The 57,671-nt window shown below is 37.5% G+C and carries 54 protein-coding genes and 1 riboswitch (1 of these 55 running past the window's edge); of the genes, 25 read left to right on the forward strand and 29 right to left on the reverse strand.

All coding sequences use genetic code 11. From position 1 onward, the window contains the following. Nucleotides 1–164 precede the first annotated feature (164 nt). Both Q7J67_06060 and Q7J67_06065 read right to left on the reverse strand, forming a co-directional pair. Nucleotides 165–1,415 (reverse strand): Glu/Leu/Phe/Val dehydrogenase, encoded by a 1,251-nt coding sequence (locus Q7J67_06060; protein MDO9464843.1) that lies wholly within the window; start codon nt 1,413–1,415, stop codon nt 165–167. A 252-nt stretch (nt 1,416–1,667) separates the two neighbouring features. Next, the gene (locus Q7J67_06065) at nt 1,668–3,233 is read right to left on the reverse strand and encodes a sigma 54-interacting transcriptional regulator (GenBank protein MDO9464844.1); all 1,566 of its coding nucleotides are present in this window, start codon (nt 3,231–3,233) and stop codon (nt 1,668–1,670) included. Nucleotides 3,234–3,351: 118 nt separating this feature from the next. On the opposite strand from Q7J67_06065, the gene ruvB reads away from it, so the two are divergent. The 11 genes from ruvB to dnaJ all read left to right on the forward strand — a co-directional run bounded on the left by ruvB (nt 3,352) and on the right by dnaJ (nt 14,988). Further along, entirely contained in the window at nt 3,352–4,374 is a 1,023-nt protein-coding gene (gene ruvB / locus Q7J67_06070; protein MDO9464845.1) for a Holliday junction branch migration DNA helicase RuvB, read from the forward strand. Between the two features lie 7 nt (nt 4,375–4,381). Further along, entirely contained in the window at nt 4,382–4,798 is a 417-nt protein-coding gene (locus tag Q7J67_06075; protein ID MDO9464846.1) for a hypothetical protein, read from the forward strand. Continuing rightward, nucleotides 4,788–6,320 carry a secretin N-terminal domain-containing protein gene (locus Q7J67_06080; GenBank protein MDO9464847.1) on the forward strand — a complete coding sequence of 511 codons (1,533 nt, stop codon included), beginning with the start codon at nt 4,788–4,790 and terminating at the stop codon, nt 6,318–6,320. The genes Q7J67_06075 and Q7J67_06080 overlap by 11 nt, the downstream gene beginning before the upstream one ends. Then, nucleotides 6,296–7,765, forward strand: a complete 1,470-nt coding sequence (gene gltX / locus Q7J67_06085) for a glutamate--tRNA ligase (protein MDO9464848.1) — start codon at nt 6,296–6,298, stop codon at nt 7,763–7,765. The genes Q7J67_06080 and gltX overlap by 25 nt, the downstream gene beginning before the upstream one ends. 13 nt (nt 7,766–7,778) lie before the next feature. Continuing rightward, nucleotides 7,779–8,609: a BRO family protein gene (locus tag Q7J67_06090; GenBank protein ID MDO9464849.1), complete on the forward strand. Its 831-nt coding sequence runs from the start codon at nt 7,779–7,781 to the stop codon at nt 8,607–8,609. Nucleotides 8,610–8,826: 217 nt separating this feature from the next. Continuing rightward, the gene (locus tag Q7J67_06095; GenBank protein ID MDO9464850.1) at nt 8,827–8,991 is read left to right on the forward strand and encodes a hypothetical protein; all 165 of its coding nucleotides are present in this window, start codon (nt 8,827–8,829) and stop codon (nt 8,989–8,991) included. Nucleotides 8,992–9,064: 73 nt separating this feature from the next. Then, nucleotides 9,065–10,039 carry a hypothetical protein gene (locus tag Q7J67_06100; protein MDO9464851.1) on the forward strand — a complete coding sequence of 325 codons (975 nt, stop codon included), beginning with the start codon at nt 9,065–9,067 and terminating at the stop codon, nt 10,037–10,039. A 214-nt stretch (nt 10,040–10,253) separates the two neighbouring features. Continuing rightward, nucleotides 10,254–11,306, forward strand: coding sequence for a heat-inducible transcriptional repressor HrcA (gene hrcA, locus Q7J67_06105; GenBank protein MDO9464852.1), 1,053 nt, complete (start codon nt 10,254–10,256; stop codon nt 11,304–11,306). Between the two features lie 14 nt (nt 11,307–11,320). Continuing rightward, a complete protein-coding gene (gene grpE, locus Q7J67_06110; GenBank protein ID MDO9464853.1) occupies nt 11,321–11,821 on the forward strand; it encodes a nucleotide exchange factor GrpE in 501 nt (166 codons plus the stop codon). 24 nt (nt 11,822–11,845) lie between these two features. Further along, a complete protein-coding gene (dnaK, locus tag Q7J67_06115; GenBank protein MDO9464854.1) occupies nt 11,846–13,705 on the forward strand; it encodes a molecular chaperone DnaK in 1,860 nt (619 codons plus the stop codon). Nucleotides 13,706–13,854: 149 nt separating this feature from the next. Further along, nucleotides 13,855–14,988, forward strand: coding sequence for a molecular chaperone DnaJ (gene dnaJ / locus Q7J67_06120; protein MDO9464855.1), 1,134 nt, complete (start codon nt 13,855–13,857; stop codon nt 14,986–14,988). A gap of 90 nt (nt 14,989–15,078) precedes the next feature. On the opposite strand, the gene Q7J67_06125 is transcribed toward dnaJ, so the two are convergent. The 3 genes from Q7J67_06125 to Q7J67_06135 are packed head-to-tail and all read right to left on the reverse strand — an operon-like array spanning nt 15,079 to nt 16,994. Further along, complete coding sequence (locus Q7J67_06125) at nt 15,079–15,996, reverse strand: glycosyltransferase family 9 protein (GenBank protein ID MDO9464856.1); 918 nt, start codon at nt 15,994–15,996, stop codon at nt 15,079–15,081. A 6-nt stretch (nt 15,997–16,002) separates the two neighbouring features. Beyond that, complete coding sequence (locus Q7J67_06130; protein ID MDO9464857.1) at nt 16,003–16,605, reverse strand: hypothetical protein; 603 nt, start codon at nt 16,603–16,605, stop codon at nt 16,003–16,005. Continuing rightward, nucleotides 16,602–16,994, reverse strand: coding sequence for a secondary thiamine-phosphate synthase enzyme YjbQ (locus Q7J67_06135; GenBank protein MDO9464858.1), 393 nt, complete (start codon nt 16,992–16,994; stop codon nt 16,602–16,604). The genes Q7J67_06130 and Q7J67_06135 overlap by 4 nt, the downstream gene beginning before the upstream one ends. Before the next feature lie 66 nt (nt 16,995–17,060). Here Q7J67_06135 and Q7J67_06140 point away from each other — a divergent pair, with 66 nt between their 5' ends. Beyond that, nucleotides 17,061–19,220, forward strand: a complete 2,160-nt coding sequence (locus tag Q7J67_06140; protein MDO9464859.1) for a UvrD-helicase domain-containing protein — start codon at nt 17,061–17,063, stop codon at nt 19,218–19,220. On the opposite strand, the gene Q7J67_06145 is transcribed toward Q7J67_06140, so the two are convergent. The 24 genes from Q7J67_06145 to Q7J67_06260 form a co-directional block, all read right to left on the reverse strand. Further along, nucleotides 19,192–20,367, reverse strand: a complete 1,176-nt coding sequence (locus tag Q7J67_06145) for a glycosyltransferase family 4 protein (GenBank protein MDO9464860.1) — start codon at nt 20,365–20,367, stop codon at nt 19,192–19,194. The genes Q7J67_06140 and Q7J67_06145 overlap by 29 nt on opposite strands. A 4-nt stretch (nt 20,368–20,371) precedes the next feature. Next, the gene (locus Q7J67_06150; protein ID MDO9464861.1) at nt 20,372–20,764 is read right to left on the reverse strand and encodes an FxsA family protein; all 393 of its coding nucleotides are present in this window, start codon (nt 20,762–20,764) and stop codon (nt 20,372–20,374) included. 9 nt (nt 20,765–20,773) lie between these two features. Further along, nucleotides 20,774–21,196: a PilZ domain-containing protein gene (locus tag Q7J67_06155; protein MDO9464862.1), complete on the reverse strand. Its 423-nt coding sequence runs from the start codon at nt 21,194–21,196 to the stop codon at nt 20,774–20,776. Between the two features lie 4 nt (nt 21,197–21,200). Then, nucleotides 21,201–22,349, reverse strand: a complete 1,149-nt coding sequence (locus Q7J67_06160) for a glycosyltransferase (protein ID MDO9464863.1) — start codon at nt 22,347–22,349, stop codon at nt 21,201–21,203. Between the two features lie 94 nt (nt 22,350–22,443). Beyond that, on the reverse strand, nt 22,444–23,286 hold the full coding sequence (locus Q7J67_06165) for a fructose PTS transporter subunit IIA (protein ID MDO9464864.1): 843 nt from the start codon (nt 23,284–23,286) through the stop codon (nt 22,444–22,446). Between the two features lie 101 nt (nt 23,287–23,387). After that, entirely contained in the window at nt 23,388–24,737 is a 1,350-nt protein-coding gene (locus Q7J67_06170) for a PAS domain S-box protein (GenBank protein ID MDO9464865.1), read from the reverse strand. After that, nucleotides 24,734–25,849: a glycosyltransferase family 4 protein gene (locus Q7J67_06175; protein ID MDO9464866.1), complete on the reverse strand. Its 1,116-nt coding sequence runs from the start codon at nt 25,847–25,849 to the stop codon at nt 24,734–24,736. Before Q7J67_06175 ends, Q7J67_06170 begins: the two co-directional genes overlap by 4 nt. Nucleotides 25,850–25,854: 5 nt before the next feature. Further along, nucleotides 25,855–26,883 (reverse strand): PDDEXK nuclease domain-containing protein, encoded by a 1,029-nt coding sequence (locus Q7J67_06180; protein MDO9464867.1) that lies wholly within the window; start codon nt 26,881–26,883, stop codon nt 25,855–25,857. A 146-nt stretch (nt 26,884–27,029) separates the two neighbouring features. Continuing rightward, nucleotides 27,030–28,085, reverse strand: coding sequence for a hypothetical protein (locus Q7J67_06185; GenBank protein MDO9464868.1), 1,056 nt, complete (start codon nt 28,083–28,085; stop codon nt 27,030–27,032). Between the two features lie 142 nt (nt 28,086–28,227). Further along, nucleotides 28,228–29,391: a PIN domain-containing protein gene (locus Q7J67_06190; GenBank protein MDO9464869.1), complete on the reverse strand. Its 1,164-nt coding sequence runs from the start codon at nt 29,389–29,391 to the stop codon at nt 28,228–28,230. A 151-nt stretch (nt 29,392–29,542) separates the two neighbouring features. After that, nucleotides 29,543–30,916, reverse strand: coding sequence for a CCA tRNA nucleotidyltransferase (locus Q7J67_06195; GenBank protein ID MDO9464870.1), 1,374 nt, complete (start codon nt 30,914–30,916; stop codon nt 29,543–29,545). Further along, nucleotides 30,916–32,016, reverse strand: a complete 1,101-nt coding sequence (locus tag Q7J67_06200) for an AsmA-like C-terminal domain-containing protein (protein MDO9464871.1) — start codon at nt 32,014–32,016, stop codon at nt 30,916–30,918. The genes Q7J67_06195 and Q7J67_06200 overlap by 1 nt, the downstream gene beginning before the upstream one ends. Before the next feature lie 19 nt (nt 32,017–32,035). Then, a complete protein-coding gene (locus Q7J67_06205) occupies nt 32,036–32,755 on the reverse strand; it encodes a polysaccharide deacetylase family protein (protein ID MDO9464872.1) in 720 nt (239 codons plus the stop codon). A gap of 3 nt (nt 32,756–32,758) precedes the next feature. Then, nucleotides 32,759–33,832, reverse strand: a complete 1,074-nt coding sequence (locus tag Q7J67_06210) for a glycosyltransferase family 4 protein (protein MDO9464873.1) — start codon at nt 33,830–33,832, stop codon at nt 32,759–32,761. Continuing rightward, nucleotides 33,816–35,027 (reverse strand): O-antigen ligase family protein, encoded by a 1,212-nt coding sequence (locus Q7J67_06215; protein MDO9464874.1) that lies wholly within the window; start codon nt 35,025–35,027, stop codon nt 33,816–33,818. The genes Q7J67_06210 and Q7J67_06215 overlap by 17 nt, the downstream gene beginning before the upstream one ends. A gap of 2 nt (nt 35,028–35,029) precedes the next feature. Continuing rightward, nucleotides 35,030–36,052 (reverse strand): lipopolysaccharide heptosyltransferase II, encoded by a 1,023-nt coding sequence (waaF, locus tag Q7J67_06220; protein ID MDO9464875.1) that lies wholly within the window; start codon nt 36,050–36,052, stop codon nt 35,030–35,032. Between the two features lie 3 nt (nt 36,053–36,055). Further along, nucleotides 36,056–36,565, reverse strand: a complete 510-nt coding sequence (locus Q7J67_06225) for a type II secretion system protein (protein MDO9464876.1) — start codon at nt 36,563–36,565, stop codon at nt 36,056–36,058. A gap of 141 nt (nt 36,566–36,706) precedes the next feature. Then, complete coding sequence (locus Q7J67_06230) at nt 36,707–37,408, reverse strand: hypothetical protein (protein ID MDO9464877.1); 702 nt, start codon at nt 37,406–37,408, stop codon at nt 36,707–36,709. After that, a complete protein-coding gene (gene thiL / locus Q7J67_06235) occupies nt 37,386–38,330 on the reverse strand; it encodes a thiamine-phosphate kinase (protein ID MDO9464878.1) in 945 nt (314 codons plus the stop codon). The genes Q7J67_06230 and thiL overlap by 23 nt, the downstream gene beginning before the upstream one ends. Further along, the gene (gene thiC, locus Q7J67_06240; GenBank protein MDO9464879.1) at nt 38,317–39,576 is read right to left on the reverse strand and encodes a phosphomethylpyrimidine synthase ThiC; all 1,260 of its coding nucleotides are present in this window, start codon (nt 39,574–39,576) and stop codon (nt 38,317–38,319) included. The genes thiL and thiC overlap by 14 nt, the downstream gene beginning before the upstream one ends. Further along, nucleotides 39,573–40,355 (reverse strand): sulfide-dependent adenosine diphosphate thiazole synthase, encoded by a 783-nt coding sequence (locus tag Q7J67_06245; protein MDO9464880.1) that lies wholly within the window; start codon nt 40,353–40,355, stop codon nt 39,573–39,575. The genes thiC and Q7J67_06245 overlap by 4 nt, the downstream gene beginning before the upstream one ends. A 52-nt stretch (nt 40,356–40,407) precedes the next feature. Continuing rightward, a riboswitch (TPP riboswitch) is annotated at nt 40,408–40,513 on the reverse strand. A gap of 11 nt (nt 40,514–40,524) precedes the next feature. After that, on the reverse strand, nt 40,525–42,990 hold the full coding sequence (gene leuS, locus Q7J67_06250) for a leucine--tRNA ligase (protein ID MDO9464881.1): 2,466 nt from the start codon (nt 42,988–42,990) through the stop codon (nt 40,525–40,527). A gap of 121 nt (nt 42,991–43,111) precedes the next feature. Next, nucleotides 43,112–44,116 carry a hypothetical protein gene (locus tag Q7J67_06255; protein ID MDO9464882.1) on the reverse strand — a complete coding sequence of 335 codons (1,005 nt, stop codon included), beginning with the start codon at nt 44,114–44,116 and terminating at the stop codon, nt 43,112–43,114. Between the two features lie 128 nt (nt 44,117–44,244). Continuing rightward, complete coding sequence (locus tag Q7J67_06260; protein ID MDO9464883.1) at nt 44,245–44,523, reverse strand: SemiSWEET family transporter; 279 nt, start codon at nt 44,521–44,523, stop codon at nt 44,245–44,247. Between the two features lie 323 nt (nt 44,524–44,846). Between Q7J67_06260 and Q7J67_06265 the strand changes: the two genes are divergently transcribed. The 13 genes from Q7J67_06265 to topA all read left to right on the forward strand — a co-directional run. Next, nucleotides 44,847–45,539, forward strand: coding sequence for a response regulator transcription factor (locus Q7J67_06265; protein MDO9464884.1), 693 nt, complete (start codon nt 44,847–44,849; stop codon nt 45,537–45,539). A 2-nt stretch (nt 45,540–45,541) separates the two neighbouring features. Continuing rightward, the gene (locus Q7J67_06270; GenBank protein ID MDO9464885.1) at nt 45,542–47,362 is read left to right on the forward strand and encodes an ATP-binding protein; all 1,821 of its coding nucleotides are present in this window, start codon (nt 45,542–45,544) and stop codon (nt 47,360–47,362) included. An 83-nt stretch (nt 47,363–47,445) separates the two neighbouring features. Continuing rightward, nucleotides 47,446–48,207, forward strand: coding sequence for a metallophosphoesterase (locus tag Q7J67_06275; GenBank protein ID MDO9464886.1), 762 nt, complete (start codon nt 47,446–47,448; stop codon nt 48,205–48,207). 21 nt (nt 48,208–48,228) lie between these two features. Next, entirely contained in the window at nt 48,229–49,143 is a 915-nt protein-coding gene (locus Q7J67_06280) for a GGDEF domain-containing protein (protein ID MDO9464887.1), read from the forward strand. A gap of 119 nt (nt 49,144–49,262) precedes the next feature. Beyond that, complete coding sequence (locus Q7J67_06285; GenBank protein ID MDO9464888.1) at nt 49,263–49,418, forward strand: hypothetical protein; 156 nt, start codon at nt 49,263–49,265, stop codon at nt 49,416–49,418. Between the two features lie 46 nt (nt 49,419–49,464). Further along, nucleotides 49,465–50,697 carry a putative porin gene (locus tag Q7J67_06290; protein ID MDO9464889.1) on the forward strand — a complete coding sequence of 411 codons (1,233 nt, stop codon included), beginning with the start codon at nt 49,465–49,467 and terminating at the stop codon, nt 50,695–50,697. Between the two features lie 87 nt (nt 50,698–50,784). Continuing rightward, entirely contained in the window at nt 50,785–51,609 is an 825-nt protein-coding gene (locus tag Q7J67_06295) for a phosphate ABC transporter substrate-binding protein (protein ID MDO9464890.1), read from the forward strand. Nucleotides 51,610–51,616: 7 nt separating this feature from the next. Then, nucleotides 51,617–52,495, forward strand: coding sequence for a phosphate ABC transporter permease subunit PstC (gene pstC / locus Q7J67_06300; protein ID MDO9464891.1), 879 nt, complete (start codon nt 51,617–51,619; stop codon nt 52,493–52,495). After that, a complete protein-coding gene (pstA, locus tag Q7J67_06305; GenBank protein MDO9464892.1) occupies nt 52,492–53,346 on the forward strand; it encodes a phosphate ABC transporter permease PstA in 855 nt (284 codons plus the stop codon). The genes pstC and pstA overlap by 4 nt, the downstream gene beginning before the upstream one ends. Then, nucleotides 53,340–54,098, forward strand: a complete 759-nt coding sequence (gene pstB, locus Q7J67_06310; protein MDO9464893.1) for a phosphate ABC transporter ATP-binding protein PstB — start codon at nt 53,340–53,342, stop codon at nt 54,096–54,098. Before pstA ends, pstB begins: the two co-directional genes overlap by 7 nt. A 23-nt stretch (nt 54,099–54,121) precedes the next feature. After that, nucleotides 54,122–54,796 carry a phosphate signaling complex protein PhoU gene (phoU, locus tag Q7J67_06315; protein ID MDO9464894.1) on the forward strand — a complete coding sequence of 225 codons (675 nt, stop codon included), beginning with the start codon at nt 54,122–54,124 and terminating at the stop codon, nt 54,794–54,796. 165 nt (nt 54,797–54,961) lie between these two features. Next, nucleotides 54,962–56,068: a DNA-processing protein DprA gene (dprA, locus tag Q7J67_06320; GenBank protein ID MDO9464895.1), complete on the forward strand. Its 1,107-nt coding sequence runs from the start codon at nt 54,962–54,964 to the stop codon at nt 56,066–56,068. Nucleotides 56,069–56,071: 3 nt separating this feature from the next. Next, nucleotides 56,072–57,671, forward strand: the 5' portion of a protein-coding gene (gene topA / locus Q7J67_06325; protein MDO9464896.1) for a type I DNA topoisomerase. 506 nt of this gene lie beyond the right edge of the window; the window shows 1,600 of its 2,106 coding nt (coding positions 1–1,600); the start codon lies at nt 56,072–56,074; its stop codon lies beyond the right edge, outside the window.

Raw genomic sequence — 57,671 nt, forward strand, 5'->3', positions numbered from 1 at the left:
AGTAAAAACTAGCTGTCTTTCTCATTTGGCAACTCCTCCGATATGGTAGATTCTTGCTCCAAACATTGCTCGCTAGCTCGCAATGTTTGGATGTCTTCTATCATACCACGAGTGTTACCTATGTTTCTCAGCCTCCGCATAGCTAAAAAACACCAACTTGTCTTTTACGATATCCAGCCTCTAAGTTTTACAGCCTCGGCAACGCGGGAGACGGCAATCATATATGCAGCTAAACGCATATGAACATTCTTTTCCTTATGCATTTTATATACTGAGTGGTAAGCAGTAGTCATTTTGGCGTCCAGCTGCTTATGCACATCATCCAGTGTCCAGTAATAGTTATATGTATTTTGAACCTGTTCAAAATAGCTAACAGTTACTCCTCCGGCATTGGCAAGAAAGTCTGGTATAACATGAACGCCTTTTGCATAAAGTATTGCGTCTGCTTCAGGAGTTGTAGGCCCATTTGCAAGCTCACAGATTATTCTGGCTTTGATATTATGCGCGTTTTTCTCAGTAATAACATTCTCCATAGCTGCTGGATAGAAAACATCAACATCAAGCTCAATAATCTCTTTATTGCTGATAGGACTTGTTCCGGGGAAATCGGCTACACTGTCTGTTTTTAGTTTATGATTTACCATATCTTCTGGATTAATTCCTGATTCTTTATATACTCCGCCTTTTGAGTCAGACACGGCAATAAGTTTTCCTCCGCCAAGTATTTCCGGATGTAGCAGCGCTGCAAATTGTCCTGCGTTTCCAAAACCCTGAATTGCAAAGGTGCCTTTAGAATTAATACCACGAGCTTTACACGCCTCTCTTACAGTAAAGACTCCTCCACGAGCTGTTGCGTCTCCACGTCCTTCACTGCCTCCCAATGACAGCGGCTTGCCGGTGATCATACCCGGATGAGATTCCCCAACTATAGCTTCGTACTCATCCATCATCCATGCCATAATCTGCGGCGTTGTGTAAACATCAGGAGCAGGGACGTCTTTGTGTACGCCAATGTGAGAAGCAATGGCTCTGATATAAGCCCTTGCAAGATATTCTTTTTCCCTTTCGGACATTGTCTTAGGATTGCAAATTATACCGCCCTTACCCCCTCCAAGAGGGATGTTTACAAGAGCGCATTTCCATGTCATCCACGCAGCTAGAGCGCGCACGGTATCTATAGTTTCTTCAGGATGCCAGCGCACTCCTCCCTTTGTCGGGCCAAGAGCCGAATTGTATTGAATCCTGAATCCATGAAAGATCTTGGTAGTTCCATCATCCATCTTTACCGGAAGAGTGAACGTGAATTCCCGTTGAGGCCACCGAAGAAGCTCGTGAGCAGCCTTATTGAGACCTAACTTCTCAACAGCTTCATCTAATTGGTTCTGTGTAATTTTAAATAGATTTGTTTCGATCATGTTTTCGCTCCTTTTGTTTATTGTCATTCAAGCTATAGTAAAGCAAATAATATGCCAAATATCAAAGAGAATGAACTAATGCTCTGTGTTACATGTCGCAGCATTACATTCACGGGTTGGAAAATTTTAAATTGCAGGATTTGAAATTATATATCTAATCAGAAATTGGGAAATCCGCATTGTACTATCCTACAGTATTGTATCTCTTTATTAAATATCATACATATTGGTAGGATTTGTATTTGTAATATTTCAGGATTGTGAATTGGAACGAAATTGCTTGATATCAATTACGTGTTTTTTTACCCTGAGTCCCATGAGTCTTTCAGTAATTCCAAGCATGCGGGAAGACTTTGCCATATTTCCTCTTGTGCTGTGAAGTGTATCCAGTATCAGCTCTCTTTCAACATTGTCCAGAATAGCCTGTAACGTGCTGTTCTCCTTTGCATTGAGTTTGTATGGCTGAAGATTTGGTGGCAGATGATACACATGGATTACCTCATCCTTGCTGAGTAAAACTGAGCGTTCAATGTAATTTTCAAGCTCTCTCACATTGCCAGACCATCTGTAGTTTACAAGCATATCAAGAGCTTGAGGTGATATGCGTTCTATAGGTTTATTGTGAATTTTACTGTATTTTTCTGCGAAAAAGTTTGCCAGAAGTATAATATCTGTTTTGCGCTCTCTCAGAGGTGGTATATGGATAGGGAATACATTTAAGCGATAATAGAGATCTTCTCTGAATTTACCTTGTTTAATTAATTGTTCCAGGTTTTTGTTCGTAGCTGTAATAATTCGGACATTGATTTTAATAGGGCTGGTTCCGCCTACACGCTCAAACTCCTTTTCCTGAAGTACTCTTAGAAGCTTTATTTGGATGGCAGGAGATAGGTCTCCAACTTCATCCAAGAACATGTTTCCATTGTTTGCAAGTTCAAACCTTCCCTTTTTCATACTGATTGCGCCGGTAAATGCTCCCTTTTCATGCCCAAACAGTTCACTTTCAATTAGTGTCTCAGGCAATGATGAACAATTGACCTTTATAAACGGCTCATTAGCGCGAAGGCTGTTATAGTGTATTGCCTGCGCAACAAGCTCTTTGCCAGTACCGCTTTCCCCACAGATTAAAACAGTGGTATCTGTGTTTGATATCTGAGCAATAAGATCATAGACCGATTGCATGGATTTTGTTTTTCCAATAATATTAGAGGGGCAAAAACGATCTTTAAGCTCATTCTGGAGACGGAGATTTTCTTCAACCAACCGCTTACGCTCTTCTTGAAGGGATTGTCTGAGCCGAACAGCTTGAGCGATCATTGAAGCAATAATGGAGAGAAGCCGTACATCCTCTTCAGATGATATAGTATTATCGAATAGCTGGTCAGCGCTTAGCGCGCCTATTATTTCATTACCCAGTTTAATTGGAACACAGATAAATGAAATATCTTTTTTACGCAGCAGTTTCCTGGCACCGGTCTTGTTTAGAAATAACGGGTTCTCGGATATTCGTGGTACTACCGCAGGCTTTCCAGTTTGCACTACTTTCCCCGTAATGCCTTCACCAAGTTTGTATCTGCCCTTTTCCTTTTGGCTTATCGAAAGCCCATAAGCGGCTTCTATTCCTATCTCCTCTGTGTCCCTGTTTAAGAGAGTAATAGTTCCCCGCGACATTCCCATATGCTCAGCTAAAGATTTTAAGACCGGATTCACCACATCTCTAAGATCCATACTGCGGTCAAGTATCTGGCTGATCTCAAAGAGCATGGATAACTCTTCTACCTTACGTCTTACTTCCGGATGTTTTCTTTTACTCTTCATAACTTTTCTCTCTGTCTAGAACCTACATAATTGTAGGATATTTTGCTAAACAAATCAACAGTCTTCTCATCGACAATCTCGTTGTATTTTTCTGATAAATTGATTATAGTTATATTATATGGAAAACAAAATAACAACTCCAAATCTGCGGGACGAAGATAAAGAGTTTGACGTTACTCTGCGACCTGAAAGGTTTGAGGAATTTGTTGGTCAAAATAAAATCAAGGAACATCTTCAGATTTGCATTCAAGCTGCAAAAAAGAGAAACGAATCGCTTGACCATGTCCTTTTATATGGACCGCCTGGACTTGGAAAAACAACACTTGCAAACATAATTGCCAGAACTATGGATGTAAATATTAGAACCACTTCCGGGCCCGTTATTGAGAGAGCTGGTGATCTGGCTGGCGTTCTCACAAATCTGGACGATGGAGATGTTATATTTATAGATGAGGTGCATCGGCTAAGTCACGTCGTAGAAGAATATTTATATCCTGCTATGGAAAGCTATAAGATAGACATTATGATTGACAAAGGTCCAAGCGCAAGGTCAGTAAAGCTCGATCTTCCTTCTTTTACACTTATTGGAGCAACAACGCGTGCCGGGCTCCTTACTTCCCCTCTAAGGTCGAGATTTGGTATTGTGTCCAGATTGGAGTTTTACGGACAGGATGATCTATATGATATTATCATTCGCTCTGCAAAGATTCTTCGTGTTGAGATAACAGCTGAAGGAGCTATGGAGATTGCAAAAAGGTCACGCGGTACACCAAGAATAGGCAACAGATTGCTTAGACGTGTAAGAGACTATGCACAAGTGAAGGCAGACGGGAAGATTACTAATGAAGTTGCTGATAAGGCTTTAGTGATGCTGGAGGTAGATAAATACGGATTAGATGATATGGATAAAAAAATCCTGGAAACAATCATCCATAAGTTTAATGGAGGACCTGTGGGAGCAGGAACAATTGCTGTTGCTATAGGGGAAGAACAGGATACAATCGAAGAAATTTATGAGCCATATCTCATACAGCAGGGATTTATCAAACGCACACCAAGCGGTAGAAAAGCAACTACGCTTGCATACAAACACCTTGGCGTCAAAGCAGGTCAACAAACTCAGCAAAAAGAACTATTTTAATTTAATTGTGAAAATATTTTTTTCTATAATTTTTATTTTTATCTCAGCTTTTGCATATGCAGAGACAAATACTTCTGAAACATCCATTCCTGAAATAGCAGTATTCCAGAAACCACCTCTTGTGAAAAGGATAGATAAAGAACTTGAGAGAATAGAGCCAGAGGAAGCAAAAGGTCCGAATGCAAAGTTAACGATTATCAGCACATGGAAGGAAGGGACAAACTACACTGTTAATATGAGCATCAAAAATCTTAATAAAGAACAGGGATATAGAACTGTATATCTATTAAGCTATGACAATGATGGAAGAATTGTAGCTGTATCTTCTGACAGAAAGTATTTTCAATCATATCAGGAATACTTTACGCAGTATAAGTTTACAAAATCATCTTCTATAATCAGATGGAGGTTTTATGTTAAATAAAAATGTTCTTAGGATATTAGTTCCGATATTCATCGGAATGGTTGCTGTTATATCGGGCGGAATTTGTTTCTCTGAGGATTTATGGACAGGAGCTATATCAAAAATAACAGTAACAGATATTGATAGCGAGACATCAAAAATAGATATTGTGCTTGATAAAAACGAAGAAAATAATATTTCATTTGATCAATCAAAAACAATATCCATAGAAACTGGTCAATTAGAGAGAAAAACAAAAATCTATCTGGACGGAGTGAATCCAGCAAAGAAAACAGGTTTTTGTCATAAAAAAGATAAGCTTATATCTGAGCTAAAGATATCCAGAATTTCCGGAAGCATTTCAAATCCGAGCATACAGGCAACGAATGATGGAGCTCCTGTATATTCTACGCTGATTGATATAATCACAAATAAAACGGTAATTGTTAATACTGTTAGCAAGGAGAAAAACGGAGATGTTGAAATTACAATCACAATTACAGCGTCTAAAGAACAAGATCTAAGCTTACAAACTCCCAGCATTATTGATATAACTTCTCAGGAGTTCGACAATCCTTTATCAAAAGGGACCGGGACAAATATTGATGAAAAAATGCTGAAGAAGATGTCGCCTGATGATTTTATCACAGCCGTATTTCCCTTACAGCATATTGACCCCGCTACAGCGAAAACAATTGTTGAAAATGAGCTTTCATCAAGAGGAAGAGTACAGGTCTATCTGGACAAATCCCAGCTTATAGTAACCGATACAGTTTCATACATTAGAAGCATAAGGAAGCTTATTGAAAATATTGATATAAAAGTGCCTCAGGTGCTTATTGAAGCGCGGATATTCGAGGTTAGCTATGATAAGGAAACTGAAATAGGGATTGACTGGAGCCTTACTCGTCCGTCCGTAACTGCAACCATCGGACATGGATTAAATACAGCAGTAAAAGAAACAAGAGGAACAGAACTTATAGTAAGAGGCCTTTTAGGAGACCGCTACAAAAGAGATGCTCTTTTTGCAACAATAGATGCTCTTGTCAGCGAAGGTAAGGCAAAGATAGCCGCAAGACCAAAGGTGGTTGTTCTAAACAATCAGAAAGCAGTTATTATATCCGGAGATAATATTCCTTACAGAAAAGAAAACTATGATAATAGAGCAGCAGGAGTAGGAGCAGGGACACGATATTTTATAACTGATTTTCTGCAGACAGGTATAACCTTAACTGTTACCCCGCATGTCAGAAATAATGATCTTATTGTTTTAAATGTGAAACCAGAAGTAAAATATATCATTGGATATAAAGGTGAATATGATATGCCTGTTTTCAGCACAAGATCAACGGACACAGTTGTTAGCGTGAAAAATGGTGATACTCTGGTTATAGGCGGTCTCTTTAAAGAGGGCAAAAAAACTATTGAACACGGTATTCCTCTATTAAAAGATATTCCAATACTGGGATATTTGTTTAAGCATAAAAGAGATATTAATATTAAGACAGAAGTAGTCATATGCATAACAACAACGCTGATTTGAAGAACGCAAGAGTTCGTTTTGCTCCATCCCCAACAGGTTCCCTTCACCTTGGCAATGTAAGAACTGCTATATTCAACTGGCTCTTTGCAAGACACGCAAAAGGCACCTTCATACTGCGCATGGAGGACACTGACAAAGAACGTTCAACACCTGAATCAGTAAGTTTAATACTTGAAAGCTTAAGATGGCTTGGACTGGACTGGGATGAGGGACCTGATGTTGGAGGAGATTTTGGCCCTTATTATCAGATGCAAAGACTGGATAAGTATAAAAAGTACATAGATATATTGATTAAGGGAAATATGGTTTATTCCTGTTTCTGCACTCCTGAGAGACTTGCAGAGATGAGACTACAGATGCAAAAGAAAAAATTACCACCCAGATATGACGGCAAATGTAAAAATTTAAGTGCAGAAGAAATAAAGCATTTAACCTCGCAAGGGATAAAACATGTTTTGCGCTTTAGAGTTCCTACTACCGGCATTACAGAATTTAATGACCTCATTCACGGGAAAATATCCATTGAGAACTCAGTTCTGGATGATTTTGTTATTGTTAAATCCGATGCTGGCCCGACGTATAACTTTGCGTGTGTAGTTGACGACATTGAGATGAAGATAACACATGTTATAAGAGGAGACGACCATATCTCAAACACACCGAAGCAGATTGCTGTATACAAGGCACTTGGTTGCAATTCACCTAAATTTGCGCATATTCCTTTGATTCTCGGACCTGATAAGGCAAAATTGAGCAAACGCCACGGAGCAGCTTCCCCTCTTGAATATAGAGACATGGGCTATCTTCCTCATGCATTGCTTAACTTTCTTACCCTGCTGGGCTGGGCGCCTGGAGATAACCGTGAAGTTATGAGCAGGGATGAAATTATAGAGAGCTTTTCAATAGAAAAGATAAATGACAGAAATGCTGTTTTTGACAGCCAGAAGCTTGATTGGATGAATGGTATATATATAAGAAAGATGCCTCTGGAAAAACTTGTAGGTATTGCTTTGGAGGAGCTAAAAAAAGCGAAACTTATAAAAGATACCAAGGAAGTTGGTATTGATAAAATTTCCAAAATAGTTGGATTAATCCAGGAAAGGCTTAAAAAATTCTCTGAAATTCCCCAACTTATAAATTACTTTTTTATGGATACTCCGATATATGAAGAGAAAGCAGTTAATAAGTTTTTAAGGAAGGATGGTATCCCACAAATGCTGCAAGAACTGTGCAATGTAATAGAAGGAGTAAAATCATTTGATATAGAAACACTTGAGAGCGTAGTAAGAGCATTTATTGAGAAAAAAGGACTGAAGCCGGGAGACGTTATTCATCCTGTAAGAGTTGCGCTCACCGGCCGCGCAGCAAGCCCGCCGATATTTGATGTTATGGAAGTTCTGGGAAAACAAACCTGTCTGGAAAGAATCCAAAAATTTTCAACATAAAAAGGAAAATATTATGAAGGACAAGACCTTAGCTGTCTTTGAGAATTTCAAAATCCGTAGACTTTATAATGAAGAAACTGAAACATGGCTTTTCTCGGTTGTGGATATTATTGCAGCTTTGACAGAACAAACGGAACATAAAAAAGCGCAAAGTTATTGGACGACTTTAAAAAACAGGCTAAAGGAGGAAGGAAGCGAGGTCGTCACAAAATGTGACCAACTGAAATTGAAAGCCTCAGACGGGAAAAAATACTTAACAGATGTTGCAAGTCCAGAAACTCTTCTCCGTCTCATTCAGTCTGTACCAAGTCCAAAGGCGGAGCCAATTAAACTCTGGCTTGCTAAAGTCGGTTACGAGCGGATGCAGGATATGGCAGACCCTGCAAGATCACTTGATAGAGCCAGAGAAACTTGGCAAAAATACGGGCGCAGCGAAAAATGGATTCAACAGCGAATGATGGGGCAGGAAACACGCAACAAGCTCACTGACTATTGGAAAGATCATGACATCAAAAAAGAGAAAGAATACGCCATACTGACCAATATCATCCATCAGGAATGGACGAGCCTAACGGTAAAAGAGCACAAGAACATTAAAGGTTTAAAGACCCAGAACCTGCGCGACCACATGAGCGAAGCAGAACTTATTTTTACAGCGCTAGCCGAACTCTCCACTCGACAGATAGCCGAAACAATGACAGCAACCGGAATGGAAGAGAATAAAGTTGCAGGCAAAAAAGGCGATGGTATTGCCAAAAAAGCAAGACTGGAACTGGAAGGAAAGACTGGTAAGAAGATTATCACCACAGATAATTATCTCCCTCCCAAAAAAATCATACATTAAAATCCATATGTAGGGGCACAATATCTTATTCCCTTAATGATGGCGGAAAACATCCCCCTAGTTTCGCCTGTGGCAAAACTATTCCCCCTTTGAAGGGGGATTCAGGGGGATGTGAAATTAAATTTATTGAGGTTTTAGGTAATTTGAGGTAGGGTAGTATTAAAGAGTGACTGTTTGATGGTTGGTGTTATGTGTCTCAAAAATGGGGGAAATTAGTATGAAAATAGCAATAAAACTGATTAGATTCTTCTTTGTTTTTATAGTGCTTTCAATAGCGTGTACAATTATTATGGAAACCAAACCACAATTAATTTCTTTGTGGGTCTTAGTTGCAGGTGGTTATGTGTTATGGGAGTTTAAAAGCATATGGAAAAAGAAATAATTTGCGTAACTAAGTTCCTGTGCTACATTTCAAAAATATCAATGAAGAATAAGAGGGGATTGTGGAAGTGATAATGAAATGTCCAATATGTAAAAAGATAGCCGACTATACCAAAGAAGCAGGTGATATTATAGTTGATTGTCATAGATGTGGAGAATTTTTCACGAACCAAGAACTGATTAATAATATTGACTTCTTTTTAAAAGAACTAAAGAAAGAAAGCTATATATTATCTGCAATTTTGAGGGAAATAAATGTATTTAGTGGAATAAACGACGAACTCCCTAGACTTTACCCAGTCGATATCAAAGGCTTTTTTGATTTACATAAAGTACCTGAAACGGTATCTGAAAAGATAGACAAGTTTTTGTTGTATCTTGAGAAAAGGAGCGACTTTCTTGGAAACGATGTCACTATTTCATTTGAAAATGATTATCCTATTGTATATGTTAGCAGGTCTGAGGAAATAAGATATTTATTAAATTTATTAGGGGATTTACAGTATGTTATACTTGGCCCAGAGGTTAACTCAGGACTTGTAAAGGGTTGTTTTATAAAATGTCGTATAGATATAGCCGGTTGGAAAAGATTGGAAGAAATAAAAAAAATAAACCCGGACTCAAAAATATGTTTTACAGCTATGTCTTTTGAAAAGGAAGATGAGCCTATATTTAAGAAAGGAATCAAGCCTGGAGCAAAGTTAGCTGGATACGACGCTAAACGCTCCGATATGGTTGAACATAATGATATGATCATGGATAAGATAATAAATCTAATTAAACAGAGTAAATTTATTATAGCAGATTTTACTAATTCCAATAAAAAGGGTGGGATTTATTATGAAGCTGGCTTTGCCAAAGGATTGGGATTGCCTGTGATTTTTACATGTAAAGAGTCATATTTTAAGGAAGATAAGGGAGACAAGATACATTTTGATATTAAACAAGAGAATCATATACTTTGGAAGAATACAGAAGATTTAAAGAAAAGACTTGGAGAAAGAATAAAAAACACAATACTATTTTATGGCAATCTACAAAAGAGGTAAAATTTGACTCATCGCCCTTTCCCCCAAATACCTCAACAACATTTGTTGATCTCGTTGACAAAATTCTTGCTCTCACCAAATCTACAGATAACCGCCAGCTAAAGCAGGCGGTTGCGATGGAGTGATTTTTTCGGCTTGACAAAAGTCACTTCAATTGCTATTTTATGCTTAAGTTTAGCACTCTCGGCTTTAGAGTGCTAAAAAAGGAGCAGGAATGATTGGAAAAGCAGTAGATGGCAACAGAGAAGCAAATATCTTAAGGGCAGCAATTTATTCATATATTAATACTGGAGAGCCTATTGCTTCACAAAAACTGGTTAGGAATTGTAAATTAAATGTATCATCAGCTACTGTCAGGAATATTTTGGTGAAGTTGGAGGAGCAAGGGTATTTGATACAGCCTCACACTTCTGCAGGCAGAGTCCCTACTGATAAAGGGTACCGCTTTTATGTTAATTTTCTTATAAAGACAGAACTGCTTACGGATGAAGAAAAAAACTTTATAGACGATGCATATTCAAGTCTTAATTACGATATTGAGTCAATAATTAAAGAGACAATAAAGCTGTTGTCTTTTACAACCAGTTATATGGGATTTGCAGAACTGCCAAGATTTCATGATAGCGGAACATTCAAGCATTTGGAGCTCATAGCTCTTCAAGGTCACAGAATTATGATTATTATTATTATGCGTTCAGGGGACATGAAAAAAAAGGTGGTTTGTTTCAGGGATGAAGTATCTGGTGCTGATCTGCAAAGAATATGTGCATTCCTGAATGAGAACCTGGAAGGGCTTGACTTTATTCATATACGCTTGGATTTCAGAGAGATTTTTAAAGAGAAATATTCCCATCTTGATGAAACAGTATATGACTGTGTGATGGATATACTGGATGTAATTCTTTCTTTTGAGGAAGAAAAAACGGTTTTCATTGACGGCTATGAATATCTTATGCAGTATCCTGAATTTAGTGATATTAATAAAGCACAGGCTATGTTCAGGGCGTTGAATACAAGATATTTATCTAAAATCCTCAATATGCCCATTGACAGAAACGGGATAAAAGTTCTTATTGGCAGGGAAACAGCGGACAGCGACATAGAAAATTGTAGTTTGCTTACTATAAGGTATGGCCTGTTTGGATCTCCAATGGGATCATTAGGTATAATAGGTCCAAGAAGGATGGCATATTCAAGAGTAATAAGTAAATTAAATTATACTGCGAGTAAACTTGGCGATATTATGAAAAAGCTCTTGCTTGAATAGGCAGGAAGAAAAAAATGAAGACACGGAAAAAAACAAAATATACCGAAAAAGAGCTGAGGAAGCTGGAAGAAAAATCCGGTTTATGCGATGAAAGGCATGATCAGCTTTTAAGGCTGCATGCAGAGTTTGATAATTTCAAGAAGAGAACTGCAAGAGAATATGAATCTCTTGCTAAATTTGCAAATGAGAAATTAATCAATGAGATATTGCCTGTTGTTGATAATTTTAAAAGAGCAGTAGACTCAGCAGATAAGGTAAGTAATATCAAAGATCTCAAAAAGGGTATTGAATTAGTTCTAAAGCAATTTGAGGATATTTTGAGACAAAATGGGCTGGAAGAAATCAGGTCTCATGGTACTCAATTTAATCCTGATAAGCATGAAGCGATTATGCAGGTAGAAACTGATAAATATCCTGAAGACACGGTAGTTGAAGAAGTTAGTACAGGTTACAAGCTGCATGGAAAGGTTATAAGGCCGTCTCTTGTAAAGGTGTCAAAAAAACAAAATAAATAATGGAATAAAAAAGGAGGACTAGTAATGGGTAAAGTAATAGGTATTGATTTAGGAACAACTAATTCCTGCATGGCAGTTATGGAAGGGGGGAAACCTGTTGTCATTGCTAATGCAGAAGGAAGCAGAACTACTCCGTCTGTTGTAGCAATATCTAAAACAGGGGAGAGGTTAGTTGGACAAATTGCTAAAAGGCAAGCAGTGTCAAATCCGGAGAATACAATAAGCTCAATAAAAAGGAAGATGGGTCAAAAAGTAAAGGTAAAAGCCGGTGATAAGGAATATACACCTCCTGAAATCTCTGCCGCAATACTTCAGAAATTCAAACATGACGCAGAAAGTTATTTAGGAGATAAAGTTGAAAAAGCGGTTATTACTGTTCCCGCATATTTTGATGATAGCCAGAGACAGGCTACCAAGGATGCTGGAAAGATTGCAGGCCTTGAAGTACTTAGAATAGTAAATGAACCGACTGCGGCTGCTCTGGCATATGGGCTTGATAAAAAAAAGGAACAGATTATTGCAGTGTACGATCTCGGCGGCGGAACATTTGATATATCCATACTTGATATTGGAGATGGAGTTTTTGAGGTTAAGGCAACCAATGGTAATACGAAATTAGGCGGAGATGATTTTGATCAGAAAATCATTGACTGGCTGGTCAGCGAATTTAAAAAGTCCAATGGTATGGATTTGAGTAATGATAAGATGGCGATGCAGAGATTGAGAGAAGGCGCTGAGAAGGCAAAAGTAGAGCTTTCTACTGCTCAGACAGCAAACATAAACCTTCCATTCATAACAGCGGATCAAAGCGGACCAAAGCATCTGGATATAACACTTAGGCGTGCACAGTTGGAAAAACTGACACAGGAGCTTGTAGACAGCACGATTGGTCCGTGTAAACAAGCGCTGGCTGATGCAAAAATGGAAACAAAGGATATTGATCATGTAATATTGGTTGGCGGGCAGACAAGGTCTCCAAAGGTTCAGGAAGTCGTAAAGAAGTTTTTTGGCAAAGAACTTTATAAGGGTGTTAACCCGGACGAGGTTGTTGCTGTTGGAGCTGCTATACAGGCCGGTGTGCTTTCAGGAGATGTTAAAGATATAACGCTTCTTGATGTTACTCCTCTTTCTCTCGGGATCGAGACATTGGGGGGAGTTTGCACAAGACTTATAGAAAGAAACACAACTATTCCAACAAAGAAATCTCAGATATTCAGCACTGCTGCGGATAATCAGCCTGCTGTAAACATACATGTGCTGCAGGGAGAGCGGGAAATGGCGCAGTATAATAAAACTCTTGGCAGGTTTGATCTGGTAGGTATTCCTTCTGCTCCGCGCGGAGTGCCTCAAATAGAAGTAAGTTTTAATATTGATGCAAATGGAATAACACATGTGTCTGCCAAGGATTTAGCTACAAGTAAGGAACAGTCAATTGTAATAAAATCCTCTGGGGGTTTGAGTGAAGAAGAGGTGGAAAAAATGGTTAAGGATGCAGAAGCTCATGCAGAAGAGGATAAGAAGAAAAAAGAGGCAGTTGAAGTTCACAATCAATTGGATTCCTTGATTTATACAACAGAGAAATCTCTGAAGGACCATGGAGACAAGATAGATTCGTCTGAGAAAGACAAGATACAATCTGCTCTGGACGAAGCTAAAAAGGCTTTGGAGGCTAATGATATTGAGCAGATGAAAAAGACTTCTGAAAGCCTGCAGCAAGCTGCTCATAAGCTGGCTGAGGTTATGTATCAGCAAGCTGCAAAACAGCAGCAGGCAGGAGCAGAAGACCAGGCTCAGACAGGACCAAAGCAGGAAAAGAAAAAGTCTGATAAAGAAGAGGATGTAATAGATGCGGACTATAAGGTAGAGGATGAGAAAAAGCACTAAATTCGAAGCACGAAATACGAAACAATATCGAATTACCAAAATACAAATGTTCAAAACAATGTTTAGAATTTTAAATTTGTTTCGAGTTTCGGATTTAGAATTTCGGATTTTACTTTTAATCTAAGCTTAGGATTGAGAGGTAATTAGTAGTGGCTGGTAAAAGAGACTATTATGAAATACTTGGTGTTGACAAGCACGCTGCAATAGATGGGATAAAGCGCGCTTATAGGAAACTCGCACATAAATATCATCCTGACAAGAATCAGGGGAATAAAGAGTCTGAAGAAAAATTCAAAGAAGCATCTGAAGCTTATGCAGTACTGAGTGATCCTCAAAAAAGGGCAACCTATGATCAGTTTGGTCACAGCGGGTTAGAGGGAGGAGGTTTTAGCGGATTCAGAAATGCCTCAGATATATTCAGCAGTGATGTATTCAGTGATTTTGGGGATATATTTGAAGGATTTTTTGGCAGAGGCTCTCAAGGCACAGGGGGAAGAGGAGCACATAACAGAGGAGAACATCTTAGATATGACCTGCAGATTACCTTAAAGGAAGCTGCCTTTGGTATAGATAAAAGGATACGTATCTCCAGACCACAAACATGTGAGGTGTGTAATGGATCTGGCGCCAAAAAAGGAACAAAACGCATCAATTGTCTTCAATGTGGAGGCGCGGGACAGGTAAGCTATTCTCAGGGATTTTTTAGTATAAATAGAACATGTGATAGATGTGGCGGAGAGGGCACGATAATAACGAATCCATGTGAGGCTTGCAGAGGCACTGGAAGAGTAAATAAACCTCGTGAACTTACTGTTAAGATACCTTCTGGAGTTGATACAGGTTCCCAATTAAAGGTCAGAGGAGAAGGGGAAGCAGGCACAAGAGGTGGAAGCCCGGGAGACCTATACGTAGTAATTCATGTAGAGGATGATGAATTTTTCACTCGGCATGATGATGATATACTGTGTGAAGTTCCTATAAGCATAACGCAGGCAGCACTTGGTGCAGAGATAGAAGTTCCTACTCTTAAAGGTAAGGCAAAGATGAAGATTCCCCCAGGCACACAGTCTGGAAAAGCATTCCGCTTGCGCGGACAGGGTATTCCAAGTCTGCACGGATATGGTAAAGGAGATGAACTCATTAGAGTTATAGTTGAAATACCTGTAAAACTGAATAATGAGCAGCAAGGACTTCTCAGAAAGTTTGCTGAGATAAGCGGCGAGCATTTAACTCCTATACGCAGGAGCTTTATAGAGAAGCTTAAATCTAAGTTTGGCGGGTAAGCTTACTGCTCCAATAAAAACTATTCTTGCCATGATTTTTCTCTCAACAGTTAACTTACATTCTTATCTTGTGCTCATAATATTATGAAACTAGATTGTTGTAAATAATTTTATTTTATCCAAAGAGGAACTATCTATTTTAACAATCTTTACATTCTCGCCTCTTTGTCCCCAGATATTTGGATCTGTTGGGCCAAAAAGCGCTACTGTTTTAACACCAACTGCTGCAGCAAGATGAGTAATGCCTGAATCATTTCCTATGTACCAGTTACATCTGGCAATTAATGAAACTAGATTAACCAGTTCAATATGTTTAGCAATCACAAACTTTTCATCAAGCAAAAGGTTTTTACATTCTCCTATAATTTGTTCATCTGCCTCTCCACAGATAATTAAAACTTTACCATATTTATCCATCCACCAGTTTATTACGTCTGCAAAGTTCTGAACATTCCAGCATTTTGCTATAGAACCACTACCAGGATGAACAGCTAACACTTTATCCACCAATTTATTATCAGCAAAAAAACTGTTTGCCCAGTTCTTGTGTTCATCTTTTAAGAATATTTGTGGACGATTAATATCAATTTTTATTCCGAGGTTTTTTACAGGGATTAATAGATAATCTATGATATGCTGTTTTGTTTGAGTATCAGGAAAAGGCTTATGAAAAACAATTTTCTTTTTATTTACTCTTTCTAAATTTTTCTGAAAGATACCTTCTTTATCAGGGATGTAGGCTAATATCAAATCAAAAGATTTAAAATAATCTTTCATTATGCTAACGTTACCTCCCTGCAGGAAAAATTGACTTATAGCAGCCTGATCTATAGAACATGCAGAATTTGCATAAAACTCGTTTTCTACCAGTTTAAAAAATCTGGGATGCGTCATTACTTCAATATAGGAGTTTGAGTAGCGTTTTCGGAGAGCATATATGGCGGGTAAAGCTAATACAAAATCCCCAATCCCTCCACCTCTTATGATGAGGATACGGCCAGAATTCATGTTTTTTTAACCGTCTTTTCTCCAAACCCTCTTCAATAAATCGGCAAAAGAAGTAATTATTTCTCTTGCATCTTCTTTTATAAGGAAATTTGGGTCTCCACCTGCTATAGATTCCCAACCTGTTCCCATTAGAAAGTCTTTATACTTTGAGACGATAGTATTTGTTTTTGCATCCTTTAATTTTATTTCCAACAGGATTTTTGTTTTGCCAAAGCCCAGAAAACCAAGATGAGATCTCCATGACTGGTTTCCATAATCAACGGCGAAATTGGATGTAACTTTTAACACATCAGGTTTGTTTAGCACATTTTTATCGTATGTAACACGTTTGAAAAGACCGGCTCTCTCAAAAACTATACCAATTTGGCCTTTTATATATTTCTGAATTATTTGATCGTCCGCTGTTAGGTTTTCACCGTTTTTTTCTGGCCTCTGTATATATGCTATTTCATAATTTTTAAGCTTAACGCGTGGATTTATATAGAATTTTGCATCTGGCTTATAGGAATTTCTAATAAGACATCTTTGCGTGGAACATCCAGAGATAAATACGGCAGGCAATAAAAGACACAGACAAAGAAGAAAAGTCCTGAATCTGAAATTTATCATTTTATTTTAACCAGTACTCTCCTTGTTCTTGGCCCATCAAATTCGCAGAAATAGATAGACTGCCATGTCCCAAGCACAAGGTGTCCATCATCTATAAAAACTGTTTTGTTGCAGCCTACTATACTTGACTTTATATGAGCTGGAGAATTGCCCTCCATATGGTGATATCTACCTTCATAAGGAACACATCTGTCCAGCCCGTATTCTAGATCCCTCAGAACATCCGGATCAGCTCCCTCGTTTATAGTAACACCAGCTGTAGTATGAGGAATAAATATATGACAGAGTCCACTACTTATTCCAGATTCTTTAACTCTATTTTCAATATCTGAAGTAATACTAATAAATTCTTCCCTTTTATGACTCTTAACAGATAATTCAAAAATCATAAAATCAACATAACACACAAGTAATTGTTTTTGCAAATTCTTTGCAGCATTGGTAGAATTGCGAATATGGATACAGTCTTAAGTTCCTTAAATCCTGCTCAAAAAGAAGCTGTTATATATCATAATGCTCCGCTTCTTATACTGGCTGGGGCCGGCAGCGGCAAGACACGCGTACTGACTCATAGAATTGCATACTTTATTAAGAAAGGTGTAAGTCCCTCTACCATAATAGCAGTAACATTTACAAATAAGGCTGCAGAGGAGATGCGGAAACGTATCAGCTCTCTTGTAGAATCTTTTAAAAGGGAATTGTGGATAGGCACATTCCATTCTGTTTGTCTTAGAATTCTGAAGAGCGAAAAGATAGTGCCGGATTTCATAATATATGATGAAGCAGACCAAACTAATCTCGTAAAGGAATGCATTAAAAGATTGAATTTAAGCGATAAACAATTTCGACCTAAAGCCGTTCTGGAAAAGATAAGCAGAGCAAAGGATGCACTTCTTGATATTGATGAATATAGCGAATTTTGCGGGAATTTTTATGAGAAAAAAGTTGCTGATATTTACAAAGAATATCAAATACGCCTTAAAGAAATAAAAGCCCTTGATTTTGGAGATCTTATAATGAACACAGTTAAGATATTTAATGACTTTCCTGATATTCTGGATAAGTATCGTAGTAAATTCAGGCATATTTTTGTTGATGAATATCAGGATACAAACCATGCTCAATATGAACTAATTCGGCTTCTTGCTGTTGGATGCGCAAGTATATCTGTTGTAGGAGATCCTGATCAATCAATATATAAATGGCGAGGAGCAGATATTTCTAATATCATGAATTTTGAAAGGGATTTTGCAGGAGCTAAGATAATAAAGCTTGAGGAGAATTATCGTTCAACACAGGCGATTTTATCTGCAGCAAATAGTGTGATTAAAAATAACACAAATAGAAAAGAAAAAAGTTTGTGGACTCGTAATCTTGAAGGAGCTAATCCAATATATTATCAAGCGTATGATGAAATAGAAGAAGCAAAGTTTATCTCAGAACAAATAAAAAATTTGCTTATAAACAACAATAAAACCTATAAGAATATTGCAATATTCTATCGTGTACACGCATTATCAAGACTGCTCGAAGATAGTTTCAGACGCGAAGGCATACCATATAAAATAATTGGCGGAGTAAGATTTTATGATAGAAAAGAGGTTAAGGATATACTTGGATATTTGAGAATGATATCCAACCCGAACGATTTGATTAATATAAAAAGAATTATCAATCTGCCTCCAAGAGGTATTGGAGACACAACGTTAAAAAAGCTGGAGAAGTCTGCGAAAGAAAAGAAGCTACCCCTATTCAGCATCTTGGATAAGATTGCTAACGTTTCTGATCTAACTTCAGGAACAAAGAACAAGATAAAAAATTTTGTGAATATTATTAAAAAATATCAGACTTTTAAAGGAAGTATCACTAAAATGGCAAAAGATCTAATAGCAGAGATAAATTATACAGGTTACCTTCATAGTACAGACCCAAGCACTGCGAATGAAAGAGAGGAGAATGTCTTTGGGGTTGTTTCTGCAATTGCAGAATATGAGGAAAAAACACAGAATCCACTGCTTAGAGATTTTTTAGATCAGGTTGCACTTCTCTCTAATGTTGATAACTGGGATTCTGAAAGTAATGCAATTACATTAATGACTGTTCATGGCGCTAAGGGATTGGAATTTCCAGTCTGTTTTATGGCAGGAATGGAGGAGGATATTTTCCCGCATATAAATTCTTCACTCGAGACAAGTGACCTTGAAGAAGAAAGACGTCTTTGCTATGTAGGTATGACAAGAGCAAAGGAAAAGCTGTATCTCTCGTCAGCTTTAAGAAGAAGGCTTCACGGCACATGGAGAAATACCGTAACATCAAGATTTATAGACGAAATTCCTGACAATTTATTGGTTAAAACATATAAAAGAACCAGTTTAGATAAATCTGCTTTCTCCTCTCAGAATAACTTCACAGATAATAGTCTAAGATATGAAAGCTTAGAAGATGATGCCTATGCATATAAGGTAGGGCAGAGAATTATGCATCCAAAATGGGGACGAGGAACAGTTGTCAGTAAAACCGGGCGTGGAGATAAGACAAAGCTTACAGTTCATTTCTGGAAGGAAAATATTAGAAAAACCTTATTAGTTAAATATGCGAATCTGAGGAATGAATAGTTCTGTAAATCTCCAAAATGCGCTTTGCATTGTGTTCCCATGTATAAGAATTTGATACCTTATACCTTGCATTAGAGCCCAATCTTTTCCTGAGCGCAGGGTCGCTAAAGAGTTTTGTAATGTTGTTTGCAAGCTGTTCTTGATCCCCGGGTTTGATTAATAATATTTCTTTTTCATTTTCAAAGAATCTATTCATTTGTCCTTGTGCTGGGGCAATAGTAGGTTTAGCCATTGCCATATATTCAAAAATTTTAACGGGGGAGCTATAAATACTCATATTGGGAAGAACTGTTATATCCATTGCTGCAATATATGCCGGTATATCATTATGTGAAACAGCGCCAGTAAAAGTAACAATATTCTCTAATTTATTATTTTTAACAAAATTTTTTAATTTATGTTCTTCAAATCCCTCTCCAACTATAAGGAAGTGAATATCCGGTATTTGCTGTTTGCATTTTTCTGCTGCATCAAGAAATAGAGAGAGGCCCTGTCTTTTACTGAGACTTCCAACAAATCCAACAATTTGTTTTTTTTCAAGTTTATATTTTTTTCTAATGGGACTTCCAGATATCTCTGGATTGAATTTTTCGGAATCTACACCATCAGGGACTTCAAAAACCTTGCTTTTATCTACCCCTTTTCTGATAACATAGTCTCTAAGATTATCTGTCGTTATAATTATTGCTCCAGCACTTCTGAATATATTGTTTTCCACATATCTGGCTAAAGGTCTGAAATTTAATCTCCGCTTAGGACCCCACAAAAGTGCTGCATTAACCTCTAATATAAAAGGTATGTTGAATTTTTGAGCTAACTTCATCCCTGCGCTTCCATAAAGCTCATATCGTTCATAGATTAAATCAGGCTTTGCGTTGTTAAATAGGATCCTGGCTTTTTTGTAGAGCTTGCTGCTTGTAAAGGTCATTCTTAGATCAGAACCCAATTTCTTTGATGTAAATGGTGATACTTCGTGGATCGTATATTGACCATTTTCATGGTTTTTCGCGCCCTTATTTGTTGTGATCGCAAATACTTCATGATTCAATTTAATTAAAGCATTAATAACTTCGCGTATATGAATGGAAGCGCCCTTTACTCCCATTAATGGAATTTGGCTGTCTTCACAGATGTATGATATCTTCATATAATCAGAACCTGTTTATTTTAAACCTTCCTTCATCTATCATTTGAGCAAGTTTTTTCTTCACTAGATACTTTATCCATTTTCTTGTAACGGGCACTATAGCCACTAATCCAATAAAGTCTGTGATTAAGCCAGGGGTGAGCAAGAGAAGTCCTCCTGCCAGTATCATTATTCCATCCAAAATTTCTTCCTTTGGCATAATACCAACAGAAAGCTGGTTTTGAACCTCTCTAATTACTGTTAATCCCTGCCATCTTGCAAGTGAAGCGCCGGAAATACCTGTTGCAATAACAATTAAAATTGTATTTAAGAGACCAATGTGATGACCGATTTTTATTAGCAAAACCAGCTCCGTCATCGGAAGCAACGTAAAGAGCAGAAGCAGGTAGAAGAACATAACTAGAGGTCATCTTTTATAGTTTTCAAAGTATTCATCTCTAACATAGTTGCGGATTTTCAGACGGTCTTCATACAAAATAGATATAAATTCTATCCCGCATACATCTCTTTTGAAGTCTATCCAGGCAACTTTGCCAACAGTGTTAATGTCTTCCTTCTTTTCGCCATGAATTGAAATTATTAGTTTTAATTCCGTTTCTTCTTTTATGCTTGTCTTTAAAAGTTCTTTCAAATCCTCGTTTTCCATGCATAGTCCTCCTTCACAGATGTCTTTTGTATGCCCACTGTATTTTAATTCAACAGAATCTAACAGGTCATATTGAACAGGAATTTCTTTATCAAGCTTAATAATCCCATATTTTACCCTAAAGGCTTTCTCAAGTCTGATATACTCTCTTCTATTTTTTTGTGTATCTTTTCTCCAAAACATATATTTATCCTATTTTATCTAACTTAACTCTCCTAAGTAAAAGAGTGTACAAATTCTCCGTTTTTTCAACCATTCTGTCAATACTAAAGTTTAGCACTCTTTTCTCTGCCTCTTCTCCCATCTTTTTTGCCAGTTCTTGATTATTAATTAGATTGAGACTATATAAAGCCAGGTCCTCAGGAGATTGAGGCGGGATGATAAAGCCTGTTTCTCCATGTTTTACAACTTCACTATTACCTCCAACGTCTGTTACAACAACAGGTTTTCCAGCAGCCATTGATTCTAGAACTGTTATTGAGAATCCCTCTCTTAAAGAAGTCAGAACAGATATATCAGACATTGCAAGAATTTGTGGAATGTCCTCTCTCAAACCTGTAAATATTACATTTTTGCTAATCCCTAAATCGTCTGAGGCAGTTTTTAACTGGCTTTCTAATGGGCCGTCACCTACAACTAAAAATTTTACGTTTGGTTTTTTCTTTCTTATTATTTGAGCTGCCTTTAAAAAGTAAACGTGTCCTTTCTGCTGCTGCAAGCGTCCTATTATAGTTATAATTTTTTCATCTGGTTTTATCCCAAATTCTTCCCTTTTTTTGTTTATATTCACATAAGTTTGAAATTTTGAAATATCAACTCCATTATAAATTGTAATAATTTTATCTTCAGATATCCCTATTTTTTTAACATAAAAATCTTTGACTGCATCAGACACAGCAATAATTTTATTTGTAATTCCTGCTAATACTCTGTCACTCAATCTCTGGGGAAATTTCTTCCATGAATCAATATTGTGTTCATTAGTTATTATTACTGGTATTCCTGCTAATTTAGCAGCAATTCTTCCTGCAAGGTTCGCTCTATACAGATGAGTATGAACAATGTCTATTTGCATCTTTTTCATAAGGCGTGCCAGTCTCAATATACCTGCTATGTATTTCCCGTCAAAGTCCAGTCGTGCTCTCATTCTAAACTTGATAATAGGAATACCTAAAGATTCCATAATATCTGCCAGTTTATCCCGTTTAAAAAGACAGCACAGATAAACCTTATATTGACACTTATCTAATCTTGGAAGTATGGATGTCAGTGTTCTTTCAACACCACCCATTTCAAGAGAAGGGACTATGCGGAGAATTCTAACTGGCTTTTTCATAGCAGCGTCATTGTATAGACAAGTACTAATTTGGTCAAGCCAAGTGATAAACTGAAGTAAAAATGGATATCGATAAAAGAATGTGTCTTGAAATTTAAGAAGAAGTTTTTATTTCATCAATAAATCGAGAAAGAGCGGTTTCTGTTTCCTTATCGTTTGAGATAAATTGTATCCCAATATTGTAATCTTCTTTTTTCTGTAAGCGCCAGACTGTCTGTCCATTTATTTCTAAATATTTTTTGACATCCAACACAGGAATTCTTACTTGAAGTTTTATATCTTCTTTTATTTCGGAGTCATTTGTATCCTCATGCTTTGGTAGCGTTATACAGATCCCACCAAGGCTTATATCTTTTGTATAGCCATAGTATACAACCAGATGTTTTTCCGAATCTTTTTGCAATCTTAACTCAACAGCTTCATCAACGGCATATCGCGAATATTTCCTTCGCTCTTGATTCATATCACTTTCTTTCTCAGGAGGTTTTTCCTCCATAGCAATTAGTTTTATTATGTCTTCTGAAGATGTAGCACTCATCAAGTCATCCCTGAAAGCTTTTTCTCCAAGAAGGCGGGATATTCTGGCTAGAGTTTTCAAGTGCGGACAAATTTCTCTATTTGGAGAAATAATCATAAAGAAAAGATTTACAGGCTTATTATCAATTGCATCAAAGTTTATGCCTTTTTTTGATCTTCCAAAAACGATAATTTTTTCTTTAATAGAAGATGTTTCTGCATGCGGGATAGCAACTCCATTCCCTACCGCAGTGCTGCCATGTGCTTCTCTCTCTAAAATAGCTTTATGCAGTGTATTTTCTGAATTGGCAAACCCTTTTTTTATTATCGGAGATATTAACTCTTTAATTGCATCTTCTTTTTTATCAGATGAAAGATCAAGAAGAACTAACTCTTTTCGCATGTAATCAGAAAGACTCACTTATTCTCCTGCTTTCTTATGTTACACATTTATTCTAAGTTTATAAGAAGATATCAACAACAGGAATTATATGGGTAGGTAATGGGTATATAAAATACCCGTTAAATGGTTTGGAGGAAAGAAACTAAGTTAATATCTTTTTTACGTATTCCCATTTTATGTCTGATATTTTTGCGGTGTTTTTCAACTGTCTGGTAAGAAATATTTAAAAGCCCGGAAATCTCTTTGCTTGTGAGCCTGCCTTTTATCATATTGCAGATTTCAATTTCCCTTGGAGTCAGATTAAGTCTTTTCCCTCTTATTTTACGGCCAAACGAAGACACCAATTCCCCTAAATGGTTTTTTAATAAATCAACATATTTACCGGCGGTCTTCTCTAATTTAAGTTTTTCTAAAATCGGAAACAATAATTCATTTACATTAGCCGCTATATCATTTTTTATTTTTCTTTTTTCCACTTCAATCTGCGCTATGATTTCGCTGAGCGCAATGTTTTTTTGTTCTAAAGCCGATTTTTGTCTCTGCAATTTTGCTGCCGTCTCTTTCAACGTCTTCTCTGTCCCCTTACGCTCGGTGATGTCCCAAGAAATACCCAATAGCCCAACGATGTTGTCCCGTTCATCCCTAGCAGGACACTTGACTGTGTATTCAATGCATTCTTTTCCATTTATGACACGTTTATCTTCTATTTCTTCTGTTTTTCCGGATTTGATAATCCTTTCATCATCTGCTCTATATTTCTCAGCTAGTTCCTTTGGAAAGAAATCATAATCTGTTTTTCCTGCGATTTCTTCACGCCTGATTTTTTTGTCTCGTACAAAGCTTTCGTTACAAGAGATAAAAACCAAATTGCTGTCCAATAAAAATACCTTCTGAGGAAGATTCTCAAGAAGTGTTTTGTACTTGTTTTTACTATTACGCAGCTCCTCCTCTGTGAGTTTGCGTTCAGTGATTTCCTTTTCAAGTTCTGCTGTACGACTATCGACTATGTCTTCCAGATGATCGCGGTACTTTTTTAATTCCTTCTCTATCCTCTTGCGTCCTGTAATATCTCTGACTGTCGCCTGCAGGAAAGTTTTTTCTCCGATAGTCATTCTTGTCAGCAAAACGGAGCAAAAGAAGTCCTTGCCATTCCGCTTTTTGTGCGTCCACTCAAAAAAGTTTGACCCTTTTTTCATTGCTATGCCAATCATTTTTTTTGCTTTATTTGCGGAGGTTTGTCCGTCCGGCTGAAACTCTGGAGAGTACTTCCACGGAGGCGCAGAAATAAACGTTTCTTCATCTTTCACGCCAAACAGTCCAAGCGTGGCAGTATTCCCTGAAGTAAAATTCCAAGATGGCGGAGCAAGTGTCATTATTGCGTCACGTGAAGTTTTAAATAAGAGCCGATATCTTTCCTCGCTTTCCCGCAGAGCTTCTTTCGCACTTTTTAATTCGAATATATTCGTCATCGATACACCTCCGCTGTTAGCTGTGCAAGTCTCGTTTCTGAGAATTCATTAATGATAACTTGTTTTCCTTTTCTTGCCATTTCTAAGGCTTTCTCCATATTGTTTATTGCTTCAAAAATAGCATTGGCTAAAGCTTCAGGATTATGAGGAGGAACTAATACACCGGTAATTCCGTCCTGAACAATTTCAGGAATACCGCCTGCGTTAGTTGAAACAACAGGTTTTTCCATAATAAGTGCTTCCTTGATTACAGCAGGGGATCCTTCAACAGAAGACGAGAGTACAAATATATCAATCCCTGAGAGAATTTGGGGTATACTCTCTCTTTTACCTGCGAATATAACGTAATTACTTAATTTCATTTTTTGAACCATGCTTTTAAGTTGCGATTCAAGAATTCCATCTCCAACAATCAGCAATTTAATATTCCTGAATTTTTCAATAATAATCTTTAGTGCCTCAAACATATTAGGATAATCTTTATGCTCTCTTAATCTTCCTACCATTCCTAAAACAACAGTATCAGGTAAGATTCCAAACTCGTTACGTATTTTCCCACTATCAAACTCGCCCTTAAACTTTTTTGTGTCTATAGAACTATGAATAGTGATGATTTTATTCTCGGAAATGTTATTTTCATCAATTAGCTGTCTTTTTATTACTTCAGCCACTGCTATTATTCTATCTGTCCATTCTTTATAAAGTTTATTGTTTATCCAGTTGTTTTTTATTCTTGTGAAATTATGGCGTGTGCGGATAATTTTGCATTGACCGGACAAGCCAAATAATCTAACAGCCAAGACACCAATCCAGTGGTCTGATGAACGGTGTGTGTGCAAGATATCAACTTTATGAGTTTTTAAAAACCGTGACAGTTTCCATATAACTACCGGGTTAAATTTCCATCTGCCTATTTTAAGAGACAATAACGGGATATTATACGAACCTGCTTTTTTACATAATGGACTTGACGGAGATACAGCTAAAATTATTTTAAACTGCTTACTGTTAAGCGATCTGCTGATTGAGAATATTCTCTGCTCTATCCCGCTCCAAACCTCACCTGCGTCTATGTGTAAGACAGTTCGTAATTTAGACAAAACTTTCAGCATCTATTTTATTTTTCCCCTTCTAATTCTTTCAATTTGTTTTCTATAACAGATGGAGATGGTAATTGCTTTAATAATTTAGCAGGTAACTTTCTTGTTAAATAATACTTTGCTACACCTACAGGCTTTTTTATGTTCCTTAATGAGTACTCAACAACAATATTGTCTTTCTTTTTGCAGAGAATAAGTCCTATAGACGGATTTTCATCTTGCAATTTAACTTTATCATCCAGAAGATTAAGATAAAAATTCATCTTTCCAGCATATTCTGGAATAAATTTGCCTATTTTTAAATCAATAGCAACCAGACATTTTAAATAGCGATGATAAAATAGTAAGTCAATGAAATATTCACTTTCGTTAAGCATAATTTTGTATTGGCTTCCGATAAAAGCAAACCCAATTCCAAGTTCCAATAAAAAACTTTTAATATTTTCTAAAAGTTTTTTCTCTAATTCTTTTTCTTTAATATCATCAGATATTTCAAGAAAATCAAGCATGTAGGTATCTTTTATGATAGGCTCAGCTTTCTTCAATATCTTAATTGGTAGCGTGCTATCAAAATTATGAGCTTTTTTATCTATCAAAAATCGTTCAAAGGATTTTGATTCTATTTGATGAACTAGAATGCTTCGACTCCACGAACTTCTAATACCCATTCGCAAATAATATTCTCTCTGATAATTGTCATTAAGTTTTTCTAGAATGACAATATTCTGTCCCCAGTGAATTTCTCGCACAAGTTGTGCGAGTTTTGGATTATTCTTGTAGGTAAGGTAAAACTTCCTCATTCGATCTAAATTTGCATAAGAAAAACCGCTATTTTTGGGGAACTCCTTTTGCAAATCTTCCGCAAGTTGCTGAATTATTTTTTGCCCCCAGCCTAATTTTTTTTGTTTGTCAACAATAGATTTGCCTATGTCCCAATAAAGACTGATAAGTTCCTTATTGACTGCTCTATATGTCTGATACTGAGTTTGCTTTATCTTGCTTTTTAAATCATTAAGAAACTTAATATATTCTTTGTTTTTAGTCATTGTTTTTTACCTAAAATATTCCTTCTGTCATTGCGAGTCCCGATAAATATCGGGGTGAAGCAATCTCATCTTTTGGAACTGTCTTGTTGTTCCATATTTGAGACTCCTCGCAATATCATTCGTTCTTCTTTGTGCTAACTTGTATTTCATTGCCTACTCGCCCATAGCCAAAGAGCAGGTAAAGCAAAGAATAAACCAATTTGTTTTAGTAAAAGCAAAATTAATCCAAATTGACCCATTTCTATACCTGCCGATGGTGTAACAAGAGGAACGTTTCCAACAAGTCCAAACATACGAAACGTTCTCTTTTCATAAGTTTTCTTAATATAATCGACAAATGTATAACTTTTGGATATAGGTTCTTTTTTTACCTTTGTGATTTCTTTTCCAATATTACCACGATTAAACTTATCTACCAATGTGTTTACTTCGTTGATACTTACTTGATAGCGACTGTCTAATTTCTGTGCGCTTTTAACATCTGCATTGTGCTTGGGTATTAAACTATTATACTGCAAAACAAGGTTTTTGTGCTCTTGTTGGTCTACAGTAAGTCCCGATTTCGCCTTCTCTTCCGTCTGATTAATTGTTGACTTAATTCTTTGAAGCTTATTGGAAGAACGTTCAATTGAAGAATGGAGGCTATGGAGTGTGTCTTCCATTTGTTTTATTTTAGACTGGCCCTGTTTTAGCTCTAGCGGGGCTATTCGCGAGACATAATTAACTGTTATAGTTCCCGTAGAATAAACAATGTATTGACTCAGCCAGAATGTAAAAAGAGCAATTGAGCCCGATATCAGAATAAGAAGCAACATAGGATAATTTATTTCTCTTGTCCTTAAAAAAGCCAAAGTAGCGACAAATCCAGTATTTGCTATTAACCCCAGTGCTATGGCTCCGACAGGAATAATAAAGAAGAGATAAAAGCCGGTTATATCATAGAAGCGATTCAAATATGCTATCAAGAGTCCACATAAGGCTCCTCCAATTAATAACAGAGGAAATCCTAAACTTTTTTTAAGTAATAAATGTGGTGAATAACAAAATATATACTTACACTTTGAGCATGTAACTTTTAAATTACCTTTATTTGTAGGGACCCTTATTCTTTGCTTACAACCAACACATTTTATGATTGTTTCATAATTGTCAAACCATCTTCCCATAAAAGATTCTACAAAAGCCGATTTATACCCCATCATAAAATTCTCATTTTATTAAAAAAACTCTCAAAAATAGAAATAAAACTCATAACTTACATCTTCTATTATTGAGTGTCTCGATAGCTTCTATTATGCCATGAATGCTATTCATGTTTTTTAGATAATTTTGAAACAAATTCTTTCATACTTCTTTTAAATTCCAAATTTTTTTATCTTCTTCCGAAGGATGGAAAAGTGAATTTTCTGTCATTCTCACACCTATGTATTGCAAATCACTAAATCTTGCCGTATTAGACACTCTTGCTCTCCATTCCACTTCAAATCTTAAGACTAATATCTTATATTGAGCAAAACCAAGTTCAGTAAGACTTTGCTTAATATATTGCTCAACGTAAGCTATATTACTTGACCATCTATAAGATTTATTTGTGTCTGAGTCTATAAATTGAGCATTTGAGATCCAAAAAGTTCCTTGACTTACCTTGTTCCACTTTTCAGGAGAAGATGAAAGCAAGGCTAGAGTTAATGGACTCTCAGAGGGCTTTTCTGAAAGTCTAACCTTCGTGAAATATTCATCGTACTTTTCTACTATTTTCCTTCGGATATTTTCTTTATGATATAAGCAATCCTCTCTTTTTTGAGTAAAAAACTTATGTGTTGCTTTCTTCATAATTGATTTAATAAATTTATCCTCTAAATGTTTTCTGATTAGTTTTAGATATGATTCAAAATCTTCGTAATCCTCATAAACTGTTATCTTCGTGATGTCTCTGAACTCTCGTTCTGCTGTATCTCTTAATAACTTATCTTTACATATGAAAACAATAGGGTAATTCTTTATGGCGGTCTCTAAGTAGCTCCGTATTGTTTCAAGTATCATTGAGTCACGAAAACCTTTTTCTGCTTTTTTGGGATCATTGTCGAATGGAGGCAACCTCCAAATTGCCCGATTAACTATGTCTTTCCAATCAATATTGTCAAGAGGCGTTGGAAGTATTTCTCCGCCCTTTTTCTCTAACCATATCTTAAAATTATTTTTTAAAGAGCTTTTTATTCTCTCTTTCGTCAATCTGTAGGAATAATTTTTTTTAGTTAGCTCATTTATTTTGGCAAAATGGCCTGAAATTGTTTTTAACGCAGAGACCCCATGACTAAATTGTTGGTATAAAATCTCCCCCACAACTACTTCTGGCAATTTTAACTCAAACTGAAAATCCACAATGTACTTATTCCAAAATGTATCAAAATACGGACTAGTTAGTTCGCACTCATTTTTTGCTCGAAGAATATTTGTATCTAAAATCACGACATGTGTGTCTGAAAATTCTTTTTTTACCATGGCCATAATTTATTCATCTAACTCATTTACATCCGAATTGTCTTTGTAAAAATCTGTCCGCATTATAACAAAACCCAACTATTATACGAAGTCATCTAAAACGAGATTGCTTCAGCTGCGCTTCGCAATGACGGTGATTGATTATGAGCATGAACATTTATTTCTTGCCAGAAATTTCAGATGCGAATGCCTTCTTAATGTATTCAAAGTATATCTCTTTATTCTCACTATTCTCTGGTAGGGTCTCGCTTGTAATAGCTTCCAGTATCTTATTTTTCATTTTTCCTATTAGAGGTGATGGGGAAAGATTAAATTTATCCATTAACTCATCTCCGGTGATTGGAAATTTGGATTCTTTTGCTGAAATCAGCTTCTCACATCTCCCCTCAAGTTCAGATAATTCTTGCAGCTTCCTGGCAACTCTCTCCTTCTTGTATGATGTTATATCTGCCTTAGAAATACTGAGAATATCTGAGAGCTTATCCCCCATCTTGGTTGCAAACCGTCTCACTGCAGTGTCTGTCCATAGAGAAGTATAAAGATTTGCTCGCATATGCTTCCTGATTAAAAAGCATATGTGCTTGCGATCCTGATTGGAGAATCTGAGTCTTGTAAGGATTCCCCATGCCATCTTAGCGCCTAAATCTTCATGTCTATAAAAATGCACATTTTTCTCGCCTATTGTTCTTACGTATGGTTTCGCTATGTCGTGAAGCAGTGCAGTCCATCTGATTTTCTCATCTAAAGGGCAATTTTTAACAACTTTTACTGTATGCATCCATACGTCCTTATGATGAAGCTGGCTATCTTCATGCAGGTTCTTCAGAGGAACAAGTTCTGGTATGAAGTAGTTAATCACTTCGTTTTTCATCAAATTTTCCAGCGCTAGTTCCAAATGATTGCCAAGTAATAGCTTAGTCATTTCATCTCTTATTCTTTCACTCGAGAGGTTCAGCAGTCTGTAAGCGTTCTTTTTTAAGGATGAGCGAGTCTTCTCTTCAATCTCAAATCCTAATTGAGATTGGAACCTTAATGCTCTTAGAATTCTCAGAGAATCATCTGCAAATGCAGTGTCTGGATTCTTAGGTGTTCTGATTAATTTTTGCTCTAAATCTTCCCTTCCTTTAAAAGGATCAATTATTTTTGAGTCAGAGCCTATCGCTATCGTATTTATTGTAAAATCCCTGCGCTCTAAGTCCTCCATTATATTGCTTCCAAAATCCACATCCGGTTTTCTGCTAATACCTCTGTATATCTCTTTTTTCCTGAATGTTGTAATATGCAATTCAACTTTGTCTATGAATGCGCCGACTGTTCCAAAATTTATGCCGACAGGATATGTTTTTATCCTGCTATTTCGTAGAATTTTGATAATTTCGGAAGGTGTTGCAGAGGTAGCAAAATCGTAATCATTGAGAGGTTTTTCCATTAACAGATCGCGCACTGAGCCCCCAACAAGATATACGGATTTCCCTGCCTGGCTGAAGATTCTAAAAATACTCTGTATTATTCTATTTTCTATTTTTAGCATTACTTTGTCTTTATATATTCCATAATAGGAGTCATCATCTTTAACGGCAAATTTAACAACCGCTGAAATAATCCTAATGTCATGTCTTCCAGTAATTCATGCGGAACCACTGTTGCCTTTAAATGTCCGCCTTTACTTCTTTTTAATCTGACATAGAAAGCAAGTAAGTTCCCATCCTCTCCTGTTATAATATAACCCAAAATTGGTATTTTATTCAACACCTCATCAACAATCTGCATCAGCTCAATTCCAAAAATCATATCTGTTGACTCTTTAACCATATCAATATCGCCTTTGCCTGAAATTCTCATTCTCTCGCCGTCAATATATAGACTTTCTACATTAATTACTCCAGAATTTATTACTGCTTTAGCCGTGGCTGTACTATATTTTATTCCCTCCTCATCCATTTTAGGCAGTCTTAATTTTATTACATCATACATATTAATAAGAGTGAACATTCTAACGAATATATGTTGTTTAGTTAAATATCCATTATTTAATATTATATCTAAATTTCCGTTCAGGTTCTTTTTTATTTCATCAATAGACTTGCCGCGGCTTCTTATATTACCTTCGCAGTCCAGAGTTCCGCTAAATGCAAGATTTTTAATGCCGAACTTTGCAGCCAGTTTTTGGATATTAGCATTTTTTATTTTATATATTGAATCAAATTCAATGCCATATGGGGGAAAAAAATTAAGTTTGCCTGAAAGCTCAGCTTCCCCCTCTGCTAGTCTTAATTTTACCCTATGGATATGCAGTATCCTGTCTTTTATATAGAGTGGCAGATGTGGCGTAACGATTTTTATGTCATCATATATGCCCTTTTCTATTTCAAAGCTTGTCATGTTATTCTCCAAGATAACTTTACCTGTAAAATCAATAGGAATGGCAGGGGTTGAATTTTTGATTGAGACATTTGCAGAGTGAAGATCAAATCCTATCTGTACTCTCTCAACATGAACTCTATTCTGCGAAATTTTATTAACAGCTCTCTTAATATACAAGCTTCCGATTACTCCAATCAGTCTGTAACATATAAATAGGCTAATGAAGATAGAAAATACAATATAAAGAGCTTTCTTAAATTTGGGCATTTCGATTCTCTCTAGCGGTTTATTTATTTATGTACTTAAGCATAATAGAAAAAACAAATTTCAGCATATTTGTATTTTCCTTTACAGGTATTCTTCGCAGCTCAAATATGGTCTCAGTTGTATGATTCATACCTCTTTTTGTTGCACATGCTCCTTTGTACCCGGCTTGAGCAAGAAAATTTTTTGTATTTTCATTGTAATCACCGTATGGATAGCAAAAGTATTTTACCGGCTGGGACAGATTTTCTTCAATAATTTGTTTTGATTTTGTTATTTCGTCCCATGCATCCTCATCTGTTAATCCAGTCATACGTTTGTGTGTACATGAATGAGACCCGAAACTAAATCCAAATGCCATCATCTTCTTTGCATTTTCCCATGACATAAATTTCTCGGGAACCTTTTCTTTGCTTTCATCAAAAGCCATAGTTTTGCCAATTACATCTGTTGTTAAGAAAACCGTACCTGTAAATCCCAGATTTTTCATAATGGGAAATGCGTATGTATAATTGTCAAGATAGCCATCATCAAAGGTTATTACAACAGGTTTTTGAGGAAACTCTTTATTTCTTTTAGTGCTCGCAATGACCTCATCAAGGGAAACGGTCATGTAGTTCCATTTTTTAAGAAGATTCATCTGTTTTTCAAAATCCTCCGGCCTTACGTACAGGCATTGTTCTGTGGCTTTAGAATTGGGATAATTAATTTTATGATAGAAAAGGATTGGTATTCTACTCATAGGTTATTCCTCCATGCTATTATTATTCCAGAATTTGTTTTTTAATATTTCTGCAAGTTTTTCTCCAGCAACACGTATGGAGTATTTTTCTTCAACAGTTTTTCTTCCGTTTATAGCTATTTGCTCCTTAAGTTGGTTGTTCTCAATTAAAACTCTGAGTTTAGTTTCCCATTCATCAGAGGTTCTTGCCAGAAGTCCGTCTTTTTCATCTTCTATAAAATACTTGTTTTCACCTACATCGCTGCATACAGCAGCAATACCTGCGGACATATACTCCAGGGCTTTAAGCCCGCATTTCCCCTTATTCCATTCATTGTCCAGCAAAGGATACACCCCTATATCAAATGTTGTCAATTCAGATGCTATCTCATCGGGTTCCATCCAATCAATCATCTCAACTTTTAAATGCTCACATTTCTTGTAAGCTTCCTTTAGTTTATGGCAATCTTTGGTGCCTATTATTTTAAACATTATATTATGGGTTCTTGCAAGTGATATTAACGGTTTCTTCAACATTATGAGATCATCCTGATATGTTTTTCCGTCGCCAACCCATCCTATTTTAAATTTAGCTCTTTTCTCTGGGCGCGCAGGCTTAAATTTATCTGTATCAATAGCTGTTGGTACAATGTAAACATTATCATTATACTTTTGAGCATACTCAGCCAGAAAGTGACTTCCAACAATAACAACATCCGAAATCTTTAACATGCGGTCTGTGCGCTGCTTACGTCTCAAGAATATTGAATCATCAAAATCAAAAACTACATTTATATTAAACAGTTTTTTATATACCCATAGAAACCTTATAAAGTCTGACTGATAAACAGTTCTTTGAGCATAAATAATAGTATTTTTACGACTTTGGCTTAATTCCCCTATGGTCTTCCTTGCTTCTCTGTATCGTTCAATGCATATGTTTTTTTTGAGTATTGAGCGGGGAGGCATTATGGAAGTAAAAAATCCATGCTTTTTCAATTCCCTGGCATAAAACACACATCTATATCTCGTGCTTGGTATGTTGTAATTGCCCTTTGGGAAAAATACAATTCTGTTAGGCTTATCTTTCTTTTTCATTAATTCCTATACCCATGGACATAGCCATATACAACCAAAACATAAGCCCTATTCTATCTTCGTAAAAGTATCCGGAAATACTGCAAGCTAAAAACCCAATAACTGTCAGAAGAATTGTGAATAATATGTCCTTTTTAAAATAGTCTTCTGTATGTACGTACGACTTGTAAGCACATTTTGCATATCTTGCTAAAAGATACATAAAGGCTAGAAGTCCCACTATTCCGGTCTCTATAAGGATCTGCAAATAGAGATTGTGCGCATCTGATTGCTGGAAATTGCCATGAGGATCAGTAAGATAGAATTTATATTCTGGATGTAGATACATTTTTCTGAATATATTTGGACCGTATCCCACACCTAGAACAGGATGTTTTTTTATAATCTGAAGACTATTATGCCATAATGTTAAGCGGCCAGATAAAGCTCGGTTAATACCTTCTTTAACCTCAAATGTAAATTTTATTCTTTCAGTAACCGGGCCACAAAAAATGGCCAAAAGCAGTAATGCTGCTAAAAATGCTGTTAACATCTTCTTGCTTTTTTTGAACAATAGCATCAAAAGAGTACCAAATAGTATTACCCATGGCCCGCGAGTGAAAGTTAACACTAATAATATACCTGTTAAGAGGGCAGATAAAACTAGACCAAGTTTTATATATTTGTTTTTAGTATGGAAAAACACTATTAGAATTAAAGGGATAACAAGTATACAGTACATTGCTGAACGGCTATAACTGCCAAAGGCGCCTGTAGCTCTTCCATACTCTGTTAATGTGCTATTAAAATAGCCACATATGCCATATATAGAAAAGACGCATGCTGAAATAGCTAACATGTATACTATTTTCAGCATCTGTTTTTTGGTCTTTATATTATTTATTACAATAAAAAACAGGATGATTTGTTTAAGGAACTGGGACCTGAATTCATAGAAACTATATGAAGGAGCTATTGAGCCAACGGAAGCCAGGATAATAACAATTCCCCAATACATGATAGGGAGATTCAGAGGTGTTTTTATAAAACGCGCATCAGGAACACATCTTAGCTTCACTATCCATGCAATGAGAGGGATAAGAAGAGCCGTTGATTCAATAGATGCAGTATGCTTAAACGGCAGAATAAAAACTAAAAGGAGTATGCTGTACTCAATAATTCTGTTACATATAGTAGATATTTTTGAGCTGTTCATTTTTATTTCGTCACGAGTAGTTTCATACACGCTTCAAATACTTCGTCAACGGATATATTCTTCATGCAATCAATTCTATCACATTTCCTCTTCCAGCATGAGGCACATGGTATATCTTTCTGAATAATAATATTCTTTGTTCCATACGGGCCATTTCTTTTAGGGTCCGACGGACCGTACAGGCCAACAACAGGAACTTCTAATGCAGCTGCAAGATGAGTAGGGCCTGTGTCAGAGCCAACAAAAAGATCACAGCTCTTAATTATTGCTGCAAGTTGTTTTATAGTGGATTGAGGCATTATTGCAATTCTGTTGTTCTCGTTGCTTTTAATGTTTTCTATTAAACCTTTTTCTTGAGGGCCCCATGAGATAATTACCTTTGCATTAGCATTGCTATTAGCACTGCTATCTTTTGTTAATTTATCTGCAAGACGCGGAAAGTTTTCAGCTGGCCAGCGCTTTGTTGGCCATCCGGCGCCAGGATTCAACATAATGATTTTATCCCTCTTTGGAACTAGTTTCTCTGATGTAAAAAAATCTTTCGCAAATCTTAAATCCTGCGCGGATATAGGAATTTTAAAATCATATATATATTCAGATATGCCCAGTGGTTCAAGTAAGCTTAGATTTTTATCCACTACATGAACAGCTTTTTGAGGCGGAGTTACTTTATGATTGTAGAATATATGACTCAATTCGCGACTGTTAATCTTACTGAAGCCGATCCTGCGGCTTGCCTTACTGAAATAAGCTAAAATTCCGCTTCTGAATAATCCCTGAAGGTCCAGCGCTACATCAAACTTCTTTTTGCGCAGTATGTTGATTAATTGTAAAAAACTGTTGTTATCAAAGGGAATGACATCTGTTAGATCAGGATTCTCTGCTAATAAACCAGAGAATTTGTTTTTAACAATCCATGCGATTTCTGCTTTAGGATAGTGTTTTCTCAATGTTGCAAGTACCGGCAGAGCGTGAATAATATCACCCATTGAGGAGGGTTTGATGATTAAGATTTTTCTCCCCAATCTTTACGGCCCCTGTAAATATATATTCCCTGCGTTTGTTTCATTCTTTGCAGAGTATTCGGTTTTAAGAAGATCACCACTGGGATTCACAAAATCACTATAAGCTGAACCCTCAGGGACTTTGTCCGGTCCAACACTAAAAAGCACCCATGCTGTTGCTGTATCATAGGTTGCATCCACTTCATCGTTACAATAATACTTATAATAACTACTGGAATCAAAAGGGTCTGTTGGAACACTGCTCATATAGGATTTTGTATCCTCTGTTAACTTATTTAATCCCTTATTAGCTGTAACTCTCATATTTGTCGGATAAGTTGAATAATCCGCGTAGTACTGCTCTATAGAAACCCTGATATTCAGCATTTCAGCCTTAGCCTTTGCAACCCTTGCCCTTATCCGCGCCTTTGATAAAGCTGGAAGCAGCATGCCTGCAAGCAGAGCTATTATTGCAATTACAGCAAGCATCTCAACAAGTGTAAAACCCGTTCTTTTGCGAAAAAACTTTATCATATCAATCACCTCCATTAATTACATTTTAATATACCAAATAGTTAGGTTGAATTTCAAGGCAAATCAATTTGAGAACATCCCCTAATTTCGCCTCAGGCGAAACCGTCCCCCTTTGAAGGGGGATTCAGGGGGATGTAAAAACTATTTCGGAATGTGATAAATAGGAATGGTGGTATTTCCCTCTGATTTAACAACAATTCCTCCAAGCTGAGAGGAAAATATTCTTTTTATGTTTTGATCTGGTTTGCTTTTATCTATTACTTCTCTCAAGACAAAATCTGCATTCTTGATCGGTTTCCAATCCTCATCAAAATTCTTGAACGTATAAATATCAAACCTCCTGAACGCAAAATTCTTCCCCATGGAAGTTTTTCTATCCCTGTGTTTTTCTACAAGGACTTTTGCAGTATTGATATTTCCCTGAAACATTATCACTTTTTTTGAATCGAAAAAGTCTTTTTCCTCTTCTATTTTCTTACTGATTGCTCTTTTCTCAAATAAGCTCAAAGAAACTCCATCTCCCTCCACTCTAAGATTCACTCCCTCAATAATTAGATCATGTGTTACTACAGAAATATCATATGTTCCTGAATGGATGTTTTCTATAGAGAATCTGCCTGTAGTTTTGTCGAAATCGGCTTTGTATCTATTTTTCTTGCCGTCTTTGTTAAAAGGCCCTGTTGCTCTAACCAATGCATAGATACTGACTACTTTTTCTTTTGGCTCTATTGTACCTGATATTGAGCCTGTAGTTTGTGCGAAACTAGTTCTAATTAACAATAAGGACAGCAAAATAGAAACAGGAATTATTTTAAATGGATTATTGCTTTTTGAAATGGTCATATCCAAACTTCGTGAGTTTTGTTAGTCTATTGTCTTTTTTCAGATAAATACCCTTACCCTTAGTAATTTCGCCGACACAGTAGCCGTATGCTTTTTTGCTTCTTTCTTTTGAAACAGTATAAACAAGCTCAAAATCCTCTCCTCCATAAAGAGCAAAATCCAAAGCGCTTTCCCCGCAAGCCTGAGCAGCCATATAAGTCTGCTTATCTATGGGAACTTTATCTGCATATATAATAGCTCCGCATTTGCTCTGCTCGGAGATATTTCTGAGCTCAGAGGCAAGCCCGTCACTTATATCCTCCATTGCATTGGCATAGCCTGCAATCTCCCACGATACATCCAGCCTTGATTGAGGGGTAGTGTGGCATCTTTTAGTCACTTTAAATCCATTTATTCCTTTTCTAAAGAGATGCAAGCCTGCTGTTGATGCGCCAAGAAGTCCTGTTACAAATATGAGGTCACCCGACTTTGCATCTTTTCTCATACAAAGATGCTTTTTATCTGTTTCACCTATCAAAGTTATAGTAATAACATTCGCATTTCCGTGTGTAGTGTCGCCTCCTATTATATCGACATTATGCTTTTTGCACCTATTTCTCATCCCCTTGTATATTTCCTCAACCATATGCATTGTTGAATCAGATTTTAATACAAGAGAAACCAATACATACAAAGGCACACCTCCCATTGCAGCAATATCGGAAAAATTACTTTCAATGGCTTTTATGCCAATCTGCTCAGGCGTAAAATAGGAAAAAGAAAAATGATCATGTTCAACAATAGTGTCCGTTGTTAATAAAAGAAACTTGTTACCATATTTTATTACAGCAGCATCATCTCCTATGCCGCAGATTACTTCCTTTCTTACTGCGCGAGCAGCAATATGTTTTATTAACTCAAACTCTCCGCTAAGCTTTGTCACGTTGCCAGTCCTTCATTACACAAAACTCTCCACACATTGTGCACTCTTCATCTTTACCTATTCTGCTGTGTTTTCTATATTCCCTTGCTTTTTCAGGATCTATTGAAAGAGCTATCATGCCTTCCCAATCCAGTTTCTTCCTGCTTACAGACATTCTCCTATCCCAGTCCAAAGCTTTTTTATGTCCCCTTGCCACATCCGCTGCATGCGCAGCTATCTTTGTGGCAATTACACCTTCTTTTACATCGGCTTCTGTCGGCAGGCTCAAGTGTTCTGCAGGAGTAACATAACATAAAAAAGATGCTCCATAATATGCAGCAAGGGTTCCTCCTATTGCGCATGTTATATGATCGTATCCCGGCGCAATATCTGTTACAAGCGGGCCAAGAACATAAAACGGCGCATTCTTGCAATATTTTTTCTGAAGCTTTATGTTCTTCTCAATCTGATTCAATGGAATATGTCCGGGCCCTTCTATCATTGCCTGAACCCCTCTATTCCGAGCTCTTTCAGCTAATATACCGAGATTCTTAAGTTCTTTTATCTGTGCTTTATCTGTTGCATCTGCAATGCATCCAGGCCTCAGGCCATCCCCAAGACTCAGAGTCATATCATATTCTTTTGCTATGTCCATGACCTCATCATAATACTCAAATAACGGATTTTCCCTGCCGTGATACTGCATCCATCTCATTATAAAAGTTCCTCCTCTGGACACAACACCGGTTATTCTGTTTTTCAACAGAGGAATGCAATCTCTTGTGAATCCGCAGTGAACAGTTATAAAATCAACCCCCTGCTCACCGTGTATTCGAATTGTATTTAATATATCTTCTTTGCTTATCCTAGCAATATGCTTTTTTTCTACCATTACCTGATAAACAGGGACAGTTCCCACTGGTACGCTTGATTCTTTAATAATTGTCCTGCGTATCTTATTCAGATCGCCTCCTGTGCTTAAATCCATGACTGCATCAGCACCAGACTTAATTGCAACACGGAGTTTTTTCAACTCCTTTTTAATATCTGCATCCTTTGGAGACGTACCTATATTTGCATTTATCTTTACCATTAAACCAGATCCAATACCTATTGGAGAAAATTTATGCTTTTTGCTTTTAGGAATAACTATTTCTCCTGCAGCAATTCTTTGAACTAATCTATTTGCGTCTATTCCTTCTTTTTTAGCTACTATTTTTATATCTTTTGTAATGATACGCTTCTTTGCCGCCTCAAGTAATGTCATACGTTTCCCCTTAGTTTCTTAATTATCATCTCTGATGCTTTTTTACCAGATAGCAGCATTCCTCCAAAAATGGGCCCCATTCTGGGTCCTCCAAATGCCGCATTTGCTGCCATGCCAACCACAAATAATCCGGGATATATCTCCTTTGTATTCTTTATTGTATCCTTTTCCGCTTTATCTGCATTCATGGGCATTTCTCCCATTATTTTACCTGTCTTTGTTCCTAACTTTACACGGGCTTTTTTCTCAAGCACGGTCAATACTTCAAGAGGATGCCCTGTTGCCTCTATGGCATATTTGCTTTTAACAGTTAAAGGATCAACATGCAGGTTGGCAATATCTACAGGAGACCAGTTAATGACAAATCCTTTTACAGCATTGTCAACAATCACAGTATCCTCTACAGATATACAGTTAAATATTTTTACACCTGCAGACATTGCTTTTGCCAGAAGCTTTGATGTTGCTTCAACTGAATCAGCTACGTAATAATTCTTTTGATATTCTTTATATGAAATATCAAACTCATCAAGCACCCCTAACGCGTTTGCCTGCACAACGATCTGGTTAAACATCATACCTCCTCCCCACATACCTCCGCCGGGTGAGAGCTTTCTTTCGAATATTGCGACATGCAATCCTTTCCTTGCCATATAATAGGAAGCTACTATGCCTGCAGGTCCTGCGCCAGCAACTGCAACGTCAAGATTCAGGCAATCTATAAGTTTCTTATTGTATGTTTCCAGTATAGCTTTTGATATTATTGTTTCATCCAGCATTTTTCTACCCTCCATAAAAAAATCTGTTCCGTTCAGGAACAGATTTAAACTAATTCTAACTTATTTTCCGTTCCCTACGCGGGTATTATCCCAACAGGTTCAAGGGGTCTTCCGAACACTTTCGGAACTCTCAGCTCTACGCTCCCCCAGATTTTCCATTGTAACTCTTTTACGTCTGGATTACAATATTAACTAATTTTCCAGGAACTACAAATATCTTCCGAATTGTTTTATTGGCTATAATTTCTTTTATACACTGATTATCCAGAGCAAGTTTTTTGATTTCTTCTTCGCTGAGATTCGTGCTTATTTGCATTCTGCTTTTTATCTTCCCATTGATCTGCACAACGATCTCAATTTCATCAACTTTTATTGCACCCTCATTATACTCAGGCCACTTCTGCTTGTGGATACTATTCTGATGCCCCATAACATGCCACAGTTCCTCTGATAGAAAAGGAGTAATGGGAGATAATAATCTTAGCAATGTTTCCAAAGCCCATGTCCACAGCTTAGAGGATGTAACTTCTTTATCCTTTTTAATCTCATATAAATAGTTGATATACTCCATTAAAGCAGCAACAGCAGTATTAAACTGAAGACGTTCAATATCAGCGGTAAACCTCTTGATCGTCTTGTGTATCCACATGTTTAATGTTTTATCTTTCTTGTTATCCCTTCTTTGTGCCTCTGTGCCTTTGTGCCTTTGTGCTTCAAGCACGATATCCCATACTCTGTTAAGAAAACGAGATACTCCCTTTATTCCCCTTTGTTCCCATTTTACTTCCTGGTCAAATGGACCCATGAACAGAATATACGCTCTGAGAGCATCTGTTCCAAATTCTTCTGCCACACTGTCCGGAGTTATAACATTGCCCTTTGACTTTGACATCTTCTGATTATCATAGGAAAGCATCATCCCCTGATTTTTTAAGACTTTAAACGGCTCATCAAATTCTATCAAACCCTCGTCATACATCACTTTTGTCCAGAATCGCGCATATAGAAGATGCATAACTGCATGCTCTGCGCCGCCAACATATAGGTCTACAGGCAGCCAATACTTGACCTTTTCTTTATCAAAAGGAGCTCTTGAAGAATCCGGATTTGGAAATCGCAGAAAATACCATGAAGAACACGCAAAGCCGTCCATTGTATCAGTTTCTCTTTGCGCAGGCCCTCCGCACTTTGGGCATTTAGTATTTACAAAATCATCTGCCTTTGCCAGAGGCGAACGTCCTGTGCCTGTTGGCTGAAAATCCTCAATCTCCGGGAGCAATACAGGGAGTTCATTCTCCGGCACAGGGACTATGCCGCATTTTTTACACTGAACTATGGGGATAGGCGCTCCCCAATATCTTTGACGGGATATGAGCCAGTCTCTGAACCTGTACGAAATTTTTTTACCGCCAAATCCGTGTTCTTTAGCAAATTCACTAAGCTTTTCAAGCCCCTCTTCTGATGATAAACCATTAAACTGATCTGAATTTATCATTATTCCATATTCAACATATGCATCCCCTAACACATGTTCTTTCCCATCAGGGCTTATAACCTCTTTAATGGGAATATTATATTTTTTAGCAAAAGCAAAGTCTCTCTTGTCATGCGCAGGTACTGCCATTACTGCGCCAGTCCCATAGGAAAGAAGAACATAATCCCCGATCCAGATAGGTATTTTATCTTTATTGAATGGATTTTCTGCATACGAGCCTGTAAAAATGCCTGTCTTTTCCTTCTCTGTAGATAGACGTTCTATCTCACTCTCTCTGCGCGATTTTTCAACATATGCTTCAACCTTGTTTTTTTGTTCGGATGTAGTTAGCTTTTCTACAAGAGGATGTTCCGGAGCAAGCGTCATAAATGTAGCGCCATATATGGTATCAACCCTTGTTGTAAAAATAGGAATATTATGTTTGTTTCCACCGGTATCAACAGTCTTGAATATTATTTCCGTCCCTTCACTGCGGCCAATCCAGTTGCACTGCATCATTTTTATAGATTCAGGCCAGTCAACATTGTCCAGATCATTAATAAGACGGTCTGCATAATCTGTTATTTTAAAATACCACTGCTTTAGGGCCTTTCTTGTAACATCCGAATTACAACGCCAGCATTTTCCTGCTTCTACCTGTTCATTTGCCAGGATTGTTTTGCATGAGGGGCACCACCACTGGGACCCCATAGCCTGATATGCAAGCCCTCTTTTGAAAAGCAGTAAGAAAAACCACTGTGTCCAGCGATAATAGGCAGGATCCGTAGAATTGATTTCCTTTGTCCAATCATAGCTTGCTTCAATCAGATTAAATTGGCGTTTATAGTTTGCTGCATTTTGAGCAGTAGTTTTTGCCGGATGCATCTTCATCTTTAACGCATAGTTTTCTGCCGGAAGGCCAAAACCATCCCATCCCATTGGATGCAGCACATTATATCCTTGCATTCTTTTTAGTCTGGTTACAACATCTGACGGGATATAATTGCGGCAATGCCCAACACTCAGACCATCACCAGAAGGATAAGGGAAAAAGTCCAGACAGTAAAACTTTGGCTTATCTTTATCTCTACCTGTGGCATACAAATTCATCTCCTGCCACACAGTCCGCCACTTTTTTTCTATTTCCTTAAATGGATACATATCAACAGCTAATTATTAATTTTAAATTCTTAATTTTTAATTGATTTGGAACTAGAATTAAGTATATTGTCAGAAGCCGAAAAGGTCAAGCGGAGTTTTGCCAGCAAAAGACATCGCAATGTCAACGCAGTTCCTTCTTGAGTTCATGCTTTCCGGCTGGAGTAAGGCGTCTGGTTTTTTCTCCGTATTTCACATGCACACGCCGTCCGTCATAGTCTATTGAGATATTGGAGTTGGGGGAGGTCTTTCCATAATTCAAACTTACTTCTCGAGCAGCAATAGTCCTGCCGCAAGTATATACACCGCCGTAGCTCAAGTGAAGCACACCGATATCTGCTGACGACTTTGTCCCGCCATAAACTTCACACCAGCTCCCTCCTCCGTCTTTTATGAAAGGGAGACCTCCGTCATGGGCTTGAGGAAACCGAAGCCGTCCAATCTTCGTCCACTTCTTTTTTTGATGGTCGCATATACGCATCTCGTACCATGTACCGGCCTCGTCCGTATTTCGCATCATCAAATGAACTGTATATGTTCCCTTGCCCCACTTATACGGATAACGAATGCCGACAAAATCACCCTCATAACCTGCTGACTCTATCCATCCGCCTTTCTGAACCCAGGCGTTTGCTTTGTCGCGCGTTCCCCAACGAGACCATACAAACTTCGTCTCCAACCGTACATTCTTATTGAATGAGTATTGAAATCCAAAGTACTGACCTGTTTTCCCTATATGAAAATCGTACAACTGAATGTATACAGCTGCTGGGGGCTGTGGCTTGGTATGAAATGTGATGTCAATAGACAGATCGATCAGTTTTTCAAGTCCTAGCTTCCAATTAACATACGTCATGCCTCCATGACCTCGTCCGGTTTCCGGCAGTTTACATTTGCTGATATCAAACGGATACATCAGCGTTTTTGGTGCCACTGCCTTGGGATAATGTGGATACACCGTCCCTTTCGCACCAAGCATCTGCTTGACACGCTGACTGATAGTAGATGGCCATTGCCATAGAGCCGGATTTCCCTTTGGGATGGGCAGACTGGCAAAATAAGCTGCTCGCTTCTGGACATCTGAAGATTTATCTGCATGAGCTGATGGCACCAAAGCCACGACGAGCATCAGACCTAGAACAATCTTTTTCATGCCTCATCCTCTATTCTTTAGACAGCGAACAACTAATACACAAACTTATATTATTAAAATTATCTTCTAAATTTTATCATGCTTTTCTGGACAAAAAAAGCACATTATGAATTTCGATAATGCCAAAACTGAAATAATAGAATAATAATACAAACAAAGCCCGGCAGGTTAGCGCTAAAAATAAACCAATCCTTTGGGGTTTTAACCCATGCATAAACTGACCATAGAAAAAGCGTTAAGCTCATAAATGATATCATAAACAGGGATAGACCTGATGTGGATTTCCTTTTATAGTTTTTGTATACCTGGACAGGTATCCCAAAACAGGTGTACGTAATTGTTGCAACTAACGCAAGCCAACCAACAATTTTATAGATTTCCATTATGTTTCTATCTCATGCGACGGACTTACAGGCACTTTTAGAAGTCTATCTGTGATTGTATATTTAGGCTGAAACATAATAGACGTATAATAGACGATTTATAGACAATTATCAATTTCTGTTTTTCGCAGAGATTGCTTCGTCTGGAGATGTATTTTTGGTTTTTCTTGTATTTTAAATTCAATTTATATAAAGTATTGATATGGATAACCGTACAGCGCTTCTAATTTTGAATTTAATTCCAGGATTAGGGCCAATTGGCATACAAAACTTGATAGATAAACTTAGAGATACACAATATCGCAAAAAGATGAGGGAAAACAATGTCTAGCGAAAGAATTTTAACAGTTGAAGATGATAAGCATATTTTAAAGCTTGTTAAATATAATCTAGAAAAAGCAGGTTTCCAATGTACTGTTACAATAACAGGGGAAGAAGCCTTAGAGATTTTGGATAAAGAGCCTGTTGATTTAATTATATTGGATATAATGCTTCCTGAAATGGATGGACTTCAGGTCTGCAAACAGATAAAACAGGACAAAAAACTTTCCGCTATTCCAATAATAATGTTAACAGCGAAAGGTGAAGAAGTAGATAGAATTGTCGGATTTGAGCTGGGCGCTGACGATTACGTCGTTAAACCGTTTAGCCCGCGAGAACTAGTTTTGAGGGTGAAAGCAATCTTAAAACGCAGGAAATCTCCAGAAGCTGCCAAGGATATTTTGGATGCTGGTAAACTTATAGTAGATATTACCCGTCACAAAGTAACTGTTGATAAAAAGGAAATAGAATTAACTCTAATGGAATTTAAGCTCTTAGTCACACTTATGCAGAGAAAAGGCAAAGCTCAATCAAGGGATAAATTGTTAGAAGATATATGGGATATAGCCGCTGATGTTACTACCCGTACCATAGATACTCATATCAAACGTTTGAGACAGAAATTAGGAAAAGCAGGAAAATCCATTGAGACGATAAGAGGAATTGGTTATAGATTCAGTGAAGAGGAATTATAAGTTTGAGAATAAATATCCATTATAAGATTACGCTCCTCTTTGTAATGATTATTGCTGTCATGCTTTTTGGAATCTATCTTTATCTTAACAAAAGCCTACGCAAGTACTCCTACCAGCGTATTGAAACAAACCTAATAAAGCAAACATCATTTGCTAAATCATACATTGAAGAAAATTTTACTAAGAAAATTCAATCTTATGAATTAGATAAAATAGCTGATAAGATTGGCAGGGACTTAGGTTTGCGCGTTACTATTATTGGTATTGATGGCACAGTCTTTGGCGATTCAGAGCTAGACGGGAAAAAACTTATTGAGGTTGAAAATCATCTTTATAGACCTGAAGTCCAACAGGCGCTTAAGGGGTTTTCAGCAGCCAAGTCCGGAATTGGGAAAAGCAGACGTTTTAGCGCCACGATAAAAAAGGATATGCTTTACATTGCTTCTGTTTTTGGCAAAGAAAAGCTACAAGGTGTAGTAAGATTGTCAATGCCGCTTTCCGAAATTGAATTAATATCAAGCCACTTAAGGGAAACGTTAATTCTTTCTCTTTTCCTTGCGTTCATTCTGGCAGTTATTGTTAGTTTTGCCGCCTCATTATTTATATCAAAACCGACAAAAGAAATGTCTTTGGCAGCTAAAGCAGTAGCTGATGGTGATTTCTCTAAAAGGATTTCAATCTCAACAAAAGATGAAATAGGAGATCTTGCAAAGGCATTTAATTTCATGTCTCGTCAAATTAAAACGCGGATTGAAGAGGTTACTACGAATAAATCCCGATTGGAAGCGGTGCTTTTGAGCATGTCTGAAGGAGTAATGGTTGTTGATATAAAAGGAGCAATCTTATTGATGAATCAATCCCTTAAAGATTTTTTGCTTGTAAAAGGAGACCCTGTAGGTAAAAAACCTCTTGAAATAGTACGTAACATTGAGATTCAGGAAATTGCAGATAACAGCTTAAGATTAAAGCGTGGGGTTGAATCTCGCGAAATATCTGTTTTCCTCCCAGAGGAGAAAATTCTATTACTACACGCAACACCAATTATTCGAGATAGCAAAATAGAAGGTGCTGTTTTTGTATTTCACGATATAACAGAACTGAGACATCTTGAAAGAATTCGCCGGGAGTTTGTAGCCAATGTTTCTCATGAACTAAGAACACCTGTATCGAGCATTAAAGGTTATGCTGAAACCTTGCTGGAAGGAGCAATGGATGACAAAGAGAATGCCATGGATTTCTTGAAAATAATTCATTCCGATTCTGAGCGACTGGCAAGATTGATTGATGACCTTCTGGACTTATCTAAAATAGAATCAGACAAGCTTAAATCGACTTTAAAGCAATGCGCTATTGAACCTATCATCAAAAGAGTGGTTTTCAGCTTAAATAAACAGGCAAAAGATAAATCAATTAAAATTCAGACAGATATTCCTAAAGATATATCTGATGTTTTAGCTGATGAAGCAAGAATTGCTCAAGTTCTGTTGAACCTCATAGATAATGCCGTAAAATATACTCAAGAAGGAGACGAAGTTACTATATCTGCTAAAGAGAAGGATGGGTTTGTTCAAGTTGATGTCACTGATACAGGTATTGGTATTCCAGAAAAAGACATTTCTCGACTCTTTGAACGCTTTTACCGTGCAGATAAAGCTCGTTCCCGCGAATTGGGCGGAACTGGTTTAGGGCTTTCAATTGTTAAGCATATTGTTCAGGCCCATAACGGGCAGGTTTCCGTTCAAAGCGTATTAGGTAAAGGCTCCACTTTTAGCTTTACTATTGCAAAAGTTAAAAAGAATGGCAAGAAATTTACTAAAATTTAACTTTCCTGTAACGTTACTGTAACAATTCCAGAGTATATTTGTAACTGGATGAAAGCAAATAGAACCAACATGAGAGGAGAGGTATGAACAAAGGGGAAAAAGAGCAAATTCGTAAAAAGAAGATTGTTCACATATCAGATCTGCATTTAGGTTCCGCTCAATTTCTGCCAGCGGTGCTGGAGGATGCTATGAATGAGATAAAATCTCTTAGCCCTGATATTGTAATCGTGACAGGTGACTTGACATCGGAAGGTTATCCATTTCAGTTTGAGAACGCAAAAGAATATCTTAAGAAAATCTCGGATACAAAAGTTCTTATCGTTCCAGGCAATCATGACTCTTACAATGTTGGCTATCTGCATTTCGAAAAAATATTCGGATATCGTTATGTCACACTCCATTATGATGGAATTACTATTTTAGGAATGGATTCCAGTGAGCCTGATTTGGACGACGGGCATATCGGTCGTGAACACTATAAGGAGATTGAATTTACATTTAAAGAAAATCCCGGCAATTTCAAAATCTTTTTTCTTCATCACCATCTTTTACCTGTTCCTCTAACTGGCAGGGAGAAAAACATCCTTGTTGATGCAGGAGATGTTCTTGAACTATTGATTAGGTCGGGAGTTAATCTTGTCCTTAGTGGTCACCGACATGTCCCGCATCTGTGGAAATTGAATAATATGTACCTGCTTAATGCAGGAACTGTTTCCACAAACCGTCTGCGAGGCAGCTCAAAACCTTCATACAATATTATTGAAATTGGCAGGAATCTAGTTATTAAACGAAAATATGTGGGAGCGGAAGATGATTACATTCTTGACGTACCTCTTGAGACTTAACAAAATTTATAAGGTGTACTAATGCCAAAACTTAATAAAACAGGTTCAATGATGACAAAGAGCGTTGTTACCATAAGTCCTGACAGCAATGTTATAGAGGCGGTTAAGTTAATGCGGGACAATAGACTAACCTATATCGTTGTTGTAAGCAGTAATTTACCTGTTGGAATAATTACGGAACAGGATATTGTGAAGATGGTGGCGAATGGGGAAAGCTTTAAGAAGCCAGTTTCAGAAACAATGTCGCATCCTCTTATAACAGCAAGCCCAGGAACATTGTTAAAAAAAGCTTTGAATATTATGAGAACCAATCATATTCGCCGTCTGCCGATCATTAAGAACGGATATTTAGTGGGACTTGTGACTGAGACACATTTATTGGTTGCTTCAGGAAGAGCAATGGTAGAAATAGAACAAAAACAGCACAAAATGGAAAATCTGGCTATGAAAGATAAGCTCACAGGACTGTACAATCGCCGGTATTTTCACAGTGTTATGAAGAAGGAACTAAGCAGAGCAAGAAGATATGGGGCGCTTCTGTCTTTGATATTAATAGATATAGATTATTTCAAAAAAATTAATGATACTTTTGGTCACTCGGTTGGCGATGCTGTTCTAAAAAAACTTTCTAAGATTTTTAAAGACAGCGCTCGTAAGGTTGATATTGTTTTTAGATATGGCGGTGATGAATTTGCCATTGTCTGTCCTATATCCGGAACACGCTCTGCGCGGATTTTTGCAGAGCGATTAAGAAAAACTATTGAAAAGAAGCAGCTCAGATATAACGGGAATAAACTCGTCGTTACAATAAGCGCAGGTATATGTAAATATACTTCTGTGTACTCCAGTATAGAAAAGATAGTGGAAGGAGCTGATGAGGCTCTTTACCTAGCCAAACAAAACGGCAGAAATCAAGTCTGCGTGGCAGAAGAATAACCTCCGCAACATTTCACAAATACTTCACTTGTTCGTAATCCATTCTTCATACTCATCCTATATTCTCTAATCAAAGAAAAATCAAAAGTGTTGAATATGGGAAAAACAGGAAATACAAAATGAAGATTGTTTTAGGAATGCTAATTCTAATATTTCTAGCTTTTCTTGGTTTTATGCATTACCGCTTTTCAAAGAGAACAGCGGATAGATTGGAAAAAATATTGAAAGGAGGTGAGTTAAGGGGAATAGAGATAGAAGACGAAGGAGAGGCGTAAAGAAACAAAGCAAAGTAACTAAAATAAACGAAAGGAGATTTTAAAAATGGGGAAAATGAGTAGGTTTCTACTAAGTGTTGTTGTCTTTCTAGTGGTAAGTTTCTCAAGTGTATCCTTTGCAGGTGAAATTGACATTCTTGTTGAGAAACTTATAGCAAAAGGGATTCTTACGCCGGTTGAGGGACAGGTTATTCTGGAAGAAACAAAGCAGGAGGTTACCAAAAAAATAGCGCAGGGTAAATCTTACGCTGTTCCTGAATGGGTTCAGAATACGAAGCTCAAAGGAGATTTAAGGTTGCGTTATCAATGGGAAGATCCTACAGATGCGATTGATCGGAGCAGAGAAAGGTATAGACTTAGACTTGGCGTTGAGTCAAAGATTAATGATAACATGAAGGTACATGCAGGGATAGCTTCTGGAAGTAATGATCCTCGCTCTACTAACGAAACTCTGGACGATACCTTTGAGACCAAGGGCGCAATGCTGGATTACGCCTATGCCGAGTGGCTGGCTGCGCCTTGGGCAACAGTTAAAGCAGGAAAGATACAGGGCGTAAAAAATTGTCTTTTTACAACCTCTGATCTTCTCTGGGATGGCGATATTAATCCTGAAGGAGTTTCGCTCCTGTTAAACAAAAAGATAGGAAACCTAGAGCTATTTGCGAATGCAGGGTACTGGATCCTTGATGAATGGAGCGCTTCGGCGCATGATCCATCTATGTATGTGATTCAGCCGGGATTTAAGTATAAATTCAATGGAAACACTCATTTAAAGGCGGGAGTGGCATGCTACAACTTTGAGAATATCGTAGGAAACAGCCAATTAGAACACTCTTCAGCAACTAACACTACTACAGGCGGCAAACTGAAGTATAGTTACAATAGTATCAATCCAAACATAGAATTCGGTATGAAGCAGCCATTAAATGGATTGGTTCCTTACGCGGCTATTTTTGGCGAGTATGTTGTAAATCCGGATCGTAGTGAGGCAAATGAGGGATATCTATGCGGAGTCAAATTCGGAGCTGAAAAGGTTAAAAAACTCCATGATTGGCAGTTCAAGTATATGTACAGAGAGCTTGAGAAAGATGCGTGGCTGGATACATTTCCTGATTCCGATGCAATGGGCGGAGGAACTGACATAAAATGCCATGAGCTGGTTCTTGCCTATGGATTAGGGAAAAACACGGCGTTGGGGCTTGATTACTACTACGGAGACAGCATTGGAGGCGTGGAAGCGCACCATATTTTCCAGGTTGACTGGACATTGAAGTTCTAGGAAATCACAGAATGTTTTCAATTTTGTCACACAATTGTCACAAATGAAATAAATAATGAATTAAAAAACAAAAGGAGGAATAGTCAAATGAAAAGAATGATTTTACAAGGATTGTTAGGACTGTCTATTTTGGGACTAATGACACAGGGTGTCTGCGCAGGAAGCAATGACCGGCTTGTTATTCAGGGCTCAACTACTGTCCTGCCAATTGCCCAGAATTGCGCTGAAGTATTTATGCAAAAACATCCGAAAGCGGATATTTCAGTTAGGGGCGGCGGCTCAGGAACAGGTATTGCTGGTTTAATTGACGGAATATGCGATATTGCTGATTCTTCACGGCCAATAAAGAGCAAGGAACTAACTAACGCGGTAAACAGAAAAGTTGATCCTGTTGCTCATATAGTTGCTATGGATGGAATCGCGGTAATTGTGCATATTTCAAATCCAGTTAGCAAGCTCTCTCTTACTCAGCTTAAGGATATCTATACTGGCAAGGTATCTAACTGGAATCAGCTTGGAGGAGAAAATAAAGAAATAGTTGCGATCTCAAGGGACGTTGCGTCCGGAACTTATGAGTGTTTCAGCAAATTAGCCCTGAAGAAAGAGCGTGTTCGTCCTGACGCGCTTCTGCAGGCATCAAACGCGGCTGTTGTCTCAACAGTTAAACAAACGAAAGGCGCTATTGGTTATGTAGGGATGGGATATTTAAGCTCTAATGTTAAAGGGCTGGCTGTGGAGGATATTCAACCTTCAATTGAGACTGTGCAAAAAGGAACATATCCTATTTCCCGTCCGCTGTTTATGTACACGAACGGCAAGCCAAAGGGATTGGCTAAGGATTTTATGGATTTTGTTTTAAGCGAAGATGGACAGGAAATTGTTAAGAAACAGGGTTTTGTTTCCTTAAAGTAGGTTAAAAATGAGAAGAGAGCAGAAGGAAAATCTAATCAGAAGACTGTTTTGCCTGTTTTCCCTGCTCTCTATTCTCTTTCTTCTGGGAATAGTAATAGTTTTATTTAAAGAAGGTCTGCCAATTTTTAGGAAAATTTCTCTGGCAAGATTTTTGTCAGGGAAACTATGGTATCCTACCTACGAACCCCCTGATTTCGGGATTCTGCCTTTGCTTTTAGGTTCTCTCTGGGTTACCTTGGGAGCATTGATTATTGCCGTCCCATTGGGTATTGCTTCAGCTATTTACATCTCAGAAGCGGCTCAACCAAAGATAAAAACGTTTATAAAACCGATAATAGAACTCCTTGCTGGTATCCCTTCCGTGGTTTACGGCTTCTTTGGAATGGTAATTGTAGCTCCTTTAGTACAGAAGGTATTCGGATTGCCTGTGGGCTTGAATGCATTTACGGCCTCCATTCTTTTGGGTATTATGGCTATCCCCACTATAACCAGTATTTCCGAAGATGCAATTTCGGCGGTTCCCAAGAGTTTTAAAGAAGCCTCTTATGCCTTAGGAGCAAATAAATGGGAGACGACTATTAGGGTAACTGTTCCTGCCGCCGCAGGAGGAATAAGCACCGCCGTTATTTTGGGCATGGGCAGGGCTATTGGCGAAACAATGACCGTGTTAATGGTTGCTGGTGGAGCGGCAGTTATTCCTCATTCTTTTTTCCGACCAGTACGTACGATGACTGCTACTATTGCTGCTGAGATGGGGGAAACAGTTGTGGGAGGCGATCACTACCACGCCTTATTTGCTATTGCTATAGTTCTTTTTCTAATGACCTTAACTTTTAATATTGTTGCTGACCTTTTAGCTCAGAGATTCAGGAGGAGATTACGTTGAAACTAAGAAAGATTAGAGAATTTTTAGGTTTTGCGATATTAAGATTGGCTACAGTAATTATTCTGTTAACACTTTTTATTATCATTTATTTTATCGCTGTCAGGGGATTTAAAGTAGTTAATTGGCAATTCTTAACTCAGATGCCTCGTTCGGGAATGACTGCGGGAGGAATTCTGCCGGCGATTTTAGGCACATTTTACCTCGTTGTTTGCGCAATCTGCTTTGCCTTGCCTTTGGGAGTAGCAGCGGCAATATATTTAACTGAGTACGCAAGACAGGGTCTGTTAATAAGAATAATCCGTATTGGAATAAATAATCTTGCTGGGGTTCCTTCAGTGGTATTTGAGCTTTTTGGATTAGCGGTATTTGTTAAATTCTTCGGGTTTGGTATATCTATTTTATCAGGCGGTCTTACTCTTGGAATATTAATCCTGCCCACAATTATCCGCGCTAGTGAGGAATCGCTATTTGTTGTTCCGCAATCTTTTCGTGAGGCTTCTCTTGCTCTGGGCGCAACCAAATGGCAGACTATTCGCAAAGTGGTATTGCCAAATGCTGTCTCAGGAATATTGACAGGTTCAATATTAGGTATTGGCAGAGCTGCTGGAGAAACTGCGCCAATACTCTTTACAGCAGTAACATTCTATAGCATGAGACTACCTCGTTCAATATTTAGCGAAGTGCAAGCGCTTCCCTATCATATCTATGCTCTGATGACCGAAGGCACACATCCTGAGGCTCAAATCTCTATTGCTTACGGCACAGCTTTAGTTTTGATATTTTTGGTTTTAGGAATAGATTTAGTCGCAATTATTATACGTAATCGATTTAGAAGGAGGAAGAAGTGGTAATTAAAATTTCCATTCGTAATCTAAGTGTTTGGTATCAGGATATCCAAGCAGTAAAAAATGTAAGCCTTGATATCGAGAAAAACAAGGTTACTGCTATCATTGGTCCGTCGGGATGCGGTAAATCCACGCTTATTAGATCTATTAACAGGATGAACGATATCATTTTTGGAGTAAAAGTCAAAGGAGAGATTATACTTGATGGAGAAAATGTTTGCGGGGAAGAGATTGATGTGGTTGATGTAAGAAGAAGAATTGGAATGGTTTTTCAAAAATCCAACCCCTTCCCAAAATCTATCTTTGAAAATGTTGCTTACGGGCTTAAAGTCAACGGGTACACTAATAGAAGAGAAGAAGTCATGCAAAGGGTTGAACAATCCCTGAAAGGCGCAGCTCTCTGGAATGAGGTTAAGGACAGATTGAATGATTCAGCGTTGGATTTATCAGGCGGTCAACAGCAGCGCCTATGTATTGCCCGCGCATTGGCAGTTGAACCCGAGGTAGTTCTTTTTGATGAGCCCTGTTCCGCATTGGACCCGACTGCTACAGCAAAAATTGAGGAACTTATTCAAGAGTTAAAAAAGAAATATACCATTGCCATAGTAACCCACAATATGCAGCAGGCAGCCAGAATCTCCGATTTTTGTGCTTTTCTCATGCTTGGAGAATTGATAGAATTTGATAAGACCGATAAAATGTTTACAGCTCCTTCCAAAAAGGTTACTGAGGATTACATTACGGGAAGATTTGGATAGTTTTAATAAAAAAGGGGTATAAAATGAAGAGACATTTTGATGAGGAATTGAAGGAATTAAATAACCAGTTATTAAGGATGGGCGCTTTTGTTGAGGAAGCTATCGTCCTGTCAGTAAAGGCATTGGTAAATCGCGACGCCGATCTGGCAGAGAAAGTTATCAAATCCGATGAAGCAATAGATATGTTGGAGATGGAAATAGATGAGCTATGTCTTAAGCTTTTGGCGCTTCATCAGCCGGCAGCGGTAGATTTGAGGTTTATTACTTCAGCAATGAAGATTAATAATGACCTTGAACGTATAGGTGATCAGGCAGTTAATATTGCTGAACGTACTCATGAGATAATTAAGCAACCACTCCTTAAACCTTTAATAGATATCCCGCGTATGGCAACATTAGCTCAGAAGATGACAAAAGATTCTATTGATGCCTTAGTAAATAAAGATGAGGCGTTAGCCAGAGATGTATGCAAGAGAGATAAGAAAGTAGATATCTTAAATGATCAAGTATTTAGAGAACTCCTAACTTATATGATGCAGGACACTAAGACGATTACAAGAGCGGTAGAACTTGTTTTGGTGGGAAGGCACTTGGAGCGCATAGCTGACCACGCTACAAACATTGCTGAGGACGTTATTTATTTTGTGAAAGGTAAGACAATAAAACATCATATAGAAAATAAAAAAGAGCAAATGTAGGATTATAGGTAAAAATAACCAGTCCAAAATGCTCTCTTGCTTCAAGAAGAAAATAATAATGTAGTTGATTCTTGAAGTATCAGTTTAACGAACTAACCGAAAGTCTAAAACATTCATAATTTGGTTTCTCTTGTATTTTAAATTCAATTTATATAAAGTATGAGTATGGATAACCGTACAGCGCTTCTAATTTTAAATCTAATTCCAGGCTTAGGTCCAATTGGCATAGGAAACTTGATAGATAAACTTGGAGAGCCAGGAGCAATATTAGAAACATCAGAGAGTGAGTTAAGGAAAACCAGCGGTCTAAGAAAAAGCCTTTTAGAGAACATAATACACTGGGAAAAGTTTGTTGATATAGAGCGGGAACTAGCATTAATTAAAGAGAAAGGAATAAAAATTATTACAATTCTTGATGATGAGTATCCTTTTTATCTAAAGAATATCCATTCTCCACCAGCAGTACTCTATATTAAAACCTGTTCTCCTTTTGAATTCATTCCGTCAATAGCTATAGTTGGAACAAGAAAAGCCTCTCCTTATGGCGAAAAGATCACAAAAGAGCTAAGTATGGAGCTTACCTCGCGAGGCTTTATAATTGTGAGTGGAATGGCAAGAGGAATAGACTCCATTGCTCATAGAGCAGCTCTTAATGCGGGAGGTAAGACCATTGCTGTTTTAGGCTGCGGAGTTGACATTGTATATCCAAAAGAGAATGGGGAACTTGCTGAGCAAATTCAGAAACAGGGAGCTCTGATTTCAGAGTTTGGCATGGGAACCTCTCCATCAAGAGAGAACTTTCCAAGAAGAAACAGGATAATTAGTGGACTTTCTCTCGGGGTAATTGTTACTGAGGCTTCCTCACGCAGCGGCTCACTTATTACAACCAGATTTGCTTTAGAACAAGGTAGAGAGATTTTTTCTGTGCCGGGAAAAATCAATGCGCAAAATTCAGAGGGAGTGAATGGATTAATAAAGCATGGTGCAAAACTGGTGCAGAGTGTCGAGGATATACTTGCTGAACTCCATCCAGCAATGTATACGAACAAAATAATGCGCAAAAAAACCAGAGAGAGCGTACCTCTAAAGCCAGCGAATCTATCTTCGGAAGAGAAAAAGATATATGATACTCTGTCTGATGAACCTGTTCATATAGATAAGATCATGGATAAGACGCAATTCTCAATAGGCACTCTATCGCAGATTCTCTTGACCTTGGAGCTTAAAAAGATTATAAGGCAAGTTCCGGGTAAAATGTTCATAAGGATATAAAACATGCCTAAATCACTTGTCATTGTTGAATCGCCTGCAAAAGCAAAAACAATCAACCGATATTTAGGTTCTGATTTTGTTGTAAAAGCATCCATGGGTCATATTATAGACTTGCCTGCAAAAGAATTCGGCGTAGATATCGAGCATGATTTTGATCCCAAGTATGTTGTCATAAAAGGCAAGCAAAAAATTCTGAAGGAACTGGCTGCGCAAGCGCAGAAATCTGATGTAGTCTATCTTGCAACTGACCCGGACAGAGAAGGCGAAGCAATATCATGGCACCTGAAAAACTCAATATGCAAGGGCAAAAAAGTTTTGCGCGTCCTTCTTCATGAAATCACAGAATCTTCGGTAAAAACCGCTTTTAATAATTCCTCAGATATTAAAATGGATAAAGTCAATGCTCAGCAGGCAAGAAGAATTCTGGACAGGGTCGTAGGGTATAAGATTAGTCCTGTTTTGTGGAAAACAGTGGGAAGGAACTTAAGCGCGGGAAGAGTTCAGTCTGTTACGGTGCGAATTATAATTGACAGAGAAAGAGAGATTGAAAAATTCAAGCCTGAAGAGTATTGGGCAATAATAGCTGATCTTAAGACTTCTGCCGGCGAAAATTTGAAAGCGAAGTTATCTAAGATTAAGGTTACAAACAAAGCGCAGGCGGACAAGATATCTGAGGATATTAAAAATGAGGAATTTGTCGTATCAAAGACAAATATAAAAACTCAGGAAAGATCCGCTTCTCCTCCATTCACAACAAGCAGGCTTCAGCAGGAGGCAAGTTCAAAATTGCATTTTTCATCTACAAGAACTATGAGAATTGCACAGCAACTCTATGAAGGAGTGGAAACAACTAAAGGAACAGCAGGATTGATCACGTACATGCGTACAGATTCTGTGCGTATATCAGCGGAAGCTATTAATGCAGTAAGAAATTACATAAAAAATAAATACGGAGAGCAGTATGTGCCGCCCAAACCTAATTTTTATAAAAGCAAAAAGACAGCGCAAGATGCGCATGAAGCAATTCGTCCGACAAGCGCTTCAAGGAATCCTGAAGCAATAAAAAAATTCCTTACAGATGATCAGTTTAAATTGTACAAGCTTATATGGAATAAATTTGTTGCAAGCCAGATGGCGCCTGCAGTCATTCAGTCCACAACAGTAGAGATTAAAGCAGGCGACTATATCTTTACTGCTTCAGGCTCAACTGTATTATTCCCGGGATATATGGCAATTCACGGAAATGACACTAAAGAAGACGAGACAAAACTCCCTTTGCTAAAAGAAGGTGATATATTGAAACTGCTAAAGCTATTACCTGAACAACATTTCACAAAACCGCCTTCCCGATATACAGAAGGCACTTTGATACGCGTATTGGATGAGAAAGGAATAGGAAGACCTTCAACTTATGCGCCGACAATTAATACTATACAAAACAGAAAATACGTAATAAAGGTAAAAGGATTCTTTCATCCTACAAATACCGGAGTACTTACAAATAATTTTTTAATTGAAAAATTCTCTGACATCCTTGATATAAAGTTTACCGCAGATATGGAATCACTTCTGGATCTGATTGAAAACGGCAAAAAAGACTGGC

This window comes from bacterium, assembly GCA_030652805.1.
Classification (GTDB): Bacteria; JAHJDO01; JAHJDO01; order JAHJDO01; family JAHJDO01; genus JAHJDO01.

Excerpts from the sequence above, each read along its gene's own strand:
- Q7J67_06060 (MDO9464843.1), bottom strand. The coding sequence starts at position 1,415 with ATGATCGAAACAAATCTATTTAAAATTACACAGAACCAATTAGATGAA.
- Q7J67_06065 (MDO9464844.1), bottom strand. The coding sequence starts at position 3,233 with ATGAAGAGTAAAAGAAAACATCCGGAAGTAAGACGTAAGGTAGAAGAG.
- ruvB (MDO9464845.1), top strand. The coding sequence starts at position 3,352 with ATGGAAAACAAAATAACAACTCCAAATCTGCGGGACGAAGATAAAGAG.
- Q7J67_06080 (MDO9464847.1), top strand. The coding sequence starts at position 4,788 with ATGTTAAATAAAAATGTTCTTAGGATATTAGTTCCGATATTCATCGGA.
- gltX (MDO9464848.1), top strand. The coding sequence starts at position 6,296 with ATGCATAACAACAACGCTGATTTGAAGAACGCAAGAGTTCGTTTTGCT.
- Q7J67_06090 (MDO9464849.1), top strand. The coding sequence starts at position 7,779 with ATGAAGGACAAGACCTTAGCTGTCTTTGAGAATTTCAAAATCCGTAGA.
- Q7J67_06095 (MDO9464850.1), top strand. The coding sequence starts at position 8,827 with ATGAAAATAGCAATAAAACTGATTAGATTCTTCTTTGTTTTTATAGTG.
- Q7J67_06100 (MDO9464851.1), top strand. The coding sequence starts at position 9,065 with ATGAAATGTCCAATATGTAAAAAGATAGCCGACTATACCAAAGAAGCA.
- hrcA (MDO9464852.1), top strand. The coding sequence starts at position 10,254 with ATGATTGGAAAAGCAGTAGATGGCAACAGAGAAGCAAATATCTTAAGG.
- grpE (MDO9464853.1), top strand. The coding sequence starts at position 11,321 with ATGAAGACACGGAAAAAAACAAAATATACCGAAAAAGAGCTGAGGAAG.
- dnaK (MDO9464854.1), top strand. The coding sequence starts at position 11,846 with ATGGGTAAAGTAATAGGTATTGATTTAGGAACAACTAATTCCTGCATG.
- Q7J67_06125 (MDO9464856.1), bottom strand. The coding sequence starts at position 15,996 with ATGAATTCTGGCCGTATCCTCATCATAAGAGGTGGAGGGATTGGGGAT.
- Q7J67_06130 (MDO9464857.1), bottom strand. The coding sequence starts at position 16,605 with ATGATAAATTTCAGATTCAGGACTTTTCTTCTTTGTCTGTGTCTTTTA.
- Q7J67_06135 (MDO9464858.1), bottom strand. The coding sequence starts at position 16,994 with ATGATTTTTGAATTATCTGTTAAGAGTCATAAAAGGGAAGAATTTATT.
- Q7J67_06140 (MDO9464859.1), top strand. The coding sequence starts at position 17,061 with ATGGATACAGTCTTAAGTTCCTTAAATCCTGCTCAAAAAGAAGCTGTT.
- Q7J67_06145 (MDO9464860.1), bottom strand. The coding sequence starts at position 20,367 with ATGAAGATATCATACATCTGTGAAGACAGCCAAATTCCATTAATGGGA.
- Q7J67_06150 (MDO9464861.1), bottom strand. The coding sequence starts at position 20,764 with ATGTTCTTCTACCTGCTTCTGCTCTTTACGTTGCTTCCGATGACGGAG.
- Q7J67_06155 (MDO9464862.1), bottom strand. The coding sequence starts at position 21,196 with ATGTTTTGGAGAAAAGATACACAAAAAAATAGAAGAGAGTATATCAGA.
- Q7J67_06160 (MDO9464863.1), bottom strand. The coding sequence starts at position 22,349 with ATGAAAAAGCCAGTTAGAATTCTCCGCATAGTCCCTTCTCTTGAAATG.
- Q7J67_06170 (MDO9464865.1), bottom strand. The coding sequence starts at position 24,737 with ATGACGAATATATTCGAATTAAAAAGTGCGAAAGAAGCTCTGCGGGAA.
- Q7J67_06175 (MDO9464866.1), bottom strand. The coding sequence starts at position 25,849 with ATGCTGAAAGTTTTGTCTAAATTACGAACTGTCTTACACATAGACGCA.
- Q7J67_06180 (MDO9464867.1), bottom strand. The coding sequence starts at position 26,883 with ATGACTAAAAACAAAGAATATATTAAGTTTCTTAATGATTTAAAAAGC.
- Q7J67_06185 (MDO9464868.1), bottom strand. The coding sequence starts at position 28,085 with ATGATGGGGTATAAATCGGCTTTTGTAGAATCTTTTATGGGAAGATGG.
- Q7J67_06190 (MDO9464869.1), bottom strand. The coding sequence starts at position 29,391 with ATGGCCATGGTAAAAAAAGAATTTTCAGACACACATGTCGTGATTTTA.
- Q7J67_06195 (MDO9464870.1), bottom strand. The coding sequence starts at position 30,916 with ATGCTAAAAATAGAAAATAGAATAATACAGAGTATTTTTAGAATCTTC.
- Q7J67_06200 (MDO9464871.1), bottom strand. The coding sequence starts at position 32,016 with ATGCCCAAATTTAAGAAAGCTCTTTATATTGTATTTTCTATCTTCATT.
- Q7J67_06205 (MDO9464872.1), bottom strand. The coding sequence starts at position 32,755 with ATGAGTAGAATACCAATCCTTTTCTATCATAAAATTAATTATCCCAAT.
- Q7J67_06210 (MDO9464873.1), bottom strand. The coding sequence starts at position 33,832 with ATGAAAAAGAAAGATAAGCCTAACAGAATTGTATTTTTCCCAAAGGGC.
- Q7J67_06215 (MDO9464874.1), bottom strand. The coding sequence starts at position 35,027 with ATGAACAGCTCAAAAATATCTACTATATGTAACAGAATTATTGAGTAC.
- Q7J67_06225 (MDO9464876.1), bottom strand. The coding sequence starts at position 36,565 with ATGATAAAGTTTTTTCGCAAAAGAACGGGTTTTACACTTGTTGAGATG.
- Q7J67_06230 (MDO9464877.1), bottom strand. The coding sequence starts at position 37,408 with ATGACCATTTCAAAAAGCAATAATCCATTTAAAATAATTCCTGTTTCT.
- thiC (MDO9464879.1), bottom strand. The coding sequence starts at position 39,576 with ATGACATTACTTGAGGCGGCAAAGAAGCGTATCATTACAAAAGATATA.
- Q7J67_06245 (MDO9464880.1), bottom strand. The coding sequence starts at position 40,355 with ATGCTGGATGAAACAATAATATCAAAAGCTATACTGGAAACATACAAT.
- leuS (MDO9464881.1), bottom strand. The coding sequence starts at position 42,990 with ATGTATCCATTTAAGGAAATAGAAAAAAAGTGGCGGACTGTGTGGCAG.
- Q7J67_06255 (MDO9464882.1), bottom strand. The coding sequence starts at position 44,116 with ATGCTCGTCGTGGCTTTGGTGCCATCAGCTCATGCAGATAAATCTTCA.
- Q7J67_06260 (MDO9464883.1), bottom strand. The coding sequence starts at position 44,523 with ATGGAAATCTATAAAATTGTTGGTTGGCTTGCGTTAGTTGCAACAATT.
- Q7J67_06265 (MDO9464884.1), top strand. The coding sequence starts at position 44,847 with ATGTCTAGCGAAAGAATTTTAACAGTTGAAGATGATAAGCATATTTTA.
- Q7J67_06275 (MDO9464886.1), top strand. The coding sequence starts at position 47,446 with ATGAACAAAGGGGAAAAAGAGCAAATTCGTAAAAAGAAGATTGTTCAC.
- Q7J67_06280 (MDO9464887.1), top strand. The coding sequence starts at position 48,229 with ATGCCAAAACTTAATAAAACAGGTTCAATGATGACAAAGAGCGTTGTT.
- Q7J67_06285 (MDO9464888.1), top strand. The coding sequence starts at position 49,263 with ATGAAGATTGTTTTAGGAATGCTAATTCTAATATTTCTAGCTTTTCTT.
- Q7J67_06290 (MDO9464889.1), top strand. The coding sequence starts at position 49,465 with ATGGGGAAAATGAGTAGGTTTCTACTAAGTGTTGTTGTCTTTCTAGTG.
- Q7J67_06295 (MDO9464890.1), top strand. The coding sequence starts at position 50,785 with ATGAAAAGAATGATTTTACAAGGATTGTTAGGACTGTCTATTTTGGGA.
- pstC (MDO9464891.1), top strand. The coding sequence starts at position 51,617 with ATGAGAAGAGAGCAGAAGGAAAATCTAATCAGAAGACTGTTTTGCCTG.
- phoU (MDO9464894.1), top strand. The coding sequence starts at position 54,122 with ATGAAGAGACATTTTGATGAGGAATTGAAGGAATTAAATAACCAGTTA.
- dprA (MDO9464895.1), top strand. The coding sequence starts at position 54,962 with ATGGATAACCGTACAGCGCTTCTAATTTTAAATCTAATTCCAGGCTTA.